Origin of the sequence: Niallia sp. Sow4_A1, from assembly GCF_052116745.1 — a bacterium.
GTDB classification, from domain to species: domain Bacteria; phylum Bacillota; class Bacilli; order Bacillales; family Cytobacillaceae; genus Niallia; species Niallia hominis.
Genome location: NZ_JBQKKM010000036.1, coordinates 1 through 56494, shown reverse-complemented (window position 1 = coordinate 56494; position 56494 = coordinate 1). Strand labels below are relative to the sequence as shown.

Annotated in this window: 45 protein-coding genes and 1 pseudogene; 29 read left to right on the top strand and 17 right to left on the bottom strand. The window is 34.3% G+C overall.

The window, feature by feature from the left end; all coding sequences use genetic code 11:
- Positions 1-447: 447 nt before the first annotated feature.
- Complete coding sequence (locus ACTQ5K_RS18040) at positions 448-1104, bottom strand: helix-turn-helix transcriptional regulator (protein WP_441994174.1); 657 nt, start codon at positions 1102-1104, stop codon at positions 448-450.
- A gap of 280 nt (positions 1105-1384) precedes the next feature.
- Here ACTQ5K_RS18040 and ACTQ5K_RS18035 point away from each other — a divergent pair, with 280 nt between their 5' ends.
- The 7 genes from ACTQ5K_RS18035 (at position 1385) to ACTQ5K_RS18005 (ending at position 9332) form a co-directional block, all read left to right on the top strand.
- The gene (locus ACTQ5K_RS18035) at positions 1385-1846 is read left to right on the top strand and encodes a RidA family protein (RefSeq protein ID WP_441994173.1); all 462 of its coding nucleotides are present in this window, start codon (positions 1385-1387) and stop codon (positions 1844-1846) included.
- Positions 1847-1911: 65 nt separating this feature from the next.
- The gene (locus ACTQ5K_RS18030) at positions 1912-3150 is read left to right on the top strand and encodes a M20 family metallopeptidase (protein WP_441994172.1); all 1239 of its coding nucleotides are present in this window, start codon (positions 1912-1914) and stop codon (positions 3148-3150) included.
- 122 nt (positions 3151-3272) lie between these two features.
- Complete coding sequence (gene hydA, locus ACTQ5K_RS18025) at positions 3273-4646, top strand: dihydropyrimidinase (protein ID WP_441994171.1); 1374 nt, start codon at positions 3273-3275, stop codon at positions 4644-4646.
- Positions 4647-4669: 23 nt separating this feature from the next.
- Positions 4670-6166 carry an NCS1 family nucleobase:cation symporter-1 gene (locus ACTQ5K_RS18020; protein ID WP_441994170.1) on the top strand — a complete coding sequence of 499 codons (1497 nt, stop codon included), beginning with the start codon at positions 4670-4672 and terminating at the stop codon, positions 6164-6166.
- Positions 6167-6187: 21 nt separating this feature from the next.
- Positions 6188-7447 carry a M20 family metallo-hydrolase gene (locus tag ACTQ5K_RS18015; RefSeq protein WP_441994169.1) on the top strand — a complete coding sequence of 420 codons (1260 nt, stop codon included), beginning with the start codon at positions 6188-6190 and terminating at the stop codon, positions 7445-7447.
- Between the two features lie 165 nt (positions 7448-7612).
- On the top strand, positions 7613-8527 hold the full coding sequence (locus ACTQ5K_RS18010) for an NAD-dependent epimerase/dehydratase family protein (RefSeq protein WP_441994168.1): 915 nt from the start codon (positions 7613-7615) through the stop codon (positions 8525-8527).
- Positions 8528-8573: 46 nt separating this feature from the next.
- A complete protein-coding gene (locus ACTQ5K_RS18005) occupies positions 8574-9332 on the top strand; it encodes an SDR family NAD(P)-dependent oxidoreductase (RefSeq protein ID WP_441994167.1) in 759 nt (252 codons plus the stop codon).
- A gap of 294 nt (positions 9333-9626) precedes the next feature.
- On the opposite strand, the pseudogene ACTQ5K_RS18000 reads toward ACTQ5K_RS18005, so the two are convergent.
- A pseudogene (locus ACTQ5K_RS18000) lies at positions 9627-10337 on the bottom strand (HAD hydrolase-like protein); the annotation flags it as partial.
- Positions 10338-10408: 71 nt separating this feature from the next.
- Positions 10409-11170, bottom strand: a complete 762-nt coding sequence (locus ACTQ5K_RS17995) for an NERD domain-containing protein (RefSeq protein WP_051640930.1) — start codon at positions 11168-11170, stop codon at positions 10409-10411.
- Positions 11171-11312: 142 nt separating this feature from the next.
- Here ACTQ5K_RS17995 and ACTQ5K_RS17990 point away from each other — a divergent pair, with 142 nt between their 5' ends.
- Both ACTQ5K_RS17990 and ACTQ5K_RS17985 read left to right on the top strand, forming a co-directional pair.
- Positions 11313-12104 (top strand): hypothetical protein, encoded by a 792-nt coding sequence (locus ACTQ5K_RS17990; protein WP_048718440.1) that lies wholly within the window; start codon positions 11313-11315, stop codon positions 12102-12104.
- Entirely contained in the window at positions 12104-12580 is a 477-nt protein-coding gene (locus ACTQ5K_RS17985; RefSeq protein ID WP_031536414.1) for a hypothetical protein, read from the top strand. Before ACTQ5K_RS17990 ends, ACTQ5K_RS17985 begins: the two co-directional genes overlap by 1 nt.
- A gap of 23 nt (positions 12581-12603) precedes the next feature.
- Here the strand turns inward: ACTQ5K_RS17985 and ACTQ5K_RS17980 are convergent, their stop codons facing one another.
- Positions 12604-13146, bottom strand: a complete 543-nt coding sequence (locus ACTQ5K_RS17980) for a flavodoxin family protein (RefSeq protein ID WP_441994166.1) — start codon at positions 13144-13146, stop codon at positions 12604-12606.
- A gap of 284 nt (positions 13147-13430) precedes the next feature.
- On the opposite strand from ACTQ5K_RS17980, the gene ACTQ5K_RS17975 reads away from it, so the two are divergent.
- From ACTQ5K_RS17975 to ACTQ5K_RS17965, 3 genes are all read left to right on the top strand, one after another.
- Positions 13431-13547, top strand: a complete 117-nt coding sequence (locus ACTQ5K_RS17975) for a DUF4023 family protein (protein WP_441994165.1) — start codon at positions 13431-13433, stop codon at positions 13545-13547.
- A 156-nt stretch (positions 13548-13703) separates the two neighbouring features.
- Positions 13704-13877, top strand: coding sequence for a hypothetical protein (locus ACTQ5K_RS17970; RefSeq protein WP_251628474.1), 174 nt, complete (start codon positions 13704-13706; stop codon positions 13875-13877).
- A gap of 125 nt (positions 13878-14002) precedes the next feature.
- Positions 14003-14281, top strand: a complete 279-nt coding sequence (locus tag ACTQ5K_RS17965) for a YqhV family protein (RefSeq protein WP_031536416.1) — start codon at positions 14003-14005, stop codon at positions 14279-14281.
- A 95-nt stretch (positions 14282-14376) separates the two neighbouring features.
- Here ACTQ5K_RS17965 and ACTQ5K_RS17960 read toward each other — a convergent pair whose 3' ends face one another.
- Complete coding sequence (locus ACTQ5K_RS17960; protein WP_031536418.1) at positions 14377-14793, bottom strand: hypothetical protein; 417 nt, start codon at positions 14791-14793, stop codon at positions 14377-14379.
- A gap of 233 nt (positions 14794-15026) precedes the next feature.
- On the opposite strand from ACTQ5K_RS17960, the gene ACTQ5K_RS17955 reads away from it, so the two are divergent.
- A complete protein-coding gene (locus ACTQ5K_RS17955; RefSeq protein WP_239687086.1) occupies positions 15027-16289 on the top strand; it encodes an MFS transporter in 1263 nt (420 codons plus the stop codon).
- A gap of 35 nt (positions 16290-16324) precedes the next feature.
- On the opposite strand, the gene ACTQ5K_RS17950 is transcribed toward ACTQ5K_RS17955, so the two are convergent.
- From ACTQ5K_RS17950 to ACTQ5K_RS17930, 5 genes are all read right to left on the bottom strand, one after another.
- The gene (locus tag ACTQ5K_RS17950) at positions 16325-16984 is read right to left on the bottom strand and encodes a YitT family protein (protein ID WP_441994164.1); all 660 of its coding nucleotides are present in this window, start codon (positions 16982-16984) and stop codon (positions 16325-16327) included.
- A gap of 237 nt (positions 16985-17221) precedes the next feature.
- The gene (locus ACTQ5K_RS17945) at positions 17222-18016 is read right to left on the bottom strand and encodes an ATP-binding cassette domain-containing protein (protein WP_349204946.1); all 795 of its coding nucleotides are present in this window, start codon (positions 18014-18016) and stop codon (positions 17222-17224) included.
- An 18-nt stretch (positions 18017-18034) separates the two neighbouring features.
- Complete coding sequence (gene ssuC / locus ACTQ5K_RS17940; protein ID WP_441994163.1) at positions 18035-18817, bottom strand: aliphatic sulfonate ABC transporter permease SsuC; 783 nt, start codon at positions 18815-18817, stop codon at positions 18035-18037.
- Positions 18814-19815 (bottom strand): sulfonate ABC transporter substrate-binding protein, encoded by a 1002-nt coding sequence (locus tag ACTQ5K_RS17935; RefSeq protein ID WP_031536423.1) that lies wholly within the window; start codon positions 19813-19815, stop codon positions 18814-18816. The genes ssuC and ACTQ5K_RS17935 overlap by 4 nt, the downstream gene beginning before the upstream one ends.
- A 425-nt stretch (positions 19816-20240) precedes the next feature.
- Positions 20241-21704 (bottom strand): spore germination protein, encoded by a 1464-nt coding sequence (locus ACTQ5K_RS17930; RefSeq protein WP_048716732.1) that lies wholly within the window; start codon positions 21702-21704, stop codon positions 20241-20243.
- 325 nt (positions 21705-22029) lie between these two features.
- Between ACTQ5K_RS17930 and ACTQ5K_RS17925 the strand changes: the two genes are divergently transcribed.
- The 7 genes from ACTQ5K_RS17925 (at position 22030) to ACTQ5K_RS17895 (ending at position 31269) form a co-directional block, all read left to right on the top strand.
- Positions 22030-23001 carry a LacI family DNA-binding transcriptional regulator gene (locus tag ACTQ5K_RS17925; RefSeq protein ID WP_031536426.1) on the top strand — a complete coding sequence of 324 codons (972 nt, stop codon included), beginning with the start codon at positions 22030-22032 and terminating at the stop codon, positions 22999-23001.
- A gap of 354 nt (positions 23002-23355) precedes the next feature.
- Complete coding sequence (locus tag ACTQ5K_RS17920) at positions 23356-24291, top strand: ABC transporter permease (protein ID WP_051640931.1); 936 nt, start codon at positions 23356-23358, stop codon at positions 24289-24291.
- Between the two features lie 16 nt (positions 24292-24307).
- Positions 24308-25186 (top strand): carbohydrate ABC transporter permease, encoded by an 879-nt coding sequence (locus ACTQ5K_RS17915; RefSeq protein ID WP_031536428.1) that lies wholly within the window; start codon positions 24308-24310, stop codon positions 25184-25186.
- Positions 25187-25222: 36 nt separating this feature from the next.
- Positions 25223-26836 carry an ABC transporter substrate-binding protein gene (locus ACTQ5K_RS17910; RefSeq protein ID WP_031536429.1) on the top strand — a complete coding sequence of 538 codons (1614 nt, stop codon included), beginning with the start codon at positions 25223-25225 and terminating at the stop codon, positions 26834-26836.
- A gap of 14 nt (positions 26837-26850) precedes the next feature.
- On the top strand, positions 26851-28308 hold the full coding sequence (locus tag ACTQ5K_RS17905) for a glycoside hydrolase family 32 protein (RefSeq protein WP_031536430.1): 1458 nt from the start codon (positions 26851-26853) through the stop codon (positions 28306-28308).
- Between the two features lie 95 nt (positions 28309-28403).
- The gene (locus ACTQ5K_RS17900) at positions 28404-29372 is read left to right on the top strand and encodes a carbohydrate kinase family protein (protein WP_031536431.1); all 969 of its coding nucleotides are present in this window, start codon (positions 28404-28406) and stop codon (positions 29370-29372) included.
- A 37-nt stretch (positions 29373-29409) separates the two neighbouring features.
- Positions 29410-31269 carry a GH32 C-terminal domain-containing protein gene (locus tag ACTQ5K_RS17895; protein ID WP_081836575.1) on the top strand — a complete coding sequence of 620 codons (1860 nt, stop codon included), beginning with the start codon at positions 29410-29412 and terminating at the stop codon, positions 31267-31269.
- A 229-nt stretch (positions 31270-31498) separates the two neighbouring features.
- Here the strand turns inward: ACTQ5K_RS17895 and ACTQ5K_RS17890 are convergent, their stop codons facing one another.
- The 6 genes from ACTQ5K_RS17890 to ACTQ5K_RS17865 all read right to left on the bottom strand — a co-directional run bounded on the left by ACTQ5K_RS17890 (position 31499) and on the right by ACTQ5K_RS17865 (position 40879).
- Positions 31499-33073, bottom strand: a complete 1575-nt coding sequence (locus ACTQ5K_RS17890) for a glycoside hydrolase family 32 protein (RefSeq protein WP_251628467.1) — start codon at positions 33071-33073, stop codon at positions 31499-31501.
- 80 nt (positions 33074-33153) lie between these two features.
- The gene (locus ACTQ5K_RS17885; RefSeq protein WP_031536434.1) at positions 33154-34620 is read right to left on the bottom strand and encodes a glycoside hydrolase family 68 protein; all 1467 of its coding nucleotides are present in this window, start codon (positions 34618-34620) and stop codon (positions 33154-33156) included.
- Positions 34621-34925: 305 nt separating this feature from the next.
- On the bottom strand, positions 34926-36212 hold the full coding sequence (locus tag ACTQ5K_RS17880) for an ABC transporter substrate-binding protein (RefSeq protein ID WP_031536435.1): 1287 nt from the start codon (positions 36210-36212) through the stop codon (positions 34926-34928).
- A gap of 37 nt (positions 36213-36249) precedes the next feature.
- Positions 36250-37407, bottom strand: a complete 1158-nt coding sequence (locus ACTQ5K_RS17875) for a response regulator transcription factor (RefSeq protein ID WP_441994162.1) — start codon at positions 37405-37407, stop codon at positions 36250-36252.
- 50 nt (positions 37408-37457) lie between these two features.
- Positions 37458-39209 (bottom strand): cache domain-containing sensor histidine kinase, encoded by a 1752-nt coding sequence (locus ACTQ5K_RS17870; protein ID WP_048718695.1) that lies wholly within the window; start codon positions 39207-39209, stop codon positions 37458-37460.
- A 758-nt stretch (positions 39210-39967) separates the two neighbouring features.
- On the bottom strand, positions 39968-40879 hold the full coding sequence (locus ACTQ5K_RS17865; protein WP_031536438.1) for a LysR family transcriptional regulator: 912 nt from the start codon (positions 40877-40879) through the stop codon (positions 39968-39970).
- 146 nt (positions 40880-41025) lie between these two features.
- Here ACTQ5K_RS17865 and gdhA point away from each other — a divergent pair, with 146 nt between their 5' ends.
- The 6 genes from gdhA to ACTQ5K_RS17835 all read left to right on the top strand — a co-directional run bounded on the left by gdhA (position 41026) and on the right by ACTQ5K_RS17835 (position 52006).
- Entirely contained in the window at positions 41026-42408 is a 1383-nt protein-coding gene (gdhA, locus tag ACTQ5K_RS17860; RefSeq protein ID WP_441994161.1) for an NADP-specific glutamate dehydrogenase, read from the top strand.
- A 279-nt stretch (positions 42409-42687) separates the two neighbouring features.
- Positions 42688-43899 (top strand): M20 metallopeptidase family protein, encoded by a 1212-nt coding sequence (locus tag ACTQ5K_RS17855; protein ID WP_441994160.1) that lies wholly within the window; start codon positions 42688-42690, stop codon positions 43897-43899.
- 462 nt (positions 43900-44361) lie between these two features.
- Complete coding sequence (locus ACTQ5K_RS17850; protein ID WP_048717813.1) at positions 44362-45393, top strand: Wadjet anti-phage system protein JetD domain-containing protein; 1032 nt, start codon at positions 44362-44364, stop codon at positions 45391-45393.
- Positions 45366-46892 (top strand): hypothetical protein, encoded by a 1527-nt coding sequence (locus tag ACTQ5K_RS17845; protein WP_035416739.1) that lies wholly within the window; start codon positions 45366-45368, stop codon positions 46890-46892. Before ACTQ5K_RS17850 ends, ACTQ5K_RS17845 begins: the two co-directional genes overlap by 28 nt.
- Complete coding sequence (locus tag ACTQ5K_RS17840) at positions 46867-47607, top strand: DUF6063 family protein (RefSeq protein WP_031539938.1); 741 nt, start codon at positions 46867-46869, stop codon at positions 47605-47607. Before ACTQ5K_RS17845 ends, ACTQ5K_RS17840 begins: the two co-directional genes overlap by 26 nt.
- Complete coding sequence (locus ACTQ5K_RS17835; protein WP_441994159.1) at positions 47594-52006, top strand: hypothetical protein; 4413 nt, start codon at positions 47594-47596, stop codon at positions 52004-52006. Before ACTQ5K_RS17840 ends, ACTQ5K_RS17835 begins: the two co-directional genes overlap by 14 nt.
- Before the next feature lie 149 nt (positions 52007-52155).
- On the opposite strand, the gene aiiA is transcribed toward ACTQ5K_RS17835, so the two are convergent.
- A complete protein-coding gene (gene aiiA, locus ACTQ5K_RS17830) occupies positions 52156-52911 on the bottom strand; it encodes a quorum-quenching N-acyl homoserine lactonase AiiA (protein WP_031539940.1) in 756 nt (251 codons plus the stop codon).
- Between the two features lie 347 nt (positions 52912-53258).
- Between aiiA and ACTQ5K_RS17825 the strand changes: the two genes are divergently transcribed.
- The 3 genes from ACTQ5K_RS17825 to ACTQ5K_RS17815 all read left to right on the top strand — a co-directional run bounded on the left by ACTQ5K_RS17825 (position 53259) and on the right by ACTQ5K_RS17815 (position 56056).
- Entirely contained in the window at positions 53259-54161 is a 903-nt protein-coding gene (locus tag ACTQ5K_RS17825; protein WP_031539941.1) for a 3-hydroxyacyl-CoA dehydrogenase, read from the top strand.
- Between the two features lie 115 nt (positions 54162-54276).
- Complete coding sequence (locus ACTQ5K_RS17820) at positions 54277-54900, top strand: TetR family transcriptional regulator (protein ID WP_031537996.1); 624 nt, start codon at positions 54277-54279, stop codon at positions 54898-54900.
- Positions 54901-55033: 133 nt separating this feature from the next.
- The gene (locus ACTQ5K_RS17815; protein WP_441994158.1) at positions 55034-56056 is read left to right on the top strand and encodes a 2,3-butanediol dehydrogenase; all 1023 of its coding nucleotides are present in this window, start codon (positions 55034-55036) and stop codon (positions 56054-56056) included.
- The last annotated feature ends 438 nt before the right edge of the window (positions 56057-56494 follow it).

The following is a 56494-nucleotide window of genomic DNA, read 5'->3' as shown; positions in this document are numbered from 1 at the left end:
TTTTCACAGCGATAGCCAAGATTAATAACTTTAAATTCCCCTTTTAGGGTAGAGATGGTTTTCCTCCATACAGGATGGCAATAGGTTAATTTCTCTCCACAGTCAGGACAAATTGAAATTTCAGGACTGTAATAGATAGACTCGCTTGGATTCAACCTGTTTTTAGTACGCATAAATAAACACCAACTTAAATAATTAATAAGTCTATTATAACCTATTTTATCCGTTGGTGTTATTTATTCCGTGTAAGAAAAAAAACTCCTTAAAGAGGATTTTTTCTCCAACTTTAAAACTATAGTATATAGTATTAAAAGTGAAAATAATTTGTTTTAGAAATAGAAGCCCTTATTCGATTTAAACAACACGTTGTGTATATAATTTTACGCAGATATACCAATTCTCAGTTACTTTATCTATTGGAGAATTGGTATATTTTTTAATAATTACTTAAATAGGTTTGTTATCACCTTTTTTTAATCTAATTTCATCTAAATAATTATAAATAGTAAATTTTGATACGTCTAGGAATAACGCAACTCGCTCAATAGAACGTTTTACCATGAATATGCCTTTATTATCCAAAAAATCAATTACATTTAATTTGTCTTCTTTACTCATAAAAGGGACTGGTTTTCCAACATAATCTGCGGCTTCTTTTAATAATTGTTCCATAACATCATTTATATCAGTTGAAAATGTCTCATCCACCTTTTTTTCAGTTGTAATAAAATCATTAAGAACTTTTGATACCATTAAAAAATCAGTAATATTATAATTTATACAAATAGACCCAATAGCCAATCCATCTTCATTTCTAATATAGATAGAGGAAGATCTTAATGTTTTACCATCTTTTGTAGTAGACATATAGTTAAGAATATCACTATCTTCCGCTCCTTTTCTTAAAGCTTCTAACCCCAAATTTGTACTAGAATCCCCAACCTTTCTACCGGTTATATGCCCATTTTCTATTGCAACAATCGAATGACCAACATCATATAAATCATGCAATACTACTTCGCAATTCGATCCGAGTGCCTTTGCAATTGCTTTAATTAACGGAAATAAAAAATGATATTTTTTATCTTCTAATAGTTTTGTCATTTTATTCCTCCTAAACAGTACCATCTGTTTTTAAAAATAATCCAAGTCATGTTTAATAATATACCATATTTTTTTATGATTCTTACATCTATAGATGAAAAAATATTAAAAAATTTTAATAATACTTACAAAAATTTTTTAATAACATATTGACAATATTTTTAATTGAAACTAAACTGTAACTAATCGGAATATAAAGAATTTTTAATATATTTCGAATTTATATTTTGGAATTTTTTTAAAATAAAAGTGGAAAATAGAAATTTTTAAGGAGGAATTTATGAATATCGAAAAAAGATTAAATGAATTGGATTTGAAAATACCTGAAATTGAGGATAGGGATCTTCCTTTTGTTTCAGGAGTAATTGTTGATAATTTAGTATATTTATCTGGACAAACCAGCAAGGATGGAGATTCTATTAAGCATTGTGGAGTAGTTGGATCTTCTATAACAATTGAACAAGCACAAGAGGCAGCAGAGGTTTGCATTCTTAATTTAATTGGTGCATTAAAAAAACTAATAGGCAATCTTGATAATGTTAAAAGAATTGTAAAGTTAAATGGATATGTAGTATCAGAAAGAAATTTTTTTGAACAGCCAAAGGTGATAAATGCTGCATCAATTTTATTAAATAAAATATTCGGAAATGAAAATCAACATGCAAGAGCTGCTATTGGAGTTGCTGCCTTGCCTGGTGGAACTCCTGTTGAAATAGAATTAATTGTAGAATTACATAGTTAATTATTGTCTAGATTATCTACATTTTTTTATAAAATTAATCTTTATTGATAGGTGGAGGTGCTTATATGCAATTAGAAGATTTAAGCGAGAGAGTTTTACAGGCATTTAATTCTAATGAATTGTTTAAAATAGTTAAGGATTTAATCTCTATTCCAAGTCACACTAACTCTGAAAACAAAGAAATAGAAATTGCAAAATATCTCTTTGAAATTTTTGAATCAGAAAAAATTGATGTTTATTTGCAAGAAATATGTGAAGGACGTTCAAATGTTATTGCTACACTAAAAGGGGAACAGGAGGGAACTAGTTTAATGTTTAATGGGCATATTGATACTGTCCCACCACTAGCTATGGAGAATCCTTTTACTCCAATTGAAAGAGAAGGAAAGATGTATGGACGAGGATCTGCTGATATGAAATCCGGAGTCGCAGCAATGGCATATGCATTGATTGTACTTAAACGTTTAGGAATAAAATTAAAAGGTGATTTGGTATTTGCTGGTGTTATTGATGAGGAATCATCAAGAAGTGCAGGTACAAAATATATTGTAGAAAATGGTCCAAAAACAGATTTAGCAATAGTAGGTGAGCCTACTAATCTCCATCCGGTAATAGCACATAAAGGGTGTAATTATTATGAAGTTACATTTAGTGGTACTGCTGTACATTCGAGCGTACCAGAAGAAGGAGCAAATGCAATATCTGCTGCAACATATTTTATTAGATTAATAGAGGAATCATTAGCATTTAAATATAAAAAACTTTCACATCCATATTTATCTCCTCCAACAGTTACTGTTAATTTAATTATGGGGGGGTCTGAAGGGAATATGGCTTACTTAACAGATAGTAATTCTGCCCTTGCTGGCACTGTTGCAGACTTTTGTAAAGTTTATCTAGATGTTCGATATATTCCTTACCAGACTCCTGAAGAAATAGTCGCAGATCTGGATTATTATGCTAAGCTTGTCGAAAAAAATAGAGCAAAAATAAAAACAGAAGTGAAAGCAATTCTTCCACATCCTGCGATGGAAATTAATGCTGATCATCAACTTGTACAAGTTGTTCAGAATAGTTTAACAAAGGGGATGGGGATAGAGAAGTCTGTCAGTGGAGCTACATATTGGGGAGACTCAGGTTTTTTAAATGGAATTTCAAAAATTCCAACATTATTGTTTGGTCCAGGTGATATAGGATGTGCTCACTCTGATAATGAGTTTATTGAATCTTCTCAGATTCAGCCTGCATCTATTGTATATGCACTAACTGCAATAGAGATATGTGGAATCTATGAATCAAATTAATTATTGAGACAATGCAACTTTTTCCAAAGGATTAATATAGTTATCTTTTAACACTTTTGAATAAATTTCACCAATTAATTCATAAAGTTAACCCAATATATTTTTATAGTGAAGGAGACTCTATGAGAACAATAATTAAGAACGGTATATTAGTAACTTCTAAAGCGATGTATAAAGCAGATGTATTAATAGAACAAGGAATAATTACGGATATATCAGAGAATATCCTTTTAGATACAAATGATCTTGTTATTAATGCAAATAATCAATTTATAATGCCAGGAGCAATTGATGTACATGCCCATCTTGCTGTTCCAGGGACAGTAGATGATTTTGAGAGCGGAACTAAGGCTGCTGCAATGGGGGGATTAACAAGCATAATCAACTTTACAAATCCAACAAAAGGACAGTCCTTTCTTGAAAATTTAAGAGAATGGAAGGATAAAGCAAAATGCTCCTATATAGATTATGGCTTTCATTCGATTATAAATGAATGCTCTGAAAAAGTATTAGCAGAGATACCAAAATTAGCAAACGAAGAAGGAGTTACTTCAATTAAGTTATTTATGGCATATAAAAATGATGTAATGGTTAGTGATCTTGATATGTATAAGTTGATGAAGAAGGCCGGAGAGTCTGGAATGATTGTTAATGTACATGCGGAGAATGGGGATGTTGTGGACCAACTAAGAAAAGAAGCGATATCAGAAGGGAAAACAGCACCAATATATCATGCTGAAACAAGACCAGCTAGTCTGGAAGCTGAAGCGACAAATAGAGCAATTAGAATCGCAGAAGTAGCCAATACTCCTGTTTATATTGTTCATGTCAGTTGTTCTGATGCATTGCAGGAAGTAGAGAGAGCAAAAAAAAGGGGGAGAATTGTTTATGCTGAAACTTGTCCTCACTATTTAGTTTTAGATAAAAGTTACTTAGAACTACCAGATTTTGAAGGAGGAAAATATGTTTGTTCCCCTCCACTCCGTGATAAACAAGACCAAAACTCACTGTGGGAAGGAATTAGAAAAGGCAGTATTTCAACTATTGGGTCAGACCATTCGTCACTGTTATTTGAAGGAGGGAAAAAGATTGGTTTCAATAACTTTACATTAATTCCAAACGGATTACCTAGTATAGAGGATATTTTTCATGTGGTTTATCATTTTGGTGTACATGAAGATAGGATATCTTTAAACAAATTTGTTGACATAATGAGTACGAGTCCAGCTAAAATATTTGGAATGTATCCACGAAAAGGAACACTAGAGATTGGAAGTGATGCTGATATAGTTATTTTTGATCCAAGTAAATCTAGAGTAGTTTCAAAAAAGGAACAACACCAAAGTACGGATTATAATATTTATGAGGGATTAGAACTTCAAGGTAGGATTACACATGTATTATCACGCGGCGATGTAATTGTTAAGGAAAATACTTTTTTGGGTGAGATAGGTCGGGGAAAGTTCATTTATCGGAAGAAATTTACTTTAAATTAATTTTTTAAAGAGGAGTTTTGATAATGTCGAATAATAATATAGAGTTTTACCAAGAAAAAATAGATCAACCGGATTCAACCTTATATAACGCTGATTTAGCACCAACCCCAAAGGCAAAAAGAAATTGGACAGCTTGGATTTATGCCTGTGTTTGGATGGGAATAGTTCATAATATCAATCAATGGGTAATAACTGCAAATATGCTTGATAAAGGCATGAGTTTTTGGCAGGCGTTCGGTGTTACATGCTTCGCATTTGGAATTGTTTATGTAGTTTTAATTTTGAATAGCTTTGCTGGTGCAAAATATGGAGTGCCTTTTCCTGTTCTTATTAGATCCGCGTTTGGACATAAAGCTGCATTAATACCAATATTCATTCGAGGTGTGTTAGGAATATTTTGGTTCGGTATCTTCGTATATCTTGCTAGTGAATCAATAGATGTTGCATTTGGTGCAATTGTACCTGGTTGGGAAGATCTCTCTAATATCAACTTCTTAGGAATGGGGTTAAACACAGTTATTGGTTATACCATCTCTATTATACTTCATTACCTATTAATTACTCATGGTATAGAACGTATTAAGAAATATGAACTTTGGGCTGGACCACTAATAATGGTCGTTGCTATAGCACTTGTCATTTGGGCAATAAATGTTGCCGGTGGATTATCTCCATTAGTAAATATAGAATCTACAATTGCGAAAGAAGATTTTTGGGGGTTATTCTTTTTATCTGCTACTGGAATAATTGGAACTGTTGCAACACTAATTGTTAATATTCCTGACTTAACACGGTTTTCACGAAGTCAAAAGGATCAAATAGTTGGCCAAGCAATAGGTGTACCCATAATGTTTATATTCTTTTCTATTATTAGTCTCTTAGTGACAGCAGGAACTATGTACGCATATGGAGGTGTCATAAATGATCCGATTCATATCATAGAACGATTTGATAATCCTCTCGTAGTTTTTATTGGAGCAATAATCATTTTAGCGTCTGTTCTTTCACTTAATGCTGCTACAAATGCAATTGCAGTAGGTTTTGATCTAGCGGCCTTGCTTCCACAAAAACTAAATTTCCGAAAAGCGGGGATAATAGCTATTTTTGTAGGAGTTCTTAGTCTACCATGGTTATGGTATGGTGAAACAGCATACATGGACAATATCATGGGCGTACTTGGTTCCACAATGGGACCAGTAGCTGGAATTATGCTAATAGATTTTTTTGTCATACGCAGACAAAAATATGAGGTGAATAGCTTGTTTGTGACTGACGGATTATACGCTTATAAAGATGGTTGGAATATTCATGCAGTCTTAGCCTTTATTATAGGATTTATTATTGCATTAAGCGGACTTATTGTCCCTAAATTAGACTGGCTATATGCGTATAATTGGTTTTTAGGTATAGGTACAGGAGGTCTAGTGTACTGGTTACTAATGACTGCTAAATTCAAAAAGGAAAAAAATATTTCGAATAATTCAAAGATCACGCCTCTTAATAAAGTTGAAAAATACTAATAATGAACGGAGAGTGAAAGAATGATAAGTAAAAAAAGATTAGAAGAAAGAATAAATAAACTTGGTACAATTAGTGAGAATGTGGAAGGTTGGATAGGTGTTACAAGGCGTGCACTATCAGAAGAGGATAGAAAGGCGCAAAGAGTAGTGAAAGATTGGATGGAAGAAGCTGGATTAGAGGTGCATTTAGACCATGCGGGAAATCTGATTGGTCGAAAAGAAGGGCAAAATAAGGATTCTAAGCCTATTGTGATTGGCTCACATATTGATTCTGTCGAAAATGGCGGGAAGTTTGATGGCATTATTGGAGTACTTGGTGGGATTGAAGTTGTTCAACATATGCAAGAAGAAGGAATTCAATTAGTTAGTCCAATAGAAGTAATAGCTTTTTGTGAAGAGGAAGGATCCCGTTTTAGAGACGGAGGAGTATTTGGCAGTAGAGCAATGACAGGAAAAATTAAAAAAGAAGATTTAGATGTAAAAGACCCAAATGGTATTTCTAGAAGAACGGCTTTACAAAGTTTTGACTTAAAGCCAGAGGAGATATTTACATCAGCAATCAGAAAAAAAGGAGATATCGAATTATTTTTAGAAATGCATATAGAACAAGGCCCTTTTTTAGAGCAAAATGGGACACCTATTGGAATAATAAATGGTATTACTGGTCGATATTTTGGAAAAGTTACCGTCGAAGGAGAATCAAATCATGTTGGTGCAACTCCAATGAATATGCGTTACGACGCACTACTTGGAGCAAGCGAACTGGTAATTTCCTTAGAAAAAATAGTTCTAAAGTATGGAGCACCAGCAGTTGGAACAGTATCCAAAATGGATGTATATCCTGGTGGAGTTAATATTATTCCTGGGCGTGTTGAATTATCAGGAGTAGATATCAGGGATTTAGATAATGTTAGAAGGGATGCAATTGTCGAAGAATTAAAAGTTCGGGCGAAAGAAATTTCTGAAAATAGAGAATTGATAATTGATTTTGATGATAAACTCAGAATGAGTTCAGAGATATGTAGTTACCATATAGTAAATACAATGAAAAGCGAAGCAAAAAAAATGGGTTTATCTTATTTAGAAATGCCAAGCGGTGCCTGTCATGATGCCCAAATAATGGGTGGAATTTGTGATATCGGTATGATTTTTGTAAGATCAAAAGGTGGAAGTCACAATCCAGAGGAAAGAGCAACTATGGAAGATATAGTTTTAGGTACCGAACTGTTATCACGAGTTGCAATACATTATGCAACAAAAGAAATGTCTACTACAAAATGACTGATAAAGGAATGAAGAATATTAAATTAAAAAATATAATCTTTGGTGTTTTAAATTCATTTTATTAAGAATCTTAACATGGCCTTTGGGCTCAGTGAATAGAAAATTGTTAGAATCTTAGTTTCTAATAATAAACTTCATACACAATGAGAAAGGGATAAAAAGATGAATGTTTTGATCACCGGATGCTCCGGTTTAGTTGGTTCTTCTTTAGTAAAATCTTTTATTAAGGAAGATATAAAAGTAATCGGATACGATAGATTTAACCAAAATGAATACATTGAAAATTTCTTTTTTGAGGAAGGTGATCTTTGTGATTTTCCTAGATTAGCTACAATTGTGAAAAATCATAGAGTAGATACAATTATACATTGTGGAGGTATATCTCATCCAAATGTAGGTGGTGCATCTCCAAATAACATAGTTCAAATAAACATAGTTGGAACGATGAATGTGTTTGAAGTAGCAAGATTATTTAATTTGAACAGGGTTATTTATTTGAGTTCAGGAGCGGTTTATGGGAATAATAACTTAACAATTACAAAGGAAACTGATCCATTAAATCCAACTACCATTTATGGTGTTACCAAAGTTACTGGAGAACAATTGGCAAATGTTTTTTCATCAACATATGGATTGGATATTGTTTGTTTAAGACTAGCTTTTGTATATGGATCTAATCGTTCTATGCCTGATCCTATAAAAACCTTACTGGTTAAAGCAATAAATGATAATAATATACTAGAAGAATATGGTGCAGATCAATCAATTGAATATATCTATGTAAATGATGTGGTTGAAGCGATAAGAAGGACATTGACTACAAAGCATTTAGAACATAATGTATTCAATATTGGAAGTGGCATAACTATTACGATTAGAGAGATTCTCCATATAATAAAGGAGATGTTCCCTGATATACTAATCAATGTTGGACCAGGTGACTATGGATACGATATGATTGGTAGTTTTGATTGTTCTAGGGCTAAAAGAGAATTAGGATTTCAAGCGGAATATTCTATAGAAAAAGGTATACAAGAATATGCTAACTATTTATTGAACAATAAGATAAATTCTTGATAGCATATTCACTATAATCAGAAAGTATTTGGTATTGGAGGACTATATGAAATTAAAAGGGAAGGTAGCTATAATAACAGGTACTAGTTCTGGGCTTGGAATGGGAAGAGGGTTTCCCCTTGCATTTGCTAAAGAGGGAGCAAATCTCTCCATAAATTACTATAAACATGATGAAAAACTAATGAATGTATATAGAAGAGAATTAGAAGAATTTGGAGTAGAAGTTAATTTAATTGAAGGGGACATATCAAAAGAGGAAACGGTGAAAAGCATAGTAGAATCTACTATTGAACGATTTGGGAAAATTGATATATTAGTAAATAATGCTGCAATTTCAACACAAAGTTATATTCAAGATATGTCAACAGAGATGTGGGACAGAATGATTGAAGTAAATTTAAAAAGTGTTTTTTTAACAACAAAATATGTAGTTCCCTACATGATTGCACAGGAATATGGAAGGATCATTAATATTGCTTCTCAATTAGGACAAAAAGGTGGGGTTGAGCACAGTCACTATTCAGCAGCAAAAGCTGGTGTAATAGGATTTACAAAATCTATAGCACTAGAGCTAGGGAGATACGGCATTACTGCAAACTGTATTGCACCAGGACCAATTGAAACGCAAATGATGGCAGGAGTAAATGAGGAATGGAAAAAAGGGAAATTAAGAGAACTAGCTATACCTCGTTTTGGTAAAGTAGAAGAAGTTACGCCAACTGCAGTATTTTTAGCTTCAGATCCTGAGGGAAGTATATATACAGGACAGACTTTAGGTCCGAATTCTGGTGACGTAATGTTGTGAATAAATAGTTTTATATATAAAATAATCTAATAGAATGTATGATATTTAAACTAATTAGAACTGGTAGTTTGGTGAGGGGAAAATAGATAATGTTTTATTAAATTGGTGTAGCTGCCGAGTTTGGCAGCTATTTCTTATTTTGTAATAGTTGGATTAGTATATTTGCATAAGTTTTAACAATTTAATTTTTATAATATCTTTAACTCTTTGAATATATAATAATGTTTACTATAGTTTGATTTGTTGATATCAATAAATAGCTCTATAGATTTAGCGGTAGGATTATTAGTCCTATTAATCTCTTATATTATATAGAAGTTCGTTAACTGGATAGGTGAATAATTTCGGTATAATTGATTTTAGCTCCAATAAATCATCAATAACGATAGCAGCCTGGCTAAGTTCATCTTCTCTAGCAAAATCAAAATTACAGCCGATAGAAATTAGTCCATTCTCTTTGGCAGCCTTAATATCAGAAAGTCGGTCACCGACAACAGCAGCACTAGTTATTCCGTGTTTGGCTATGATACTACGAACAAGATCTGATTTATTCAGAGATGCAATTTGTTGAATACTATATGTCTCTGTAAGCCAATTATTTAATTGATAGAATTCTACAATGGCATGTAAATATTCCATTAAGCCATTACTAGCTACGTAAATGGAAAAGTTATTTTCTTTCAAATAGGAGAAAATTTCTTTTACATTTGGGTATAATGCACCTTTTCCATTCTTTATATTTGTAACCAATCGTTTAAGAAAATAAGCATCCGTTTGTTCTCTTACCTCGATAGAATGATTAGGTAATAATGTTTCCCAAACGATCGGTAATGGAACACCCATAATTTCACGATATGTTTGAATGGGGGTAGCTCCTTCCCAATAATGAAGAGAGCGCAAGTGATTAAAAGTATCATTAAGGGATATTTCTAAAATTTTATCTGTTTGAAAAAGCGTGCCATCCATATCAAATATTAATGCTTGAGACATTTCGTTCTCCCCTTTGTGAAGTTCGTTTTATTTCTAAGATATATTTTAGCATAAAATTCCAATGGTGTTTTGAAGTTTTACATAGGTCATATAGCTTTTGTATATCTACATTTGGGAAAATTACTACAACCAGTAAAGGGGCCATTTTTTCCCTTACGTTGAACAAGTGAGTTGCCACAATGGGGACAAATATTTTGTTTTACTTTCTTTTTATTTGTTTTTACTTCAGACTGTATCGACTTAATATGATTTTTTGCTACTTTTTTCTTTTGTTTTTTATCAGAAATTAATAAACTATTTAACTTGTTTTCGATAGTATCTCGATTAATTGTTTCTTGAATGAAAGGTACATCCAGTTCTTTTATAGTAGAGAGAAGTTTCCGGTTATTTATGACAGATGCTTTTTTAAAAGGTGTTTTGTATTTTAATGTTGCTTCATTACTAAATACGATAATAGAGTAAATAGGAAAGTTTTCTGGGATTTCTTCAGAAAGATACTCCTTTATAGCTTGAATATGTCCATAATTTTGCCAAATTGGATTTTTGAATTTATGTTTTTTCTTATAAATAGCTTGTGTCCACGTCTGACTATTTTCACTTCCATAAATCCATCCTTGATAGTTTTTGGTCTCTATTATAAATAAAGCATTTTTACCAAACAGAACATGATCTATTTGAGACATGCCTCTTTTACTATTTGGAACATATAAATCTCTCCATTGCTTGTATGGAAATTCCAATTTGGATAAAAGTTTATTTACCCTCATTTCCCCAATAAAACCCTTTATTGTTGGGTAGAAGCGATTAGCGATAACTAAAAATAGTAATAATGCAAAAATTCCTATCAATTTTAATCTTCCTTTCTATTTTCTTTTAGTTCTATTGTACTAAAAAAGTTAAATCATGGATGAACTTTCATATTTTAGACAAAAATAACACCAAGTTATTATTCCTTTGTAATATATGAAGAAAAACAAGGTGAATTTAATTATGGATAATTTTACAAATGACAATACAGCTAGAAGGTTTAGGGCGCATGTTAGTGTTCTCGGAACGACACAAATTCACCTGCGAAATCCTTATATCATAGGGTGGTGGAGTGCTGCTTTTCCTGGATTCGGACATCTTCTTTTATCAAAATATCTACGAGGGTTTGTTTTATTTATTTGGGAAGTTATAGTAAATGTTAACAGTCATTTGAATTTAGCTATGATTTATTCGTTTCAAGGAGAGATTGACAAGGCTAAAGAAGTTCTTGATACAAGATGGCTGCTCATTTATATTCCAGTATATATCTTCGCTATTTGGGATAGCTATCGAACGACAGTAGATTTGAATAAAGTGTTTGTATTGGCAGAGCGGGAGGAGCATCGGTTCAATTCTTTTAGTATCGGTGTAATGGAAATCAACTATCTCGATAAGAGAAATCCTGTTATGGCAATTATATGGTCACTTTTTATGCCAGGATTAGGTCAATTATATATACATAGAATTGTCACTGCATTTTTTGTGATTATTTGGGTGGTAGTATTTTTTTATTTATCTCATGGACTTGAAGCCATTTCCCTATTATTTTTAGGGGAAATAAAACAAGCTACATCGGCATTAGATGCTGAATGGTTGTTGTTTTTCCCGTCGATTTATGGATTTGCTATATTTGATTCTTATATAAACACCGTGGAAAACAATAAACTTTATGATAAAGAACAGCGCTTCTATTTTAAAGAAAATTATCAATCATCGTCATTTAAAGTATTAAAAGGGCAAAAGGTGAAGTCATAATGCAAGTATTTTCAACATTTGAACATTCGAGTTTTATAGAAATGGCTATTAGTACGCTAGAAAAAAAGGGGATTAAGAAGGAGAGTATATTTATTCTTCCTTTAGATAATCAAACGGGAGAACGTAAACTTTTTGATAATATTCATCGCTCAGATGGAACCTCTCTTATTGATATTGGAGCAGCACTAGCTACTGCTTTTTCTGTTATTGGGGCAAGTATAGGGTTTAAGCTTAGATTAGGACCGATTTATTGGGGGCTTATAGGAGCAGCGGTCGGTTTTCTTATTGGAGTTGGGATTCGCTTTTTTACAGAAATAGTTATAAAAAAGAGAAAGCGATTGTTAAAGGGAATTCATTCAGAAGTAATCGTAATTGTGGATTGTGAAGAGTCACAAGGAGAAATGGTTGAGAATATATTCTTTGATCATTATGCCCTAGGAGTAGCGAAGGTAAAGAGTAGAGCACCTTCCAGCTAAATAGGAATAGTGCTCTTAGATTCTTATATTAATTCTTTTTTTATCTGAGCAGCAGTAAAAAGAGCTTTTTGATCTTGCATAATGTCTCCTGGCTTATTGCCAACACCTAAAATATATCCTCCAAATTCAATCCCCATAAAATCAAAGATATACTGAAACTGCTGAATCATAGGCAAGCCTTTCACATTTGGAGTATCTCCGCCGACAGCAATGACATATGCTTTCTTCGCAGCCATTTTTTCTTTGAAGTCAGGGGAATTTGCATCTCTTAATGAGTGAGACCAGCGATCGACGAAATTCTTCATCAAACCAGACATGCTATACCAGTAAATAGGGGTGGAGAAGATTAATATGTCATGGGCAAGTATTTTATCAGTTATTGCATGATAGTCATCCGTTCTGTTTTGAAATCCCTCCAAAGTGTGTCGCATATCTATAATTGGATAGATGGTATAATCTCTAAGTTGAATCAATTCTACAGAGATACCTTCTGTTATCTGATTAGTCAAGGTTGCGGTATTTCCATTAGGACGAGTTCCCCCATCTATTACGGCGATCGTTTTCATGAATTTTTCATCCTTTCCATCTATTCCTTTATTTCTATCTTAATATGAAAGTGACTGTTAATAAAGAGGATAATATAGATAGGTATTATCGAATAAATCGATAATGGAAGGTGACTTGAAGACTTCGTTTAAATAATTAGACTATATTTGTTATGTGTACTAATCCAAACGGAGAGGCACTTTTTTAATTTGCTAAATATTCAATTTAAAACGAAAGGATTGGAAAGGAATGCAATGGCCGATAATCGGATAAAATAACATGAACATTTATAGGAGGGATAATAATGGAAAATACGAATCGGTTTGTTGAAAAATTAAAGAATGATCAAAAGAAGCAAGAGAAAAATAAAAAGCATGGCAAAGGACATCCAGAAGGAAAATTACCAAATAAGCAGCACTAAAAAGATAAGAAAAGAACTGTGCCTTAAAATTTATGGTGCAGTTCTTTTTTATCGTTCGAATCTCCTACTTTCCCATAAAAATCCTTATTGCTATCACCACTCCATATCGCTCGGCATACTGTAGCAAAGGATAAAGAGAAGAAAGGGAGAGATGAAATGAAAATTGAGAAAGTCATGACATATTACGGATATGATTTGATGATTAATGATGTCTTACATAAGAAGTGTCTAAAGTGTAAACAGTGGTATAAATTTTATGGCGAGGTAGGCTATTGTAATTCATGTATTAGGGAGATGGAGAAAAACAGACAGAATCCTTTTAAACAATAGGTTTCGTTTATATTGGTATTATTTTATTATTAATCAGAATTCTATTAAGAACTTTAAAAACCTGTCCTATAAAAATTGCCTCTGCATATAATGATAGTAAATTTTGCTATTGGCGGGAGGAGTATATGTTATCGTTCATTGAAAAAGCGGTTCTCGGAATGGTTATCCTAAGATTATTATCAGGAAGCATTGAAATTACTGCAGCACTTTTAATGCTGAAGGCAAATGAGATAGAAAAAGCGCTTATAATAAATAGCTCATTAGCAATTGTAGGCCCTCTTGTGCTTATAGCAACCACCTTTATTGGCTTATGGGGGTTAACAGATAAAATCTCCTTTGTTAAGATGATGTGGATATTATTAGGGGTTGGGCTGATTATTTATGGGGTGAAAAGCGAAAATTAATAAAAATTGCCTTTTTCTCCTTGTGAGGTGATTAAAAGGCAATTTTATTGCTTTTGTGTAGGAGGATTATAATAAAAAACATTAGTGAATGAACATTAAGTAATAACGATTTCCTTAGAAAGAATAATTTCGATTTTATTTAGTAAGTTTTGGATTTCCTCTCCTTTAGAGATGTTTACATTTATTTCGCTAAGGCAATGTTCCTTAATTAAATCTACCTTTTTCTTTTTATTATTTTCCTCATCCTCATCGCTTTCTTTGCCACTATCATTTTTTAGCAACTGTTCATTCCCGTGGTGATTTAATATCCAGAAGGTATAAGTTAAATTTGGATTTTTTTCAGGATAACTGAAGAATATGACAAAGTGAATAAAGAAGTCTTTATCAAAATACTGTAATGTACCTCTAAGATAGTTCTCCTCATTCTTACTAGAGGAAAGGGAGGTGCGAAATCCTTTCTTCAATCCCATTTGCTCTATTTCATCCAGGATATATTCTATAAATAACTTCAATTTTTTTCCTCCGTTGTTGAGTTTTAGAAACTATTGCTTTGTATTACTTAGTTGTATTTTATTTTTCCCTTCCTAAGTCTTTGTATTCTGGGTATAAACATTATTTTGTAAAACGGAATAACTTTTCTATCTACGGATAATCTAACTAAAGATTATCGAAATCGCAAAATTTATGGAATACGGATGTATAGTTAATGGAGGTAGTATTTGTGGAAAAGAAAAAAAATACAAAAATGACAGCAGTAGCGATTGGTTCTATTCCGCTCATCATGACACTAGGAAATTCCATGCTTATACCAATATTGCCAAAAATGCAATCTGAAATTAATCTCTCTGCTTTTCAAGCTAGTATGACCATAACGGTTTTTTCAGTAGTTGCCGCTTTTTTTATTCCGATTTTAGGTTATTTATCGGATCGTTTCACGAGAAAGTCTGTTATTATTCCTGCTTTGTTTTTATATGGAATTGGTGGAATAGTAGCTGGATTTGCTGCAGCCAAATTTTCGCATGCTTACACATGGATCTTAGTAGGGAGATCCTTACAAGGGATAGGTGCTGCTGGAACCGCTCCGATAGCAATGGCATTAACTGCCGATTTATATAAAGGAGCGAAAGAAAGTAGGATTTTGGGGCTTGTGGAAGCATCAAATGGATTTGGGAAAGTACTTTCTCCGATACTTGGTTCTGCAATTGCCTTAATTGTTTGGTATGGCGTATTTTTTGCTTTTCCGATGGTTGTATGTATATCTATTATTTTGTCATGGATTTTCATTAGAGAAAAGGAGCATAGTAAAAAACCTCCTGCCCCAAGCAAATATATTAAAGGGTTATTAAGTGTTTTTAAGCATGAAGGAAAATGGTTATTTACAGCATACTTAGCAGGTGCAACTTGTTTATTTACACTCTTTGGTATCCTTTTTTATTTATCAGATACTTTAGAGAAAACGTATAAAATTGACGGTGTTATAAAGGGGTTAATATTAGCAATTCCCTTATTAGTAATGTGTACAACTTCCTATATTACAGGAAGTAAAATAGGCAAAAATCAAAAGCTAATGAAAAAGTTAATTGTACTTGGATTTCTTTTTGTTACCGCATCTTATGCGACTTTGAGTTTGTTTAAGAGCCTCGTACCTTTTATAGCAGTCCTTGCAGTCAGCAGTGTTGGAACTGGTTTGATTTTACCTTGCATCAATAGTTTTATTACTGGGGCTGTAGGCAAAGAAAGAAGAGGATTCGTTACCTCTTTATATGGCTCTGTACGGTTCTTAGGAGTTGCAATAGGTCCACCAATTTTCGGAAGGTTGATGGATTGGTCACGATTAGGTATGTTTTTATCAATAGCTGGATTTACTTGTGTAGTGGGTCTTCTTGCCTTGTTATTAATTAAAGTAGAGGATAAAAAACAGCCAGAGGGAGAAAAGGGGAAAAAAGACCAAAAAGAAGCGGAAAAAAAAGAAGTGATTTCTTTTTTGGAGCCTATTGAAGGCAGATAATAATGCTATTTTGGGATGTTTCCCAAACAGCATTATTATTTTTTTCGCCATGCAAACGCAGGAGTTGATATGGTTAGACGAATTTTTAAATTATAGAGAAATGCAACAATTTGTGTAGATAACCATTGGCAGACGAGAGCTTGTATTACAATTCGCCAATCAATAATATAAGCAGTAATGACAAATATTACGCCATTTATCCAAAATAATGGTTTCCCTGGGTTAATGTTTTTATATTTGGAAATGATTAAAGCGATTACTCCAATTCCACCATTCGATACACCTTGCCTTAATAGAATACCGATCCCTGTTCCCAGTATCAAGGATCCAATAAGCATATCCATCCACACATTGGAAAAGGGAGTACTCAAATAAGTTTGGGAAATGTTAACGACTAAAGAGGTGATTGTTATTCCAAATAATGTTCCAACTGCACTGCTACTGCCTAAGAAATGGATGGCAAAAAGGAGCATAGAAGCATTTATTATCCAAAGAATAATACTTAGGGGGATGTTAAAAAAATAATGGAAGAGAACAGTTAAACCGCCAGCTCCTCCTGAAGGAATAGAATTTGGGAAAAGGAATATACCCATTGCGCATCCTTGTATAATTGCTCCTAGCAAAATGAAGGAGTATTTTCTACATATTCTTCTCAATCGATAAGGTGAATAAGTTACCGGCTTTTTTTTTCTCAAAAAATCATCCCTCATTTAATATGCATGTCCACTATAATAACAAGTGTATGCAGAGACATAGAAAGGAATGACCTTTAATATAAGGTTTTCTTCATAATAATAGGGAGGACTATCAGTAAAATGTATCTTGGATGATGGGGGTAACCTTGTATAAAAGGCTAGTTTAAGGTTTTTAAGTGCCTAATGATAGAAAAAGAAGAAGGGCAAACGATAGTCAGACCCCTCCTTTTATACTCATTAATTTAGTTTTGGAATAGTTTTTAATGCTAAGTTTCGTTCATCCTCTATCGTTCGATGGGACTTTTCATCGGTTGGCTGGAGGATTTTTTTCAATATATCGTTTACTAGAGAAGCAAAAACAGTATGATTTCGCTGACGTGACCTTTCTAAAGCAATTGGTATATCTTGTGCGATCACTCCATCTTGAAGAATAATGACTCGATCTGCAAGTGCTACAGCTTCTTCGACATCATGTGTTACTAATAAGGAGGTAAATCCATGGGTCATTTGAATATTTTCAATCATGGATTGCATTTCAAGACGAGTAAGAGCATCCAATGCTCCAAGGGGTTCATCAAGTAACAGCAACCTTGGTTTATGCATAAGAGATCGAGCTAATGCAACTCTTTGTTTCTGACCGCCAGAAAGATTTGCAGGCCATTCATCTTTTTTGTCTTCTAATCCAACATCACGCAAAACCTGGATTGCTTCCTTACGGTGAATCCCTTTTATCCCTAATTTGACATTATCTAGGACTCGTTTCCATGGAAGTAAGCGACCATCTTGGAACATCATACAGGCTTCACTGTTTAAGCTATTTAAAGGTTTCCCGTCGATTAGTATTTCCCCTTTAGTTGGTTTTTCTAATCCACTCAGTAAGCGCAATAATGTACTTTTTCCACATCCGCTTTTTCCGACAATCGCAATAAATTCGCCTCGATTTATTGTGAGATTTAAAGAATTTAAGACCTTTGTCTTATTGTAGCTTTTTTCTAGATTTTTCATTTCTAGATATATTTTTTCTTTACTCATCTTCCAATCCTCCTTTCATTAGGAATGTTTTTGGTAGCTAGGATGCCATTTAAGCCATCGTGTTTCCATAAAGCGTGCGATTACATCTGAAAGTTTTCCAAGTAATGCATACAAAAGGATACTTAATACGATTATATCCATCCTCATAAATTCCCTCGCATTCATTGCCATATAGCCAATCCCAGAAGTAGAGGATATTGTTTCAGCAACAATCAAAGTAATCCACATAATTCCTAATGAAAATCGTAAACCTACAAGGATGGAAGAAAGCGCACCTGGAAATATAACATTTAGGAAGAGAGAAAAGCCATTGAGGCCATACATTCTTCCCATTTCGATTAACCCTTTATCAACGGTTTTAATACCATGGTAGGTATTAAGGTAGACGGGGAATAAAACCCCTAAAGCTACGAGAAATACTTTTGCTTCTTCCCCAATCCCAAACCAAAGAATGACTAATGGTATTAAAGCTAAATGAGGAATATTTCGTAACATTTGAATAGAAGTGTCAAGCAATAGCTCCGTAAATCGAAATAAGCCGTTTAATAGACCTAACACGAATCCAATTGTACCACCGATCAGAAATCCAATAGACGCTCTCCATAAACTAATCCATACATGATGAGTGAGTTCTCCAGTTTGAAACAAGTTTATGGCAGCCAGATAAACATCTGATGGAGCTGGAAGTATTCTTGACGAAATAATCCCTGTCTTAATAACCAATTGCCACCCAATTAGCAGTAAAATAGGAATGCCCCACGGCAATAATTTTTTTATGAAGTAGAGAAATGTTTTCTTCAATTTTCTTCATCCTTTAAATCTAGTGTATAAACGTTCTCACTCACCTTTACTTTCTTTGGTATAAGTTGGAGAGTATAAAAGGTATCTGCAATTTCTTGCTGTTCTTTTATAATCGTGTCATTTATTTCTTCTACGCCATACACTCTCCTTTCAACTGCCATTTTCATAGAGGCTTCATCTATACCCAAAATAGAGGAGAGCATTTTTGTTAAATCTTCTGGATGATCATTTGCCCACTGACATGATTTTTGTACTTCTTCCATAACTACTTTAATGATGTCTTCCTTTTCTTGAAGAAAATTAGAGGAAGCTAGGAAGAAATCTCGATCACTAGTTAAGCCTTCTCCATTTACTAATAGTGTTGCATCTGCTTGTAACTGGGTATCAGCAGTAAAAGGATCCCATACAACCCAAGCATCAATTTCTTTTTTTTCAAAGGCAATTCTAGCGTCGCCAGGCGATAAATAAGCAGGTTCTATGTCACTATAGCTTAAACCAGCTTTTTCTAAAGCATTTACTAATAAATAATGGGAACTACTTCCTTTGGCGAAACCAACTTTTTTCCCTTTTAAGTCCGCTAATGTTTTGATGGAAGAGTCATTTTTCACTAAAATGCCAGAGCCTTCAAACTTTGATTTTCCTGCAGCAACATATCGTAAGGTAGAATCAGAAGCTTGCGCAAAGATTGGAGGAGAATCACCGGATCGACCAAAGTCTATACTTCCGGTATTTAATGCTTCAAGTAAAGCTGGACCAGCTTGAAATTCATACCATTCTACTTTATATCCAAGGGGTTCTAAGCGTTCTTCTAATGTACCTAGTTCCTTCAAAATAAGTAATGGTCCATTTTTTTGATAACCTATACGAAATACTTTATCATTGCTACTATTCTCACCTAGTGGATTTGGTATGGAACAAGCAGAAAGCAATAAGGTAGAGAAAAGCAGCATCCATCCCAAGAATAGAGCCATTGTCTTATATCTCATTCTTTTTTTCATATAGAAGCATCATCTCCTCTTATTTTATTTGTTAGCTATGTTAAGGAAGCTTGTAGAAGATGATATTCTCCGCATCGGTATTTACTAAAATGTATTTTTCTCTCTTTAAAGCTGACCGTTCCATCATCAAACCTTTTTTAACATAGCATTTCCACCTATTCTTTCTGGCCATTGGTTCTTTATAAACTATGCAAAGAATACTATTAGGTACCTGTTTAGTTTTTTTGAATACGATCTTTTTGGTTATCAGATAGGGAGGGGAGTCTTTGGGATAGAGGGGAAGGAAGAAAAGGGATAAGGCTTTACCCTTGCTTTTGTAGATGGGGCATTATCCTCTTTCAAGGGATTTGCAAGCATAAAGAAAACAGCCTTAGGTAAACCAAGGCTGTTATTCTTATTCTTTGCAGGATTGGCCTGGAACTAAATTATCTATCAGGATCATTAGGATTCAAAATACGAGGACGGCGATTTTTCAAAGGAATTGGTGTTCTGACAAGAATATCTCTCATTGCACGGTAATTGAATGGAATGAAGGGCCATAGATATGGAACCCCAAAAGATTTCATTCTCGCAAGGAAGATAATAAATAAAGCTACACCAAAGATATATCCTGGTACTCTAAAGATAGCGGTAGATATTAATAAAGCAATACGAACAAGTCTGTTTGCTAAACCAAGCTCATAACTAGGTGTCGCAAAAGTTCCGATTGCAGCAATGGAAAAATACAAAATGACCTCGTTTGAAAAAAGCCCAACCTCCACTGCTACTTGTCCAATCATTAAGGCAGCCACAAGTCCTAATGCGGTTGCTAATGATGTAGGTGTATGAATGGCAGCCATACGAAGCATATCCAATCCAACTTCTATTAAAAGAAACTGAATGATTAATGGGACCTGCCCTAATTCATTCGGACCTAAAAAGGATAGAGATCCAGGCAGAAGACTTGGTTCTATACTTACTAAATACCATAAAGGCAATAAGAAAATCGAAGCAAACACACCTAAGTAGCGAACAAAACGTAAATATGCACCAACAAGGGGATTGTTTCGGTATTCTTCAGCATGTTGCAAATGATGCCAGAAAGTAACAGGCGTAATCATCGCAGATGGGGAGCCATCTACAAAAATACATACATGCCCTTCAAAAAGATGGATGGCTGTTGTATCAGGTCGTTCTGTATAACGTACTTTTGGGAAGGGGTTCCAGTTGTTCCCCGAAATAAATTCTTCAATTGTTTTTTCAGCCATTGGTAATCCATCTGTATCAATATTTGACATAGCTTCCTTTAATTGCTCGACCATATCTGGGTCCGCAATATCACCAATATAACAAATAACGATATCTGTTTTAGAACGACGCCCTACTTGCATAAATTCCATTCGCAGCGTTCGATCTCTAATCCTTCTTCTTGTTAGCGCGGTGTTAAAGACAATTGTTTCTACAAATCCATCACGGGAACCACGAACAACTCTTTCTGTATCAGGCTCTTGTGGCCCCCTAACAGGATAGGTTCTGGCATCAATTAACAGCACTTCGTCAATACCGTCAATAAGCAGAGCTGTTGGACCAGACAGGACATTATCGACAACTTTATTTAAATCATCAACTGTACTAATTTCTATATAGGGAATATAGGTACTCAATAATTTATTTAAAACATCTTTTCTTAATTCCTCTTTTTTTACTTTTGCAAGGAACTTCATGAGTAAATGTAATATATCATCTTTTACTAATCCATCTACAAGAAACATAGCCATTCGGATTCCAGCATATTCGACATCTAAATGGATCATGTCAAAGTTTTGGCCAACACCCAATTCTTCCTTTAGGTATCCTACATTCTCGTCCAAATGACTGGATACCTTCTTTTTCTTATTTATGTTTTCCATATCTCACCTCATAATAAAAACAGTTGTGGAATGATTTTCCTTTTTATGTACTATTTTTCATAATAGACATAGGAGAGGAAAATAATACCTCTGAAGTAAAAGTTCGATATTCCTTGATTAGAAAACAAATGAAAAGGAATTACTTTCAAATCCTTTTATCACTTTAAGCCTTAAGGCGACTTTTGTGATTTAGATTAGATGTGCAGAAGGAATATATTGGGTAGAAGAAAGATGCAAAAAGAACAAGTTTGTGATAATATGTATGAAAACGGTTAACATATACAATTTAAGTGGAAAATAATTTATGATTTTTCGGGTGGTAATCATGAAAGTAAAATTAGAAGATGTAGCAGAGTTGGCAGGTGTTTCACCAACAACGGTTTCACGTGTTTTGAATAATCGGGGATATATAAGTGAAAAAACAAGAGAAAAAGTAGAGCAAGCCATTAAGGATTTAAATTATTATCCTAATGATATAGCACGCTCTCTTTTTAAAAAACGGACCAATTTTATTGGCCTTATTTTGCCGACAATTAATAATCCCTTTTTTAGTGAATTAGCTTTATATATAGAGAATATATGCTCCACTCATGAGTTTAAAGTTATTCTCTGTAATAGTTTAGGACAAGTGGCGAAAGAAACTTCATATGCAGAGATGCTTATTAGGCATCAAGTAGATGGAATTATTGTTTGTTCCTATAATCGTGGAATTGAAATATATAAGAATTCTAAGCTTCCTATTGTCGCAATTGACCATTACTTATCACCGACCATTCCTGTAATAGGTTCTGATAACTATGAGGGTGGAAAATTGGCTGTTCAACATTTACTTAATCAAGGTTGTAAAGCAATTGTTCATATAAATGGACCAAGCGAGTTAGAGACACCAACCCAAAATAGAAGAAAAGCCTATGAAGACCATGTAGCTAATCCCATTACCTATGAATTGAATAGCGTTTTTGATGAGGAAGCAACTGCAGAAACAATCAAAAAGATATTTATAGAGCACCCTGAAACGGATGGGATTTTTGCTAGTGATGATTTAATAGCATCAACTTGTTTGAAAGTAGCGAGTGAACTAGGAATTCAGATTCCCAATCAATTAAAAGTTGTAGGGTATGATGGCACGCAAAGTGTAAGGAGGTTGTTACCTCAATTAACCACAATTAAACAACCAATTGAGGAAATTGCACACTCAGCTGTATTAAGATTAATGGACATTATTAATGAAGTAAATAAAGATGAAAAAATGGAAGTTATTTTACCTGTTCAATTGCTAAAAAATGAGACGACCTAATGCAATCGATAATGAAAGGATTTTAGACCCCATTCAGATTAGTTCCCGAACGAGACAAATAAGATAGGATTTTCTTTGATAAAATATAATCTAAAAATTTAGATTGTATTTTTTAAAAATAAACAAGTCAAGCGGTTGACATATATTATGAAAGCGTTTAAAATAAAAAATATCAAGCGGTTGACATAATGAAATGTGAAAGCGATATATATTTATGATTTGAGAAAGGAGATTTAAGGATATGTCAAGCGGTTGACATTCACTCAACTCAATATTTTTTCTAGAAGGAGGCGAAATAAATTGTCAATTTCAGTACCTGAAAAAAAAACATTGAAAAAAAACACATCAAATAAAATAGAAGGTAAATTTATTCCTGCGAAAAAAAACGAAAACTTTATTCAATATTTTAAAAAAAACTACGCTTTGTATCTTTTTTTAGTACCTGCCATTATTTTAACAATTGTATTTAAATATATCCCAATGTATGGAGCAATAATCGCTTTTAAGGACTTTAGCCCAATGAAGGGAATTATCGGAAGCGATTGGGTAGGTTTAACACACTTTAAGGATTTTTTAACTTCGCCAAATTTTAAAGAGATTTTTGTTAATACGCTTAAATTAAGTTTTTATGGTTTGATACTGGGCTTTCCGGTACCCATTATTTTAGCACTTAGTATAAACCAAGTACGGAGAGCTGCTATCAAAAAAAATATCCAGTTAATATTGTATGCACCGAATTTTATATCTGTTGTTGTCATTACAGGAATGTTATTTATCTTTATGTCACCAACAGGTCCAATAAATTCACTATTATCTATATTTAACGATAAACCTATTTCATTTATGACAGATCCTGAATATTTTAGATCTATTTATATTTTATCGGGAATATGGCAAGCGGCGGGATGGTCGTCCATTATTTATGTTGCTGCACTTGCGAACGTTGATCCTCAATTACATGATGCTGCAACAATCGATGGAGCAACACTTTTGCAAAGGATAAGACATATTGATCTGCCTACTCTTAAACCAATAATGGCAGTGTTGTTTATTCTAGGGGCAGGGGGAATTATGGCGATAGGATTTGAAAAGGCTTACTTAATGCAAACTTCTATGAATCTACCTACTTCGGAGATACTGCCAACTTATGTATATAAAGTAGGGTTGCAGGCCGGGGATTATGCATATTCCACAGCGGTAGGGTTGTTTAATTCTGTTATTAACGTAGTTTTATTAGTATTCGTGAATTTTGTAGTGAAGAAGTTAAATGAAGGAGAAGGGCTATATTAAAAAGGGGGGATAACCGATGAAGAACCATTCAAAAACAGATAAAATGCTTCTTTTAAGCAACAAAATAATTTTGATATTACTTGTTTTAATAGTTGTATTACCATTACTTTATATTCTATTGGCTTCCTTTTTAGATCCTAATATTCTGCTTAGTAAAGGATTTTCTTTAGATCCCTCTGATTGGAGTCTAGAAGGTTATAAACGTATTATACAAGATGATTTAATGATAAAAGGATTTATCAATTCAGTTATATATTCACTAGGTTTTACGATTGTCACAATAATTATCACGATATTTGCTGCATATCCGCTTTCTCTTGATGGATTTAAAGGGAAGAATGTGATTATGATATTCTTCCTAATCACGATGTTTTTTAATGGTGGACTGATTCCTACCTATTTAGTAGTGAAGGATTTAGGAATGCTCAATACTATTTGGTCCATTATTTTGCCTGGAGCAATTAGTGTTTGGAATATTATATTAGCACGAACCTTTTTTAAAGGGCTGCCAAAAGAGCTGTTTGAGGCAGCTAAAATCGACGGTGCTTCTGAATTGAAAATATTTTTAAAAATAGTTTTGCCATTGTCTAAACCGATTATTTTTGTAATCGCTTTATATGCTTTTGTTGGACAATGGAATTCCTACTTTGATGCAATGATTTACTTAGAGGATCAAGAATTACATCCATTGCAGCTAGTTTTAAGATCCATCCTAATTCAAAACCAAGTTCAGCCTGGAATGATTAGTGATCAATTAGCAATGGCAGAGCTAAGTAAATTAGCAGAAAAAATAAAATATGCGTCAATTGTCATTTCAAGCTTACCACTTCTAATTATGTATCCATTCTTCCAGAAATACTTTGAAAAAGGTGTTATGGTAGGATCTTTAAAATAATTTTTTAAAAACAAAAGCATATGGAGGGTTTCATTTATGGGGAATATCAATAAGCTTCTTTCAACTTTTATTGTTGCTGGCCTTGTTCTAACAGGTTGTAGTGGTGAAAGGGCAAGTAAAAGTGCTTCAACAGAAGACTTAAAACTAACAGATGTTACATTTCCTTTGGAAGAGAAAGTCACACTTCGTTTTATGACACAGAGCTCTGCTTTGGCACCAACAGACCCTAATGAAAAGCTAATCTATCAAAGATTAGAAGAGCAGACAGGTGTTCATATTGATTGGAAAAACTATACAAAAGATCAATTTGTTGAGAAGCGAAATTTAGCGTTAGCAAGCGGAGACCTGCCAGACGCCATTTTAGATGCTGCATTTGGTGATTATGATTTATTGAAATATGCAAAGGATGGAACCATCATACCAGTTGAAGATTTAATTGATCAGTATATGCCTAATTTTAAAAAGGTGCTGGAAGAAGCTCCAGAATATAAATCGATGATTACAGCACCAGATGGACATATATACAGTTTTCCTTGGATTGAAGAGCTTGGCAGTGGAAAGAGTCGCATTCAAGTAGTTGATTGCCTTCCTTGGATAAATGTAGAATGGCTAAATAATTTAGGGCTGGAAATGCCAACAACAACTGAAGAACTGAAAGAGGTACTTCTTGCTTTTAAAACACAAGATCCAAATGGTAATGGAGAAGCAGATGAAATACCATTATCTTTTATTGTAAATCAAGGGGGAGAAGACCCAGCCTTTTTATTTGCTTCCTTTGGTCTAGGAGATAACTGGGATCATACGGTTGTTTCCAATGAAGGGAAAGTTATTTTTACTGCAGCAGAAGAAGGATATAAAGAAGCGTTAAAATTCTTTAATGAACTAAATGATTTAGGCTTAATTGATATAGAAGCATATGAACAGGATTGGAATAAGTATGTAGCTAAAGGAAAAGATTCTAAATACGGTCTTTACTTTACTTGGGATAAAGGAAATATTACTGGAATGAATGATACTTATGATGTAATGCCGCCATTAGAAGGACCTACTGGTGAAAAAAATGTTGCGCAAACAAATGGCTTTGGTCTTGATAGGGGAAGAATGGTTATCACAAGTGCGAATAAAAATTTAGAGTTAACAGCTAAATGGATTGATCAACTATATGAACCACTACAATCTGTTCAAAATAACTGGGGAACATATGGTGATACGAAACAACAAAATATTTTTGAACTGGATAAGGAAGCTGGTATGTTAAAGCATCTTTCATTAGACGGTACAGCCCCTGTTGAATTAAGAGAAAAAACGAGTGTTGCAGGTCCATTAGCTATACTAGATGAATATTACGGTGTATATACAACAAAACCAGATGATGCTGCTTGGAGATTAAATATTTTAGAAGAGAATATGGTTTCTCATATTAAAGCAGAGAATTTTTATCCACCCGTATTTTTCTCACTGGAGGAGGCAGATGAAAAGGCAAAAATTGAAACAGATTTATTTGCTTATGTAAATAGAAAAAGAGCGGAATGGATGAGTAGTGGGAAAATTGAGGAAGAATGGGAAGATTACTTGAAAGAACTAGAGAGACTAGGCTTAAGCACTTGGTTGCAAATTAAGCAAGAAGGATATGATAGAACAGTAAATTAATTGGAGGCATGAAATTGAAGATTAATAAACTCGAAAAATACAGACCAGCCTTGCATTTTTCTCCAAAAAAAAATTGGATGAATGATCCGAATGGTTTAGTGTTTTTTAAAGATGAGTATCATTTATTTTATCAATATAATCCACATGGCAGTACATGGGGGCCAATGCATTGGGGGCATGCAGTCAGCAAAGATTTAATCGTATGGGATGAATTAGAGATAGCTTTACATCCTGATGAAAATGGAACTATTTTTTCAGGTAGCATAGTTGTAGATTGGAATAATACAACAGGCTTTTTCAACGACGAACCAGGGTTAGTGGCTATTTTTACCCATCACTTGGAGCAAGTTCATGGCAAGCTGGCAGGACAGAAACAAAGTTTGGCATATAGCATAGATAAGGGAAGATCATGGATTAAATATGACGGTAATCCTGTACTTGCTCACCCTTCAAAGCCTGATTTTAGAGATCCTAAAGTTTTTTGGCATAAAGAAACTCAAAAGTGGATTATGGCTCTAGCTACAGGACAATCAATCTCTTTCTATTCCTCTCCAAATTTAAAAGAGTGGAAGTTTGAAAGTGAATTTGGAGAGAATTGTGGTTGTCACGAAGGGGTATGGGAATGTCCAGACTTATTTGAATTATCAATAGACAATTCAAATAATAAAAAATGGGTGCTTATTGTCAGTATTGGAGATAATCTTCAATATGATAAAGGATCTCGCACGCAATATTTTGTGGGCTCATTTGATGGAAAGGAATTTACACCCGAACATGAAGATATAAAATGGCTAGACTATGGTAAGGATAACTATGCTGGGGTAAGTTTTTCTGATATTCCTGAAGCAGATGGAAGACGAATTTATCTAGGCTGGATGAGTAATTGGCGTTATGCTAATCAAGTTCCAACAGAAGGATGGAGAAGTCAGATGACTCTCCCTAGAGAACTAGAACTTCGTGAGAAGAAGGGAGAATATTATCTTGTCCAAAATTTAGTAAGAGAATTAGATACCTATTTTGATAGAAAAGAAGAAAGAACTGAAACAGTTATTTCGGACAAAGAGAGCACTATTTTTGAAGTAGATTATGAATACACCGAGATAATCCTTTCCTTAAAAAATATAAATGCAAATAAGTACGGATTAACGATAGAACATACAGATTCACAGAATACAACAATTACTATTGATGTTAAAGAAAATGTACTAAGTCTGTCTCGTGAAAAATCTGGGGTGGTTGATTTTTCTGATAATTTTCCTAAATTGCAGCGAGTTTGTCTTAAGGATTCTCATTCACTAGATCTACGAATAATTGTAGATTCCGCCTCATTAGAACTATTTATCAATGGCGGAGAGCAAGCATTAACAAGTTTAATTTTCCCTGATAAAGTAAGTAAACGAGTATGTTTATTTGCAGAAGATGGGGAAGTGAATCTAGTATATGGAAAGGTATCTGTTCCTTCTAAAAATTGATATGTAACGGAAAGCCAGGGGATTGGATGAATCTATCCTCTGGCTATTTTATACGAAATTCAATGGAAAAAAGTTAGAAAAGTGGTGTAGAGATAATGAGCGATGTAACAGCGTTAGGAGAGATTTTAATTGATTTTACTCCCCAAGGTGAAAATGAACAAGGGTTTCCCATTCTTGTTGCCAATCCAGGTGGAGCTCCGGGGAATGTTCTAGTGGCTTTATCTTGTTTGGGGATGAGAACAGAATTTATTGGGTGTATAGGAAAGGATTACTTTGGTGAATTACTCGTGTCTACTTTACAGAATAAAGGGGTGCAAACAAATGGAATTGTTTATTCCCCAATAAAAACGACACTAGCTTTTGTGCATATTGATCATCAGGGAGATCGTTCTTTTAATTTTTATAGACAGCCTGGTGCGGACATGATGTTATCTAAGGATGATGTGGACTTATCATTAATAGCTGATGCTAAAATATTACAGGTTGGATCAATATCCATGACAAATGAGCCATCAAGAGAAGCAACTTTATTAGCATTAAATTATGCCAAAGAACAGAATAAGATTATTTCACTGGATCCCAATCTACGTCCATTACTATGGCAAAGCTTAGAAGAGGCAAAAGAGCAAATCGAAGCACTCTTGTATTTTGCAGATATAGTAAAAGTTTCGGGAGAAGAATTAGCATTTTTAACGAACACAACAGATATTTTTTCTGGAGCAAAGCAGTTATACAAAAAGTTTCATTTACGGCTGCTTTTTGTAACAGTGGGAGATAAGGGGAGCTATGCATATGGAGAAGATGGCTTAGTATTTGTCCCAGGAGCAGCTGTAAAAGCTATTGATACAACTGGATGTGGTGATGCATTCCTTGCTGGCGTTCTTTATAAATTATTAAAGAGGGATTTATTGGATTTTAATATAAAAGAAGCTATATTAAAGCAGATTTTGGATTTTGGAAATGCGATGGGAGCATATGTTGCAACAAACAAAGGTGGAATTCCTGCCATGCCTACTCTTCATCAAATCGAAGACTTTATAGTAGTCAATAAAAAGGAAGAATAAATGAATTTTTAAAAATGAGGAGAGGGGGAGAAACAAGTTGAAAAAAAGAATATTAACAGTTTTTTGGTCCGTTACATGCTTATTAACTGGCTGTAGTATCAACCAAATGGGAAAGGAAGAGAATAACTTGAATGCATTGAGACCTGATAATATGGAAGCTGCCACTTCTGATTATTATACAGAATTGTATCGACCTCAATATCACTTTTCAACACCTACAGGAAATTTAGCAGACCCAAATGGACTAATCTTTTTTGAGGGAGAGTATCATCTATTTCATCAAAAAAATGGTAATTGGGCACACGCAGTGAGCAGGGATTTATTACATTGGGAACATTTACCGATTGCCTTGGAACATGATCATCTAGGGCAAGCATTATCTGGAAGCGCTGTAGTGGATTGGAATGATTCCACAGGATTTTTTGATGGAAAAGCCGGATTTGTTGCCATCTATACAAATACAGAGGGAGGTGAATCCCAAAGTATTGCTTATAGTAAAGATAATGGGAGAACATGGGAAAGATATAAAGGAAACCCGGTTATTTCAAACCCAGGAATAAAGGATTTTCGCGATCCAAAAGTATTTTGGCATGAGATTACAAAAAAATGGATAATGGTTGTTTCGACAAATCAAAGTGTAACGTTTTATCGTTCTGATAATTTGATTGACTGGGAGTTTCAGAGTCAATTTGGGGATAAGGAGGGATCTCATGCAGCTGTATGGGAATGTCCTGATTTATTCGAATTGCCTGTAGATGGTGATGGGAATAATAAGAAATGGGTATTGCAAGTTAGTGTTGGAGATAATGAAGAAACAAATGGATCAACTGCTCAGTATTTTATTGGAGAGTTTGACGGAACACAATTTATTAATGATAATGCTCCAGAAACTATTTTAACAACAGATTTTGGGCAAGACTTTTATGCTGCTCAGTCCTTTTCTGATATCCCGGAAAAAGATGGTCGCCGAATTTGGTTAGGTTGGATGGCGAATTGGAGATATCCTTATCAATCGCCAACGGAACCATGGAAGGGGTCTATGTCTATTCCTCGTGAACTACATCTGAAAACAGTTAAGGATGGAAGTATTAACTTATTTCAAGAACCTGTTAGGGAATTAGAAAGTTTACGTGTCAATCATATTGCTTTTGATCCTATGGAGGTTAATGGGGAGCACTTTATTGAAGACTTTTCTGGTACTACATATGAATTTGAAGCTGTGCTGGAATGGGAAAAAGTAGAGGAATTCGGTATTCGAGTTCGACAATCAGAGGGCGAAAATACGGTTATAGGTGTAAATACGAAAGATAATAAACTATTCTTAGATAGATCTCGTGCTGGGTTAGAAACGTTATTGGATCGAAATGGGAATCCCTTTCAATTTGGGAATAACCATACAACTCCTTACCCTGTTAAGGACAAACGAATAAAGATTAGAGGATTTGTTGATGAATCATCTGTTGAGGTGTTTATAAATGATGGGGAATATGTCTTTACGAATTTAATCTATTCCCAGCCTACGAGCAACGGAATAGAATTATATGCAAAAGGTGGCAGCATGAAGGTTGCTTCACTAGACTTTTATCCTTTATATTCAACATGGAGAGAACGCCCAAAGGAAAATGAAGTCGAACGTATAGTAGTAAGTTCGGAATATTTAACCCTAAAAGAAGGGGAAACCCAAACTATTAATGCGATTTTAAAGCCAGATTGGATTAAGAGCAGTTCTCCTTTTAGTTGGGATATCGATGAACAAGACATAATTGAAATAACGGAGTCTGATAGCGATGGAAAAGGTATTTTCATTAAAGCATTAAAACCAGGGGGAACAAACATACAGGTTAAGCATCCTGAAACTGAACTTACAAAGGAAATAAGAATAAGGGTAGTAAAATAAAAAATTAAAATATGAAAAGCACTTTTCTTAAAAAAGGAAAAGTGCCTTTTACATATTGAATCTAAATAGAGTGTATAATAGGATTTGTTTTCAAATAAGATTCTTACACTTAAGAAAAAATGCCATCACTCATGGGATAAACCGTACAGTATATATGGTAAAAGGAAAGCTGACAATTAATGAAAAAATATGTTCTGTTTTCTGTCTTAGAAAGAAGTACCCAATTCCATTAATCAAAGTGTGTAATCGTAATATTCTTAAAAATTGCTGTCCCGCCATCTGAATACAATGTGATGGCTTGATCATCTATATGAGGAAATATTAAATTCGAATGAACAATCTTCCCATCATCTACAAAAACCTCGATACTACTTTTATCAACAAGGATCTTTAAATGTACTTGTTTTTGTTCAGCAGGAAAAGGTGCTCTACTTTCTGAATGTGAATTCAGCTCATCTGGATGATCAGTCAAAGAACGATTTACATACGAATATTTTTCTTTTATAAATATTCCTACATTCACATATCGCTCTTGATCAGAAGATTCTCTAAGTCTTAAACCGACATTATCTAACTCTGTCCAAGAGATATCTGTCTCTAGTTGATAAATTTCTCCTGTCATCTCTAGTTGCTTTTGGCCGTTTACTTCTATTTCCTTTAGATGATCTTTTGTCTTGGCCAGATTGTTGTATGTTTCGATTGGTTGGGATGCTAAATAATAGGAATTTTCCCTATTATTTTTTAATTGAATTTGTCGAACAACAGAATCCATTCCGTTATAGCCTTCTTGCAATGTAGGGGTATTGTCGGCATAATTCCAATTGTTCATCCATGCAAAAGCATATCTTTTCTTGTAATTATCACTATTACTATTACTTCCATCTTCAAAGGTCACTCCAGCATACCAATCAAAACCATAATCAAGCCATTGGGGTTCCAAATAATCAGCTGTAAAATGGTTTCCATCAAAATGACCAATCCAATATGCATAAGTATTGGGCTGATTCTTTGTTTTTCCATTTGCGCTAGCACCAAGCACCCATTTGAAGCTCCCATCATTTGTCTGCATATAGTAAAGATCCGGACATTCCACAATTCCTATATCCTTTGTATAAAAATCGCTGAGATATGCCCAATCTTTCAGATTAGAGGATTTATAAAAACCAATCTTTGTTCCTTCAGCCATTAACATTATCCATTTATGATACTCATTTGACCAAATGATTTTGGGATCACGAAAATCATTGGTTCCGGGATTTGTCATTATAGGTGTATCGTTGTATGAAGTGAATGTATTGCCATTATCGAGGCTATACCATAAGAACTGCTCTTGTTTTTGCTGATTGGCTGACGGCTGCGTGACGATTGCGATGAGTGCGTTATATCCAAATCCGGCAGTATTTTCCTTATCAACAACGACAGAACCTGACCAAGGGTCTCCATTTTGATTTGTGTATTTTGGGATGGCAATCCCTTTATCCTTCCAGTGGACTAAATCTTTTGATATAGCATGTCTCCATTCTGTACCATTACCATCAGGATAATCACCATTGTAAAGGTAATAATAATGATAGTACCCATCTAAATAGATTGGTTTTTGTGGATCATTTTTCCACTTGTCAGGAGTAGTAAAATGGTATTTGGGACGATAGGATTGACCATCAGAAATAATGTTCTGTTCTTGGTAGTCTACTGTTTCAATAAAAACCTTAGTGATTTGATTCCAAAATAAGAGGATGCCGACAAGCATAATGAGGCATAAGAGAAATAGGATTTTCTGTGTGTGTTTTGATGGTTTTTTCATGGTAGTATCACCGCGCTTATCCTGTATTTCCTTCTATTGGTAAAACATGCCAATTAAGTAGTAATTGGCATGTTTTACTGTTAATTATTTATAGTGATTTGACCTTGTTCTAAAATGCTATTTTTAACTACAGAAGTTTTATTCCCTTTAATATTTAATAAAAAGCTTGGGGCAAAAGTGGATTTATGATCTTCAAATAATCCTCTATTTGTCATATAGCTTGTGACAACTACATTGTCACTATTCTTTTGTGGAATCGCAAAATGAGCGTAGTTCCATGTAACATCATTTGGATCTAGATTTTGATGTAAAACAATACCTGTTTTGTTTAAAGGTTTATATGGTCCAGTAATAGAATTAGCTACATAGCCTAATAGGTAAATATCTTTGTCGTTAATCCCATCAATAGTCATTTTTGATCCTCTAGAACTTGTAAATAGATACCATTTACCATCTTTTTCAAAGATATTTGCACGTTCAATTTCATCAGTAACAGTATTGGAAGCGATTAACGGCTTCATTTCTTTCTTAAGTGTATAATCATCATTAATCTCAATGATTCCTAATGCACCATTTGCAAGTGTTGCTAAATTCTTTTTAGGACTTTGTAATAACTGCTTTTTTTCTGTTCTGAAAAATTTAGTGTTTCCCCCATAATAGATTTTATTAAATAATGATTCTTCTCCTTGATAGCCATAATCTGTTCCTGTATTAGCTTCAAATACAAGATATTTGTGTCCATTGTCTTCAACGTAGTGAGGATCTCTTAAAGTATGGTTATCTGCATAATTTCCACCCGAAAAAGCTTGATCAACTGTTTGGTATACTGAGCCATCTCCACCATCATAGATCGATTTATGATCTTCCACACCATCGATTTTTAATGTATTTGCATCTAATTTAGATACATTAACTTGGGCAGTAGTTAGTGTTTGTTTCCCAAAAAATCCATGTTCAGGATCCCAGCCATGACGATTTGTATAGAATAAGCGAATTTTTCCATCAGAAGTGAAAGTGGCTGAACCAGACCATTCTTCTGCTTGATTATTTAAAATAACATCATTGGTAGCATATTTATCGCTGTCTTTAAATACTCTTCCTGCATTTTTCCATGCATTAATGGAATTATCACCAATTTTTTTATAGAACATGTAAATAAATGTATCCCATCCTTTATCAGGATCTCCAGCTAATCCAAACACAATTTGATAGCCATTATATTCTGCAACCGTTCCATCTGCATTTTGTAGCGGCCATGTATCCCAGACATCTAAGTCAATCAAATTACCATTTTCGTCATAGCCCTTTGCTGAAGGAATGTTTTTAATCGTTGATTCATCAAAAGTTGGCACTTTAAATTTAGAATCGTTTTGTTGTTCGGTTATGTTTTCCATATCGAATCGAGTGATATGTGAAATACCATAGGATTCTTTGTGGTCTAACATTTCTTTTTGTTTTGCAAAAGTTAGTGATCCACTACCTCCAAATAAAATAGCTGTACTCAATAATACGACTGTTGCTTGTTTAGCTGGTTTGTTCAATTTCATGGTTTACCTCCTAGAATGTGTTAGATGAAACAAAAGATAAGGACAGGGTAGAACTGCTGATATATTAAATCAAACCAGCAAATTCACCGTGTTTCTAATAAAAATTATAGGTTAATCTAGTTTCTACGCATATGGCATAAATTGATAGAAATCTAGTCTTATATTGATATAAGATAAATCGAATATACTAGGTGGATGTAATAGAAGTCCGGGACCTTCTTCCTTATTTCATATAGAGAGAATGATTGTTTGTAAAAAACACAAAAAATAGCTCCCTGCAAAAGGGAGCTATTAGAAGGTAGGAATTAGTGGGAAGATGGAACGGCAGCCTTATCCCAAGATTTTTGAAATTCTTGCAACAATTGATCTCGATTTAGCTGTTTGCCCACGTATAATTGCATGGCTAATCCAAATTCTTCTCGTGCACTACCAGGAAAGGAAAACCAGTTGGCTCTAAGGATTTTTCCTGTTTGGTAGTAATTCATAATTTCCGTTGCAAGAGGTCCTAGATGGTGTGTCTCTATATGGTCAAAAGCTGGAATGAATTTAAATTGTTCCGTCATAAAGGACTTTCCTTGCTCTGAAAATACCATCCAGTTTAGAAAGTTTTTAGCTGCTTTTTTCTTTTCATTAGATGATTGCTTGTTTACTACCCAATAATTAGAAACATTAACAACTATTGCATCAGCTGGTTCCTCGTTAATAGGAATCGGCAGAAATCCAATGTTCATGTTGGGAGATTGCTGATCAATTATTGGCTGAATCCAATTGCCTTGTTGGATCATCGCAGCTTTTCCTGAAGCGAAGAGGTGAACTTCTGTATTATAGTCCGTTGTTAGGGGATTGTTATTTCCATATTTGAGGGTAGTATCAAGTAAAGAAATAATATCTAAGAAGTTTTGATTGCTTGCAATATTTGTGGTTCCCTTGTTTAGTTGGGCAATAAATGCTTCAGGATTATCTTGTTGTGCAAAAGCAATATTTAAGAGATGATCCCCAAGCTTCCACTCTTCATAATATCCAGTTGCAAAGGGAGTAATACCTGATTCTTCTAATATTTTTGCTGTTTCCTGTAACTCAGATAACGTTTTAGGAAGCGTATGAATTCCTACCTTATGGAATAAATCCTTGTTATAAATGAATCCATATCCTTCTATATTAAGTGGCATTCCATACACTTTGCCATCCATTGTTACTGGTTTCAATGTGTCTTTATATGCATGCTTAATCCATGGTTGATCAGATAGATCTTCTAAATAGTCGCTCCATATTTTCGCATTGTCATATCCTGTATTTGTAAAAATATCAGGACCATTCCCAGCAGCAATTTGGGCTTTCAAATCAGCAAGATCATCAACAGCACCACCAACAGTATGGACTTGAATATCTATATTTGGATGTTCGAGTTCATATGCCATAACCATTTCCTCAAATTCTGTAGAAATTTCTACTTTTGGATTTCGTATAGTTAGTGTGATACGTTCATCGGTTGTTTCTCTTTCTCTTGAGTATTCTTCTGACTTAGGTTGACAAGCTGAAAGTGCAACAATCATCAGTCCTGCAATAAGCCATGTGAATGTCCACTTTGTCATAATTTCACTCTCATTTATTAATAAATTGTTGTATTATCTACTTTGCGTCTAACGTTTTCAGACAATTTCTGTACTCAAATGGCGTTAAGCCAACCATTTTTTTAAATAGTTTGGAGAAGTATTTTTCGTCCTGATAACCCAGTAATAAAGCAATTGCATAAATGTTATCATCTTTTTCACGAAGCAAGAATTTTGCTCTTTCGATTCTCAGCTTCATAATATATTTAGATAAGGGCATGCCTGTTTGCTGTTTGAACTTTCTGGAGATATGCTCGCGACTTAAGAAAAATAGATTAGAAAGTTTTTCTAAACTTAATTCTTCCATATAATAAGTATCAACATAAGAAACAATATCCTGCATTCGCTTGGCATCATCTATATCATTTAAACGATGAATCGTTCGGTAATTTTGTTCTTCAACTGCTTTTTGCATCGCTTGATAAGACTCGTGTATTTTTTCTAACGATGTTAGGGGTGCACCATTTACGATTCGTATAGGAATATCGAATTGTTGAATAATCCATTCTTCAACAGAAAGCCATTGTTGGTATGTTGTAATCACTAGGCAAAGGCTATGATCATGTTGAAGGGTAAAAGCATTTCCTATTCTTTTTTGAACAAGTTCATCTGCAAGTAACTGGATATATGGTTCAGAATGGTGCATCTGATAAAAAGAAATAAGTGTAAGCTCATACTCCTCTCCATTGGGAAGATAAGAAGAAAGCTCTATTAAGTCAAATTCTTCTCCCATACAGGCTTGTGTAGCCAATTGATTCAAGCGCAGTCTTTTTGCATCTTCCAAAACACCAGCATCTTTATTCTCCATTGTCCATGATTGCACGGCATCCGTTAGTGTATTGTTAAAAGATTCAGCTTCAATCGGCTTTAATAAGTAATCAAAGCTGCTGCACTGAATTGCTTTGCGCATATAGGTATAATCGTCAAATCCAGTGATTAGAATAACTTTTCCAGGATAAGAAATAGAATCTAGCCACTCAATTATTTCTATTCCATCCATTTTCGGCATCTTTACGTCTGAAAAGATAATTTCTGGTTTTTGTTTTTTTATGATTTTTTTTGCTTCTTCTCCATTACTAGCTTCTAAAATAGTAGTAATTCCATGTTTTTTCCATTCTCCGATATAGCGAATAACATAACGTACATTAATTTCGTCGTCTACAATAAGAACTTTCATATAGAATGAACCTCCTCTGAAATAATGGTTCACGATGATGAACCATCCATTTAATTCTGCATCTGGATATATATCTTTACAATAAATCCCTGCCCATTGTTTGTATCTATCTCTAAACCAGCTTTTGCTTCGTAGTTTAGAAGAAGGCGGTCATGGATATTTTTTAAACCAATATGCTCGTTAGAAAAGTCGCCAGGATAAGGAGCACAATAGATATTATTGTTTAATCTTTCCAGTTCTTCCGCTGATAAACTTGAGTAGTCATTTTCAACTATTAGATACAAAAAATCTTCTTTAATTTCGCCTGTTATGTTTAATTGAGAGTCAAAATAGCCTTGTTCATAGCAATGTTTAAAATAGTTCTCTACTAGTGGTTGGAGTATCATACTAGGGATTTTTATCTCTTGTATTACTTCATTTATATTAATAGAGTATTTTAGCTTACTGCCAAAACGCTCTCTTTGTAGTGTTAAGTAGGCTTTTATATAATCCATTTCTTCACGGACTAGAACCCATTGATCTGCTCGGATGGAATACCTCATCATTTTAGATAAGGACGTTACAAGCTGATAGATTTTAGGAGAGTTATATTGAAGCGCAACTGCTCCGATGGATTGAAGAGCATTAAATAGAAAGTGAGGATTCACTTGCGATTTGAGTGCTCGTAATTGATTTTTTCTATTCTCAATCTCTAATTTGTATTCGCGATCAATATGGAGATTAATACGTTCCAACATCTCTTTCATATGCTTTTCTAGATGGCCGATTTCGTCTTCTCTATTATTGTTAAAAGGAACACTTAAGTTTCCTCCTTTAATAGAAAGTACCTTTTGACTAAGATTTTTAATAGGTCGTGATATATAGTAGGCAAGGATGCCGATCATTATTAGTCCTAGTAACCCCACCCCTATTCCAACAAGGATATTTGTATAAGCGGTTTGTCTAGCTTCATAAAATAATCTATCACTTGGCGTCACCTTTACAATTTTCCACTGATGGAATGGTTCTGATAAAGTTTTAGTCAATATAATATCATTTTTCTTATTTTGGTTAGTATTAAAGAAATTCTGGTCTGTTGTTTTTCCTATTAGAGAAGTATTGTTTGTATACATCACAACATCACGCTCATTAAGAAGAAAGATGGAATCGCCTTTCTCCTGCAATAGACTATTACAAATCTGTGCATACTCGTCTAAATCTATATCAATGGTAATAATCCCAAGAAATTCTTTGGATAACGGATCCAGTATTTTATGATGGATAGTCATAACCGTTGTTTTGTCTGATTCAGGAATAATAGCCGCATTATTATAGTTTCCAATCGAATGTGGAGGCTCTATTAAATAATGTGAGTTCAAATGCAAAAGCTCTTGCATAGATTCTTGCTTCATTAATTGAATTTGTGGTTTTCTTGCACTAATCATTCCATTATAAATAGTAAAAGATTCTTTATTCTTATCCAAATAAAAGCGGATTTGGCGTATTTCGGAACGCATAAGGAAAAAAGTTTCGATGTTTTCTTCCATTGCAATTGAATTAAAATAAATGGAATCTTCATAGCCATTAGTGAAAATCTGAAAAAAATCTGGATTTCTATATAAAATATATGGCAGGTTGATCATATCGTTAAAATATTGATCTAGTTCAATAGATAATTTATCTATTTGCTCTTTGCTGTTTTGAAGTTCATGTTGTTCAACACTTTCCTTTGTATATCCATAAATAATTAAAACCGATAAAAAATATGGCAGGATAATGAAAGCAAGAAGCATGAAAAATAAACGACTTTGTATGCTTTTCATATAAAGAAGTTCCTTTCTTTCCGTTAATTTCATTATCTAGTCTTAAAAAAATTTAGATGGCATTCAAATAACCTGTCCTTTAAATCTAAATCCTTTTAAACAAATAAGTCAATATACATAGGTGGAAAGAAAGTTAGAAGTAATTTCTGTTGTTTTTTCAATTAAACCGCTGATTGGTATCGCTTACTCGTAAAAAGAAAGCGGTATCAAATGGAATAAAAATGAATCAATGGCACTATAAAATGAATCTTTATTACGAAATTTAGGCAATTATGATTGAATATTGTCATACTATCTATCATTTTGTTACACGCTCGTTAAAAATGCGGAAATTATTAGGTTAATTTTTATACATTTGTTCAATCTAAATGTAATGATGTAACGAAAGAAATATTTATCGAGTTATCTAAAATTAGTAGAGGAAAGTACAAGTAAAGAGAAAGTAGCAAAACTATGGGCGAAGTTGCCATCCTACTTTGTCTAAAGTAATTTTGTTCGCTTAATACCATTTAAAGATCATATTAATGTAGAAGCAAAATCCGTTCTAGATTATAAGGAAGCACTATTAGACTAAAAGATTACACCTTAGGGAATGCTTCAAATCTATCATAATCAGCCAATTCCTACTGTATTACTGAAATCTATCTAAAAGGAAACATGGAAGTGATAGAAAAGTGCCTAGACCTGAGTGGGCAATTGTTCACTCAGGTCTAGGCACTATTTTGCTTGGTGAATTTTACCTTGAACCGTTTCGTAGCTTACTTTTTAAACTCATTCAATCTTTCGTATGTCTCCAGAAGAAACTGATAAAATAATAATTCTGTTGGAAGAAGTTTTCGATGGGTGGGATAAATGACACCGACGGTTCGAGTGAGATTGTTATCTGAAAGGGGGATGACGCAAGTAGACCGTGGTGTGTTATCTACGAGAGTCATTTCAGGCATTAAGGCAACGCCCAATCCTGCAGATACTAATCCTTTTAGTGCATCAATATCTTTTCCCTCAAATGCAATCTGTGGTGAAAAACCTGCATCAAGACATGCTGTAACTACTTGATCACGAAATACAAATCCTTCAGGCAAAACACAGAAAAAGTCGTCTTTTAGGTCTTTTAACTGGATTTCTTTTTGCTTACTTAAAGGGTGATGAAGTGGAAGGAGTGCGACTATATTTTCTGTAAATAATGTCGCACCTTTAATTTTAGTTTCTTTTTCACGATTCGGCATTGGCGCAATCATCGCCAAATTAAATTCCCCATTAATTACTCCATCGATGAGATCGTGATATAGGGCATTGCTCATATGGAATTTAGCTTCTGGATAACGGGTGCGAAAAGAATAAATGATGGAGGGTAGGGTATGAGCAGCCATGCTAATAGGAAATGCGATTCTAACTGTTCCTTTTTCAGGATCAAGGGACTCCTCTACTTCTCTTTTTGCGTCTTCCATCATACTCCATACTTGCTTCATGCGTTCAAAAAAAACATTACCTAGAGGCGTTAATTTTACGCTTCTCCCTTCACGTATAAAAAGTTCTACTCCTAATTCTGTTTCTAAGTTAAAAATCTGACGACTCACAGATGACTGCGCAACATGCAAAGAATCGGCAGCTTCTGTAATATGTTCTCTTTTGGCAGCTTCTAAAAAATATTGAATTTGTCTTATTTCCATATCTTCACTCTTTTCCACTCATGCGCATAACGCATGAATTCAATCCGAAATTAGTATTGAAACTATTAATTATAAAATTATAAAATAAAAACATCTTTTAGAAAAGAGAATATTCTAACATTAAAAACATTAGGGGCTGAAAAAGGATGAAAGTGCTGGAGGAAAAAGAAGAGGTTCAAACACAAACCGTGACAGATTACGTTAACGAGTTGTTTATTCAAGTTCAACAACGCAATCCTCACGAAAAGGAGTTCCAGCAGGCAGTTAAAGAAGTCCTCGTTTCTTTAGTTCCTGTACTTGAAAAAAATCCAACATATATTAAACATGCTGTATTAGAAAGAATGCTTGAACCAGATCGACTAATTAGCTTTAAAGTACCTTGGGTAGATGATGCGGGAAATATAAAAGTAAACCGAGGCTATCGTGTCCAATTTAATAATGCGATTGGACCTTATAAAGGAGGATTAAGATTTCATTCTTCTGTTAATGCAAGCATTATTAAATTTCTAGGGTTTGAGCAAATCTTTAAAAACTCATTAACTGGTCAACCGATAGGTGGCGGGAAAGGTGGTTCCGATTTCGATCCTAAGGGCAAATCAGATCAAGAAATTATGCGTTTTTGTCAGAGCTTTATGACAGAACTTAGCAAGTATATTGGACCAGATATCGATGTCCCTGCTGGAGATATTGGCGTAGGTGCAAGAGAAATTGGCTATCTGTTTGGACAATATAAAAGATTAAAAGGTGCTTATGAAGCTGGTGTTTTAACAGGAAAAGGTGTCGGTTATGGAGGAAGCTTAGGGCGGAAAGAGGCGACAGGATACGGATTAGTGTATTTCGTGGAAGAAATGCTAAAAAGTCAAGGACTACACTTTAATAACAGTAGAGTTGTTGTGTCAGGTTCAGGAAATGTATCTATTTATGCCATGGAGAAGGCGATACAGTTAGGAGCAAAGGTTGTAGCTTGTAGTGATTCAAATGGCTACATATATGATCCCAATGGCATTAATCTAGAAACAGTAAAGCAATTAAAAGAAGTAGAAAATAAGAGAATCTATGAATATGTAAAAGAACATCCAGATGCTCTTTATCAGGAAGGATATACTGGTATTTGGGGGATACCATGTGATATTGCATTGCCATGTGCAACACAAAATGAGCTTAATAAGGAAGCGGCAGAAAAGTTAATCTCTAATGGTGTAAATGCAGTAGGAGAAGGTGCAAATATGCCTTCTACATTAGAAGCAGTTGATACCTTTATTCATCATAATGTGTTATTTGCACCTGCTAAAGCTGCAAATGCAGGTGGAGTAGCAGTTTCCGCTTTAGAAATGGCACAAAATAGTGCAAGAATAGCTTGGACACAGGATGAGGTAGACAAAAAATTACAAGACATCATGAAAAATATTTATAGTAAAAGTATAAAAGCAGCAGAGGATTATGCGACGAGAGGAAATCTTGTAGCAGGAGCAAATATTGCTGGTTTTATTAAAGTAGCAGATGCAATGATTGCACAGGGGATTATATAACAAGCTTATCACCAGATAGGATTAATAAAAAATAGTAGGAGAATCAGCAATTTGCCGATTCTCTTATTTATATTATAGGCAAACATATCTTTTTAAAGTGCTGCCCTATTTTTTTCGTATGAATATCAATCTTACTAACTAAAAATACTTCGACATTCGTAAAATAAAATTGTATTCTTGACTTTTTCGCGTTATACTATCTATAAATTTAATATTCTGAATATAAAGAATATTAAAATAGTATTGCGTGTAAAATAACAGAACGAAGGAGGAAGGATTATGCTAAACAATTGGAAAGTACAATTAGAAGAAATGTATGACAAAATGGTGGAATGGCGCAGATATTTGCATCAGTATCCTGAATTATCAAATCAGGAATATAAGACTTCCAAGCTAATCACATCTCTTTTATCGGAATATGGGATTGAGAGAAAAGTAAATGTTGGAGGTATGGGAATTATAGGCTATATAAAGGGAGCGCAACCAGGAAAAACCATTGCGTTAAGAGCTGACTTTGATGCATTGCCTATTCAGGATGAAAAGGATGTCCCGTATAAATCAAAAGTAGACGGAGTAATGCATGCATGTGGACATGATGGACATACAGCCACCCTGTTAGCAGTTGGTAAGGTATTACAAGAAAATAGAGACGACTTAGCAGGCAATGTAGTGCTCCTCTTTCAACATGCAGAAGAAGGCGGTGGTGGAGCAAGAAAAATGATTGCAGATAATTGTCTCGAAGGAGTAGATGCCATTTTCGCTAATCACTTATGGAGTTTAATCCCAACTGGAACAATTTCATATACGAAAGGGTATACAACAGCAGCAGGAGACGGATTCCAGATTAAAATTAAAGGCAAAGGCGGTCATGGCTCTTCTCCGCATGATACCATTGATTCTATTGCTGTAGCTGGTCAGCTGATCAATCAGCTTCAATACATAGTAAGTCGAAGAGTGAACCCTCAAAAAACAGCTGTTGTGACTATTGGCTCCATTCATGCAGGGGATGCTAGCAATGTAATAGCAGATTCTGCGATATTAAAAGGAACGGTGCGAACATATGAAAAAGAAGTGCAGCAATTAGTAGAGGAAGCCATGAATGATGCAATCAAAGGAATATGCTTGAGTTCAAAGGCAGATTATGAATTTGACTATTTCCATGGAGTCCCAGGGGTTTATAATCATCCGAATGAGACGGAGATATTTGCCAGATCCACGAAAGATACACTGCCAGAAGTGAACGTGGAAGAAGTGCCAGCACTGTTAGTCAGTGAGGATTTTGCCAATTATCTGGAGGAAAAGCCAGGTATGCTTTTCTTTACTGGAGCAGGAAATGAAGACTTAGGAGCTGCATATCCCCATCACCATCCTAAATTTGATTTCGACGAAAGGGCAATGCTAAATGCAGGAAAAGCAATGCTCTCTATCATTCATTATTATCTTGTGGAAAAAGCTTTGGAAGTGATGGCACCATATAATGCAGTAAAGTGAAGGGGAAGCTTTCTTTTACTTAAACACCTTGTTTACGTTATGACAAAATGAATGAAAGAGTCTTGTCCTAACACTCCATGATTCTATTTGATTTTGGCCATAAATGAAGTAATTCTCCGCTCCATTCCACTTGTTTTTAAGCTAATAAAAAAGCCAAACAATCATATGCAACTGTGTGATTGATTAGCTTTTTCTTTTGCTTGATTATTTATATCTTAGCCTCCCATTATAGTTTAGATTTCTTATAAACTATCAAAATGCAAGTGAACAGGACAATTAGTGAATGTCCTAAGTGAAAACTTTTACACTTTTTAGTGCCAGGTACCAGCGATGGACAAATGTCTTTTTAAGGTGCCTGGCACTTTGTTAGGCACTTTGTTATGAAAAAAATATTTAGCCTTCATACCATTATCTAGTACAATAATAGTAGATTTAATTACTTATGAAAGAAGTGTTTGTGTATTGGAAGAGATAAAAAAATTGTTTATTGCATTCCCAAAGAAGACTGTATCACTGCTTGAATTAGAACAAGTGATAAAGCCATTTATTCGTAGCTATGAGGAATTTGCTCAAGTAGTGTTGGAATTGGAAGCAGAAGGAATTCTTGGAATGGTAAAAGCAAAAGGAAGAAATAGTCGAAATCCTTCACTTGCCTTTCAATATCGTATTCAAAAGAAAATGTTAGTAGATGATTATCATAAGGAATTACAATCCTACCGAAGAAACTTGCACCCATCCATTAATTTGGACGCATACTATCAAGAAGAACCTAATGTTTGGAAAAAACACTTACCTTATATCCAGAAGATTGATCAGTATTTGCAGAAGTTTTCTTTTCCAACTGAAGAAGTACCTGCTCCAGAACGGAGCTATGAATTAGTGGAAGATGAGAAATGGATAGTGGAAAAAGGAGGAAAAGAAATACTCGAGAAAATCGGTCTCTTTCATTCATTGAAAATTATCCCAGTTTCTGAACCACTCATGTTCGCAATTAATCCTATGCAAATAACAGTAGAAGAACAGTTTCATTTAATAGTTGAAAATAAGACAACCTTTCAAGGGCTACTTCCTGTATTAAAAGAAACAAAATTTTCTACATTAATCTACGGGAGTGGAAAAGCAGTAATAAAAAGTATTGAACAATTTCCTATGCAGTATCCTGTAATAGCTAAACACTATTTTTTCTACTTTGGTGATATAGATCATGAAGGCATATCCATTTGGTATTCCTTGAATGAAAAACAGAATATGATATTAGCACTTCCTTTCTATGAAGCTTGTTTGCATAAGAAATCTGCTATGGGAAAAGCATATCAAAAAAGTAGAGAAATAGCATTCAGTCAATTTTTATCCTATTTTCCTTTGGAGCAGCAACTGCAAATTCAACGCCTCTTAGAAGACGGATGCTATTATCCACAGGAAACACTTAAAACTAAGGAGTTGCAGCAAATTTGGAGGGAGTCAAATTGGACAAGCTTGAATTACAAGAAATAACGAATGGATATAGAGAACGAATGCATCGTCTCGCTTTATTTGATCCATTATATGAATTAGAAAGAAAACGAGAACAAGATCAACAAGAGTTGATGGTTGATATGAAAGGACTTGGATTGCTTTCCTTGCTTTTCTTTTTTGAGCAGAAATTAATTCGGAATTATAAAGTTGGTACAAAACAATTGGCTCGCTTTTTGCAAAAGCTAACGGAAAATCAATATATACTTGATGAGCGGGATTATGAAAGAATAGCAAGAACTATTATTCAAATATTTCGACCTACAACAGGGAGGAAACGCAGTTATTCTTATTATAATTGGGATTCAGGAAAAGAGGATATAATAGACTATTCTATTCTCAAAGCGAATAATTTTGATATGGAAACCAATACACAATATTATACGTTGGATGAAGATGGGCTTGAATTAGTGTTTGCGACGAAAGAATTTTATAGTGAATTTCAACTGTCTATTAATCAGCTTATGTTGCGGAAACAATTGGATCGAGGGGAGTTTAAAGGAGCTCTGCGCCAGATTAATGAAATGAGAATAGATGTAGAAAGTTTAGATGAACGAATTGGAAAGTTAAAACATGAGATTCAGCGGAGTATTGTTTCAGAAGAAACCTTTGCCCGCTATAAACAGCTATTAGAAGATATTTCTGCCCGATTATCAAGAGAAGATGAAGAATTTAAAGAGCTCCGCCAATTTGTAAAAGAGACAAGAGAAAGATTGTATTCCAAAGATGTTCACAAGAAGGAGCACAAAACGTATGAATTAATTCTTACCATTACAAGAGAATTAGAAGGAGTACATTATGAGCATTCAAGGTTGTTGGAACAGACACTATCCTTAAAAAATACTACGCTAGTGACTGCCCAAGAATCGCTATATTATACGGGGATACAAGCATTTAATTTCGATCAAGATATTGTTTCTCATTTGATTTCCACACCATTACCTTTTGAAGCGATGCAAGGCGTTTTGCACCCATTTTTAAAAGTGGAAGAAAATCACTTCTGGTCACCTCTAACCATTTTGGCTGAACAAAATATAAACGAAGAAAGAGAAAAACCAGTGGAGCAAGGATTAATAGAGCTAAGTAATGAAGACGAAGATGGACCTTATCGGAAAAATCTAATGAAAAAATATAAAGAGATTATGGAATTATTTTTATTTGCCTATCAGACAGGGAAGGGGAATACTTTATCTTCCTATCTTCATTTTTTAGACGAAATTGGACAATCGTCGCTCTATGAAAATCGTTATTTTTATGAATTTTGGTTAATCTTGCATCAAAGGTCACCAATTGCGCAAGGTTCTATACAGGAAGAAGAAGGAACAACCTTACTTGGTGAAGCTTTGGCACTTATAGAAAATCGTACGCTTATTGTTATAGAAGAAAAGAGTGTTATTAGACAATTTGCCCGCTATTCAATTCAAGAAATGATTATTTCTTTGGAAGGAGAAGAAAATGAATTACTCGGAACAAACGATTAAGAATGCTTTTCAAATATATACAAGATTAGTTCGGGATGGTGTAGCAGATAAAGAAGCTGTTCAGCAATATAAAGCAGATGACGAAATTCGAGGATTGCTCGATCTATTTAGTAAAGAAGTGGACTGTGTTATTGTGAATACCAGCGAACAAATGCTATTAATACCAGAAACGAAACTATCCCCCTTTCATGTTAGCAATGAATGGCTGAAGCGAAATTATTTACGTTCTGGAGCAACAAATGGAGATATTTATTTGCTTTATTTTGCGACCATCGTCCTTTTTGGTAGTTTTTACGATACCTATCAAAGCATAGAGCCCACAAGACTTTTCTTAAGATTGGATGAATGGGTGCGCTTTATTCATGAACGAATAGAGCATCTAAAGACGCATGATGAAGATACATTGAAGGAACTGGAAAAGGAGTTTTCTTATAATTGGAGTATCATTATCGAGAAATGGGAAGACATGGATGATATTAAGGAAACGGCTAAAAAGCAGGCTGGAAATACAATCAGTCGGTTTAGTTTCATGAATACGGTAAAGCGATTCTTAATTGATCAAGATTTAATCCAAGATATTGGTAATAATGAAATAACCTTAACGGAAAAGGCGAAAACAATCATTCAGCGATATTTTATGGAAGTGGAATATAATAATGGCATTTTCGAGTTTATTTATAGCTTTAGTAAGGAGGAAAGTCATGCCATCGATTAGCAAAATCCGGTTAACGAATGTGATCTATGAAGAGGGGAATAAGCGTTACAACAATGAGATTTTTTTATTTGATGGACAAAATAGTGCGATTCTTTTAGAAAACGGCGGAGGAAAGACTGTTTTTATTCAAACTGCCCTGCAAGCTATTTTGCCTCATGCAGATTTAGCAGATCGGAAAATCAAGAATACATTAATGCTTGAGAATGCTCCGGCGCATATTGCCATTGAATGGATTACCAATGATAATCCAAGACATTATGTAGTAACAGCGGTGTCGCTATTTACAACAAAACAAGGAATCGATTCACTACGCTATGTCTATGATTACGGAGAAAACGATGCAAACAGCATGGAAGAAATTCCTTTTGTGAAAGAAGGGAAAGCAGGAAAAAGAACGGCAGAAAAAGGCGAAATGCAAGACTACTATAGTTATATGCGAGAAAAATCTTTATCGGCGAGAACATTTCAGACAATTAAAGAGTATAAGCAGTATATAGAAGAACAATTTCAAATCATCACAAGTGAATGGGAAAGTATTGCGAAAATTAATAGTTCAGAAGGGGGAGTAGAAGCTTTTTTTGACGACTGCAAAAACACGAATCAATTATTTGACCGTCTATTAATACCTATAGTAGAAAATTCAATTGTTGGTCATGATACGCAGTTGTTCGCTAATACATTTGAACAACAGCATGCCAGTTTAAAAAACTATCAAAATTTAAAAGAAACATTAGAAGAAAATAAACAAATACAAAGGAAATTGGAAGATTTCACAAAAAAATATGAAGTACTTCATTTTCAAGAAAATGTTTATGAAAAAACGAAACAGTTTGTAAAAGGTCTTTATAAGGAAGCGATTAGCCAAAAAGAAAGCTACTTAGCAGAACAACAAAGTATTACAGAAAAATGGAAGGAATGGTTTTCGAGTAATCATTTATATGAAGTGAAAGAGGCTTCTTTTGATATTTTACAAGAAGAGTGGAAGTTTCAGAATTTAGATCAAGCTTATAAAGAAAGTTATCAACAAAAAAATGACAAAGAAGAAAATCTCAAGCGGTATAAAAAAGAATTTTACTCCTTAAAACTAAAAGGTTTAAAGAACGAAAAACGTGTATTAATAGAAGCGCTAACCAACATAGAAGCAGAACTGAAAATGCATGATCAAAAGGAAGAAGTGCAAGATTTTAGAGAACAATTAGTGGAAGTAAAAGCAACTTTGTTAGGGTGGTATGAAGGAGAATTTGAACGGTTAGAAAAAAATAAGCAAGAGATAAGGTATCAACTAAATCCTATAATGGATGGGATTGCTAGTAAAGAATCAAAGCAAAGAGATTTATTGGCAAGGGAGAAGGAGATAGAGGCACTTAATACACAAATTACTACGACAATTAATTATCTTAAAAAGGATATGGGGCGTATAAAACAACAAATTCTTGCCAATCCAGAACAAGAAAAAGTTGAAGCAGAGCTCTTAGTATGGCAGCATAGAGCACAGCATCTCGATCAAGAAATCATTCGTCTGGAACAGGAAATGAAGCAATTTCTGGTGGAGATAAAAGAAGCAGAGCAAAGAAAAGAAGAGGTTCAATTGCAAGTGATGAATCTGGAAAAAGAGATGGACAAAATCTCCTATAACCTGTCACTTGGAGAACAAGCAGAAAAAAAGCTAATAAAAGAACTTGCAACTCTTTATGCTGCATGGAATGCCCTTGATACAGTATATTTAAAACAAGAATCCATTGAACATAGAATTACTGAAACATTGGTGAATGTAAAGAAAGAAAAGGAGAAGTTACTGGATAAAGAAAGAATGGCCCATCGCTTTGTTGATGATTACGCGAATCAAGATATTTTCTTTGGGGATTCCTACCTTGAAAAACAGCTTTGGTCATGGAAAAATCAATTGGACTATGTAGTAACTGGAGTAGAGTATTTACAAGAATTAGATGAAGCAGAAAAGCAAGCAGCAAAACAATACCCTTTATGGCCGATTACGTTGGTTACAACACAAAAATCTAAGTTGAAGCTCCTAGATCGAATTTCCAATATGACCAAAGAGCTGCAATACCCAATTGTGGTACTTACTACTGAAGAAGCATTAACGATTCAAGATTATCAAGCAAATGAAAATTGGGTAGTGCCGTCTCACTGGCAAGCAAACTCAAGTCAAAATCATTTCGCGGAATGGAAAAAACAGGTTAGTACGATTGCGAAGGAAGCTACTCTGCTTCGTGAGGAAAAAGAATTGGAAGTGAAGAAATGGCAAGATGCCCAGCAGACATTCCGAAACTTTCTGGAAACATATCCATTTGCTCGTATAACAGAATGGAAGAATCAGCAGAATGAAGCAAAAGCTTTATTAGAGAATTTAGAGCAGCAACTTCAAAAGGAAAAAAAACTTATACTTTCTTTTCAGGATAAAGGGAAAAAGCATACAATTACGGTTAAAGATTATCGAGATGAGAAAAATGGGTTAGAAGGAAAAATCGATAAAGGGACACAATATGTACAGTACTCCAAAGAAGTTCTAGATGTCTCTAGAAAGGAAATAGATACTAGAAATCAACTCGTAGAAATAAAAAAAGAGCTTATCGGAATTGAACGACAACTAACTGATTTTAAGGAAGAGAAAGAGTATCTAGATGAACAGATAAGTAGGAATAAGGTGAGAGCAGAAATGCTTCAGCAAGAGGAGGAGTATAAATCTTTAGGAACCATTATTCCGATCTTTTCAAATGAGGATAAATCGACAATTAAAGAAAAAATGTTCTCATTAGAAATGAAAATTCGTGAAATAACGGTTGCCGAAGGAGAATTACTCGCTAAAAGAGAAGCAAATCAAAATTCTCTTAACAAAGTAAAAAATCAAATAGAAGAGTTACAAAAGGAACATCCTTATATAGATGAAACGATAGAGTTTCTAAGTGACCACAAGCTATTGCAAGATCAGTTATGGAATCAAATGCAAACTGTTGAAAGTGAAATTGAGAAACTAGTAAATGAAGTAGAGCGCAGAAACACCCGAAAAGAAAGACAACATGGTATATGGCAACTAAAAGTGAAACAATTTAAAGAGAAATTCCTAGAAGAAGTAGTTCATTTTACCAAAATAAAATCGGAAATTATGGAAGAACTAGCAATAGAAAAAGAGGCTTTACTCGAAAGAAAAGCATATTTAGAGAAAGAAGAAGCAAGAATTAAAAAGGAGTTAACTTCTATAGGTGAAGCGATTTTAGGCATGGATCTTTTTGAGGACAGTCATCATTTTAAAGCACCGCATATTGTACCATTTTCTATAGCACAGGAAGAAATACTTACCTTTACTTATAATCGCCAGAAATATATAGATAAAGTAGTGAAGGAATTAAAGCAGAATAAACAATTAGTGGAAACAGAGCAGACGGAAGTGGAAAAGTCTCGACGAAAATTCCGAGAGTTTTGTAATCGTGAAATTTCGAATATTAAGCTGCAGCAGATGGCTATCACTGGCCTAGATAATAAACAAAACTATGAAGATTTGTTAGAGTTTAAGAAAAATATGCTTCTTCGTATTGAGAAAATATCTAACTATGCCATGGAGCATATCCGTCAAAGTGACGAAGATTTACAATTTTTTATCAATCAAATCCATTCCCATTTACAAACACTGGTCGAAGAAATCAATCAAATTCCTAAGAAAACAAGAGTGAAGGTGGAAGATGATTGGAAGCAAATCTATACCTTTAAAATTCCTGAATGGGAAGAAGATGCTGGTAAGATGAGAATAAGAGACTATATTGAATGGATTTTACAACAATTGGATTCAGAAAGATTCTTAAATGACTTAGGACAACAAGATACAGTGAAAATTCGAAAAGAGACAGAGAAATGGCTGCAGACGAAACAGTTACTCCAAGTAGTAATGAGTAATGATGTTTTAAAAGTAAACTGTCGCAAAGTAACCAATGATAATAAGGTATCCACTCGGAACTACAGCTGGGAGCAAAGTAATGTCTGGTCCGGTGGGGAAAAATGGAGTAAGAATATGACTCTATTTTTAGGCATACTCAATTATGTAGCAGAAAAGAAAAAACATCAACCAACTAACCGAAAACGTAATAGGGTGGTAATTCTCGATAATCCATTCGGAAAAGCATCGAGCGACCATGTGTTAAGTCCGGTCTTTTTCGTTGCCGAACAGTTAGGATTTCAAATAATTGCGTTAACAGCACATGCAGAAGGTAAATTTTTGCAAGATTATTTTCCAATCCTTTATAGCTGCCGCTTAAGACCATCAAATGATGCTAGTAAAAAGATTATGACGAAGGAGAAATGGCTGCACCATGCATTTTTCCAAGATCATGAGCCACAAACGATTGATCGGCTTGGGGAGACGGAGCAGATGACGTTATTTGAGTAATGGAAATGGTAGCAAACAATAGTGCTTGTCACCTTATTTGGTGACAGGTACTATTGTTGTTTTCTAGAGTGGATTTTTCATAATCTATCAAAATGAAACTGGATAGCACTGTTATAATAGTTGTAATAAACTATATCTGAAGTTTGTCTCTAAGAAAAGTCTGGGTAAGTCTTCTGTGTAGTTGCTTGGTCCAAATCATGCCCATAAAAAATACGAGTAGGACGTATTTCGGCCATAAGATTTTTAATTTTTCTAATCGATTCAGTAGCTATTTGTTGATCAAATGTAGCAAATGGAATGTCATCTTCATAATTTTCTTTTGTATAGGCTAAATCAATCGTCAATAAAATAGGCCCAGATTGCTTCGTAGTTACAAGAATTGATTGATGTCCAGGTGTATGACCAGGAGTGAAGAGAAGTTGAATTCCAGGCATGAGTTCATAATCTCCTTGAATGGCCTTATAATTTAAATCTGCTTGCGTGCATTCTGGTGGAGCATATCCTTCGTTTCCAATAGAAACATCCAGCTCTGCTTGCTGAACAAATATAGGTGTTTTGGGAAACAGCGGATTTCCACCAGCGTGATCCATATGTAAATGGGAAGAAATGATTGCTTGAATGTCATCTGGTTTATAGCCAATTCTATCTAATACGGAAAGAATATGATCTTCCTTTCTCATATCAGGTAAGAACAACCCTTCAAATGGCGTATAATCAAAATAACCTGGATTTTCAATAAACGATTCTGGCATACCTGTATCAATAAGGATAGGGCCATCCTTTGTTTCTAGCAGATAGGACCATATTTGTAAGGTTACAAGCTTTCCAGGCTCTAATTTTTGATTTAAAGAAGAATGATCTAGCGTTAATTTTCCTGTAGGTAACCAGTAAAGTTTTTCTATCATTTAGTACCACTCCTTAATAGTTAGAATAATCAGATTAAAAACATTATGTCATAGATTTAGCTTTTTGAACATGTATATATGCTTTAATCTTCATGGAATCTAGTAGTTCATCTACAGAAGCAGCATTTATTTCTGAATGGAGTTGCAACACCATTCAGAAATAAATGTCTTTTCTAGTGCTTGGTATTCGTTTTTCACTATAAGCAAGATGTTTATGTTTGACAATAAAAAAGGATAAGCGTAAATTATAAATTGAACAAACGTTCAAAACGATTGTTCAAATAGATGATAGTTTATTATTTTTTAAAGTAATGAATCTATTAAGGAACAGAAAGGGAGAATTTACAATGGATTTCAAACATATTACTGTTGCTGGTAGTGGAGTTTTAGGTAGTCAAATTGCCTTTCAAACTGCATTTATGGGGTATAAAGTATCCGTATACGATATAAATGAGGAAGTTCTAGAAAAAGCAAAAGATCGCCTTCAAGATTTAATGCCATACTACAAAAAAGATATCGGTTCTACGGATGCAGAGTTAAAGGAAGCTTATGGTCGTCTTTCTTTTTATTCGAACTTAGCAGATGCGGTTGAAAATGCAGATCTTGTTATTGAAGCAATCCCTGAAGTAGTCCAAATTAAAACAGATTTTTACAAACAGTTAGCCACTGTTGCTCCAGAAAAAACTATTTTTGCTACAAATTCTTCCACACTTCTACCAAGCCAATTTGTTGAAGCTACTGGACGTCCAGATAAGTTCTTAGCTCTTCATTTTGCTAATGAAATTTGGAAAAATAACACTGCGGAAATTATGAAGCATAAAGGAACTTCTGAAAGTGTTTTTGAAGAAGTAATAGCTTTTGCAAAAAGTATTGGAATGATTGCATTACCACTTCATAAAGAACAGCCAGGCTATATTTTGAACTCCTTATTAGTTCCTCTGTTAGAAGCAGCTCAAATGTTACTTGTTAATGAAGTAGCAGAAGTGGAAACAATCGATAAAACATGGATGGTAGCAACTGGAGCACCTATGGGACCATTTGCAATTCTTGATGTAGTCGGTATTACTACTGCTTATAACATTACAAAAGGAAAAGCAGATGCAACTGGAGCTGCTGAATATATAAAGTTAGCTGATAAATTAAAAGTTGATTATATTGATAAAGGAAAATTAGGACGTGCAACAGGAGAGGGATTCTATAAATATCCAAATCCAAGTTTCGCTGATCCTGACTTTTTAAAAAATAAATAAGTAGGAAAATGCCGAAAGTTCTATCCAAGTGTAAATTGACAAGTAAAAAGGACAAGCATAAACTAGTATTTTAAAAAGTTCATTATTTGTTCATGTAGGACAGGAAGAGGGAACTATGGCAAAGCAAATAGTAAATGATGAAGAAAAAAATAAACAAGTAAAAGTTCAAATATTACATGCCGCTAAGCATCTATTTTCTAAAAAGGGATATGATGGAACAACAGTGAGGCAGATATGTGAAGAGGCAAAGGTATCTCTTGCGTTGGTATCCTACCATTTTGGTGGAAAAGAAAATGTATTTTATGCACTTTTTGAACCGTTGAGAGAATCTTTTATGACGACAGAATATGATTTATCGGATTCTTTAGAGGCTTTAAAAGAATTTTGTAAAAGATTTATTCTGTATCGTCATGAAGAACATGAATTAATTAATATTTTGCAGCAGGAAATTGTAATGAATAGTCCTAGGATTGGGATGCTAAAAGATGTCTTCTTACCTTCTTGGGAACAACTTCGGGTAATATTGCTGGCATGTATGGAGCAGAAAACGATTCATTTTCCTTCAGTTGATTTAGCTATTGACTTTATTATGGGAACTTTAATGTATTCTTACCATAATAGTTTCTTAAATCGTGGGAGTTTAGATCTTACATCCGAAGAGATTGCAGATTATGCGGTGCGTTTTCTTTTACAAGGACTTATCGATCCCGAATTAAAGAGCAGGAAGTCTTCTCTTTAACAAAGATAAGGAGATTAGTAAGGGATACACTTATCCTATAAAAGGTTGATTGGTTAAACAAACGATCGGTGAGGTATAGAAAAAAATAACCTCCTGATTGATGGTAAGTATTTTCATAAAGGGGAGTACAGTAATGAAAGCAGCCAATTTTTATGGAGCAAAAGATATCAGAATTGAAGAAACAGCAGTTCCTTCATTAGAAAGTGGTATGGTGAAAATAAAAGTTGCATTTGCAGGCATTTGTGGAAGTGATATGCATGAATATCTTGCTGGGGCATACCCTTTTCGTACCCATTCTGTATGGGGACATGAATTTTCTGGTACGGTTGTCGAAGTTGGTGAAGGTGTTTCAAAGGCTAATGTTGGAGATAGAGTCGCTGTTGAACCGTTAACACCATGTGGGAAATGTACGAACTGTAAACGAGGGTATTTCAATATATGTAAATTGGGTGGCTCTTATGGCTATACAAAATCTGGTGGATTTGCTGAATATGCAGTGGTGAACCAAGAGAATGTATATCTTTTACCAGATCAAATGAGTTTAGAGCTTGGAGCCTTTGTTGAGCCAACTTCAGTTGCTGTACATGCAGTACGTACAAGTCAGCTTCGTCTTGGTGACACTGCTGCTATATTCGGTGCAGGACCAATTGGATTACTTGTTTTACAGGCAGTAAAAGCCGCAGGAGCAAGTGAAATCTTTGTCGTTGAAGTATCTGATGAAAGACGGAAAAAAGCATTGGAATTAGGGGCAACCTATGTACTCAATCCTCTGGAGGAAGATGTACGAAGTATTATTCTAGATAATACTGAAGGGGGAGTAGATGTTGCTTACGATGCTGCAGGAGTGGAAGCGACATTTACAACAGGCATAGCTTCTATCCGACCTGGAGGAGAATTTAAAATAGTAAGTGTATGGGAGAAACCAGTTTCTTTTAGTCCAAATTTAATCGTTTCTCCAGAAGTAAAGGTAAGTGGTTCATTTGCCTATAATAATCTATTCCCTGAAGTAATTCGATTACTAGCACGTGGTGTGATTAATGGAAATGCAGTTATAACAAGCAAGATTGCCTTGGATGATATAGTTACAGAAGGATTGGAAAAATTAACGAATGATCGCAGTCAGTGCAAAATTTTGGTAGAAATGAGTAGTGATTGATTTCTATCATTTGGATTAATGTTGTGCTTTTTTAGGAAGTATTTTTAAGTTTTGTGAAAATTTGTAGAGAATTTAATCTTATTTTCTGAGTGTCAGGCAACTGCAAAGGACAAGTGTCTTTTAGTGGTGCCTGGCTTTTGTTTTTTTTAGAACTCTACATATAGAAGAGCATTGAAATAAACATTATATCAAAGAGGAAAATGCCTTTTATGTTGTATGAGTAAAATGTTTGTGGGAGAATAAATATCCTTTTTGTCTAGTTGGGGGACGATTCCCCCAACTAGACAAAAAGGCCACCAAGCGAGAGCGCGGTAGCTGGAAAAAATTAAGCATTAAAAAAGAGAGCTTCCTTTTGTAAAGTAGAATTTGACTAGAAAACTACGAAAAGGAGAGGCTCTCATGAATCAATGTAACACAAAAATGCCATCATTAAAAGAA

Bases quoted from the DNA above. Each gene is read 5' to 3' on its own strand.
- ACTQ5K_RS18040 (WP_441994174.1), bottom strand. From the start codon at position 1,104: ATGACAAAACTATTAGAAGATAAAAAATATCATTTTTTATTTCCGTTA.
- ACTQ5K_RS18035 (WP_441994173.1), top strand. From the start codon at position 1,385: ATGAATATCGAAAAAAGATTAAATGAATTGGATTTGAAAATACCTGAA.
- ACTQ5K_RS18030 (WP_441994172.1), top strand. From the start codon at position 1,912: ATGCAATTAGAAGATTTAAGCGAGAGAGTTTTACAGGCATTTAATTCT.
- hydA (WP_441994171.1), top strand. From the start codon at position 3,273: ATGAGAACAATAATTAAGAACGGTATATTAGTAACTTCTAAAGCGATG.
- ACTQ5K_RS18020 (WP_441994170.1), top strand. From the start codon at position 4,670: ATGTCGAATAATAATATAGAGTTTTACCAAGAAAAAATAGATCAACCG.
- ACTQ5K_RS18015 (WP_441994169.1), top strand. From the start codon at position 6,188: ATGATAAGTAAAAAAAGATTAGAAGAAAGAATAAATAAACTTGGTACA.
- ACTQ5K_RS18010 (WP_441994168.1), top strand. From the start codon at position 7,613: ATGAATGTTTTGATCACCGGATGCTCCGGTTTAGTTGGTTCTTCTTTA.
- ACTQ5K_RS18005 (WP_441994167.1), top strand. From the start codon at position 8,574: ATGAAATTAAAAGGGAAGGTAGCTATAATAACAGGTACTAGTTCTGGG.
- ACTQ5K_RS17990 (WP_048718440.1), top strand. From the start codon at position 11,313: ATGGATAATTTTACAAATGACAATACAGCTAGAAGGTTTAGGGCGCAT.
- ACTQ5K_RS17985 (WP_031536414.1), top strand. From the start codon at position 12,104: ATGCAAGTATTTTCAACATTTGAACATTCGAGTTTTATAGAAATGGCT.
- ACTQ5K_RS17980 (WP_441994166.1), bottom strand. From the start codon at position 13,146: ATGAAAACGATCGCCGTAATAGATGGGGGAACTCGTCCTAATGGAAAT.
- ACTQ5K_RS17975 (WP_441994165.1), top strand. From the start codon at position 13,431: ATGGAAAATACGAATCGGTTTGTTGAAAAATTAAAGAATGATCAAAAG.
- ACTQ5K_RS17970 (WP_251628474.1), top strand. From the start codon at position 13,704: ATGAAAATTGAGAAAGTCATGACATATTACGGATATGATTTGATGATT.
- ACTQ5K_RS17965 (WP_031536416.1), top strand. From the start codon at position 14,003: ATGTTATCGTTCATTGAAAAAGCGGTTCTCGGAATGGTTATCCTAAGA.
- ACTQ5K_RS17955 (WP_239687086.1), top strand. From the start codon at position 15,027: ATGACAGCAGTAGCGATTGGTTCTATTCCGCTCATCATGACACTAGGA.
- ACTQ5K_RS17945 (WP_349204946.1), bottom strand. From the start codon at position 18,016: ATGAGTAAAGAAAAAATATATCTAGAAATGAAAAATCTAGAAAAAAGC.
- ACTQ5K_RS17935 (WP_031536423.1), bottom strand. From the start codon at position 19,815: ATGAAAAAAAGAATGAGATATAAGACAATGGCTCTATTCTTGGGATGG.
- ACTQ5K_RS17930 (WP_048716732.1), bottom strand. From the start codon at position 21,704: ATGGAAAACATAAATAAGAAAAAGAAGGTATCCAGTCATTTGGACGAG.
- ACTQ5K_RS17925 (WP_031536426.1), top strand. From the start codon at position 22,030: ATGAAAGTAAAATTAGAAGATGTAGCAGAGTTGGCAGGTGTTTCACCA.
- ACTQ5K_RS17915 (WP_031536428.1), top strand. From the start codon at position 24,308: ATGAAGAACCATTCAAAAACAGATAAAATGCTTCTTTTAAGCAACAAA.
- ACTQ5K_RS17910 (WP_031536429.1), top strand. From the start codon at position 25,223: ATGGGGAATATCAATAAGCTTCTTTCAACTTTTATTGTTGCTGGCCTT.
- ACTQ5K_RS17900 (WP_031536431.1), top strand. From the start codon at position 28,404: ATGAGCGATGTAACAGCGTTAGGAGAGATTTTAATTGATTTTACTCCC.
- ACTQ5K_RS17890 (WP_251628467.1), bottom strand. From the start codon at position 33,073: ATGAAAAAACCATCAAAACACACACAGAAAATCCTATTTCTCTTATGC.
- ACTQ5K_RS17885 (WP_031536434.1), bottom strand. From the start codon at position 34,620: ATGAAATTGAACAAACCAGCTAAACAAGCAACAGTCGTATTATTGAGT.
- ACTQ5K_RS17880 (WP_031536435.1), bottom strand. From the start codon at position 36,212: ATGACAAAGTGGACATTCACATGGCTTATTGCAGGACTGATGATTGTT.
- ACTQ5K_RS17875 (WP_441994162.1), bottom strand. From the start codon at position 37,407: ATGAAAGTTCTTATTGTAGACGACGAAATTAATGTACGTTATGTTATT.
- ACTQ5K_RS17870 (WP_048718695.1), bottom strand. From the start codon at position 39,209: ATGAAAAGCATACAAAGTCGTTTATTTTTCATGCTTCTTGCTTTCATT.
- ACTQ5K_RS17865 (WP_031536438.1), bottom strand. From the start codon at position 40,879: ATGGAAATAAGACAAATTCAATATTTTTTAGAAGCTGCCAAAAGAGAA.
- gdhA (WP_441994161.1), top strand. From the start codon at position 41,026: ATGAAAGTGCTGGAGGAAAAAGAAGAGGTTCAAACACAAACCGTGACA.
- ACTQ5K_RS17855 (WP_441994160.1), top strand. From the start codon at position 42,688: ATGCTAAACAATTGGAAAGTACAATTAGAAGAAATGTATGACAAAATG.
- ACTQ5K_RS17840 (WP_031539938.1), top strand. From the start codon at position 46,867: ATGAATTACTCGGAACAAACGATTAAGAATGCTTTTCAAATATATACA.
- ACTQ5K_RS17835 (WP_441994159.1), top strand. From the start codon at position 47,594: ATGCCATCGATTAGCAAAATCCGGTTAACGAATGTGATCTATGAAGAG.
- aiiA (WP_031539940.1), bottom strand. From the start codon at position 52,911: ATGATAGAAAAACTTTACTGGTTACCTACAGGAAAATTAACGCTAGAT.
- ACTQ5K_RS17825 (WP_031539941.1), top strand. From the start codon at position 53,259: ATGGATTTCAAACATATTACTGTTGCTGGTAGTGGAGTTTTAGGTAGT.
- ACTQ5K_RS17820 (WP_031537996.1), top strand. From the start codon at position 54,277: ATGGCAAAGCAAATAGTAAATGATGAAGAAAAAAATAAACAAGTAAAA.
- ACTQ5K_RS17815 (WP_441994158.1), top strand. From the start codon at position 55,034: ATGAAAGCAGCCAATTTTTATGGAGCAAAAGATATCAGAATTGAAGAA.